The following is a 55969-nucleotide window of genomic DNA, read 5'->3' on the forward strand; positions in this document are numbered from 1 at the left end:
GGCCACCGGCGTGCCCGGACGGCCCGAGGGCCGTCCGGTACGGGTCAGCCCGTCGGCGGGAGTTCGCCCGAGCCGCGGGGGACGAGGCGGGTGGGCAGTTCGGTGCGGGTCGGGGGGAGATGGGCGCCCGACAGGCGTTGGAAGAGGCGGTCCGTGGCCACCCGGCCCAGTGCCGCCGGGTCCTGGGCCACCACCGTGACGCCCGGCCGCAGCAGGTCCGCCAGCTCGAAGTCGTCGAAGCCCACCAGGGCCACCGGGCGTTCCAGGGAGGCCAGGACGCGCACCACGGTGACCGTCACGCGGTTGTTGCCGGCGAAGACGGCGGTCACCGGCTCCGGTCCCGCGAGCATCGACCGCGCCGCCGCCGCGACCCTGCCGGGCTCCGTCGAGCCGAGCGAGACCCAGGATCCGGCCACGGGGAGGCCCGCCTCCGCCATGGCCGCGCGGTAGCCGCGCAGGCGTTCCGTCGCCGTGTGGATGCGGGGGTGGTCCCCGATGAAGCCGACCCTGCGGTGGCCGCCCGCGATCAGGTGCGCGACACCGCCGCGGGCGCCGCCGAAGTTGTCCGACAGCACCACGTCCGCCTCGATCCCGCCGGCCGGCCGGTCCACGAACACCGTGGCCACACCCGCCCGCATCTCCGGCTCCAGGTAACGGTGGTCGTGCCCGGCCGGGATCACGATCAGGCCGTCCACCCGGCGGGCGCACAGCGCGAGCGCCAACTCCCGCTCCCGGTCCGGGTCCTTCGCACTGGAGCCGTTGATGAGCAGTGCCCCGTGCGCGCGGGCCACCTCCTCCACCGCCCGGTTCAGCGGACCGTAGAAGGGGTCGGCGAGGTCCTCCAGGACCAGGCCGACGGTGGCGGTACGGCCCTTGCGCAGCACCCGCGCGCTGTCGTTGCGGCGGAAGCCCAGTGCCTCGATGGCCTCCTGGACCCGCTTCTCCGTCTCGGGGGTGACACCCGGCTCGCCGTTGACCACCCGGGACACCGTCTTCAGGCCGACCCCCGCCCGGGCCGCCACGTCCTTCATGGTCGGCCGGTTGCCGTAGCGGGGGTCGGACGGGCGGTGGTTGTGGGGCACGGTCGTGAATCCTCCCTAGTACTCGGGCGAGCGTGCGGGCTCGTGACCTTGAGGATAAGCACTCGGCCGATAGTGAGGTTTTCGTGGCAGGGTGGGGCGGGCAGGCCACTGGGGGCTCCGGACGAGCCATGGGGAGAGGGGTAGACGTGATTGTCTGGATCAACGGCACGTTCAGCGCCGGGAAGACCAGCACGGCCCGTGAACTGACCGGCATCCTCCCGGACAGCACCCTGTTCGACCCGGAGTTCATCGGCGACGCGCTGCGGGTGCTGCTGCCGCCCGAACGGCTCGCCGAGGTCACCGACTACCAGGACCTGCCGAGCTGGCGGCGGCTGGTCGTGGACACGGCCGCCGCGATCCTCGCCGAGGTGGGCGGGGTGCTCGTGGTCCCGATGACCCTCCTGCGCCAGGAGTACCGGGACGAGATCTTCGGCGGGCTGGCGGCGCGGCGGATACCGGTGCGGCACGTGCTGCTCGCTCCTGCGGAAACGATCCTGCGGGAGCGGATCGCGACCCGTACGGAGCCCGGCGCGCCCGAGGACGTGGACGTGCGCGTCCGGCAGTGGGCCTACGACCACATCCCCGCCTACCAGGAGGCCCTCGGCTGGCTCACCGGCGACGCGCACGTCATCGACAACGGGCTCCTGACCGTACGGGAGACCGCCGAGCGGATCGCCGAAGCCGTCCGCTCGGAGACCGCCCGGGTCTGCGACATCGTGCAGACCCCGGAGCCCACGCGGGAGACGGTGGCGGCGGGGGTGCTGCTCTTCGACGAGCAGGACCGGGTACTGCTGGTGGACCCGACGTACAAGGCGGGGTGGGAGTTCCCGGGCGGCGTCGTCGAAGCGGGCGAGCCGCCCGCCTGCGCCGGCGTACGGGAGGTCGCGGAGGAACTCGGCCTCGTCCTCGACCGGATGCCCGGGCTCCTCGTGGTCGACTGGGAGCGCCCGCAGCACCCCGGCTACGGAGGGCTGCGCTTCCTCTTCGACGGTGGCCGCCTCACCGAGGAAGCGGCGGCCCGCCTCCGGCTGCCCGGCCCCGAGCTGCGGGCCTGGCGCTTCGTGACGGAGGCCGAGGCCGCCGAACTGCTGCCGCAGCACCGGTACGAACGCCTGCGCGGGGCCCTGCGCGCCCGCGAACGCGCCCGCCCCCTCTACCTGGAGGCGGGCGTCCCCACGGGCTGAAGCGCCCCTGCCTCGTCGGGCCCGGTCCGCCCGCCCCGGTCTCAGGCGGGCGTTTCGGCGGCGGCCCCGGCCAGGGCGGCGGCGGTGTCCGACGTCAGGGGGTCGCCGTGGCCGAAACAGGCCACTGACGGTGCGAGTCCGGCCAGCCGCCGGAAGGACTCGACCGCCCGGCCGCGATCGACGTTGAAGACGCCCAGCATCAGCGGGCCGACGGCGGCGATGCAGTCGCCGGTGAACAGCACGCCGTGCTGAGGGAGATGGATGCCGATGCTGCCGTCCGTATGGCCCGGGGCGTGGACGGCGTACGCCCCGTCGCCGAAGCCCAGCGCGTCCCCGTCCTCCAGCTCCCGGTCGACCCGGGTGGGCGGGGCCTCGGTGACGGTCAGGCCGTGCGCGTACAGCGGGATCTCCCAGTCCAGGAGCACCGGTTCGGGAACGGGCCGCTCGCCCCGGATCACCGGCGCGTCCAGCCGGTGTGCGAGCACCTGTGCCCCCCAGCGGGCGGCGAGCTCACCGGCCGCGCCCACGTGGTCGCGGTGGCAGTGCGTGAGGACGATCCGCTCCAGCCGCTCGGGCAGCAGCCCGAGGGAACGTATCGCCCCTTCGATCTCCGCGGCGGATTCGACGTTGCCCGCGTCGACGAGGGTGAGGGCTTCGTCGTCCTGCCAGAGGTAGGCCTGGCCGATGGGGAAGCGGAGCATGTGGAGCCGGTTCGGGAGTACTTCGACAAGATCCATACGCCGAACGTACGGACGGCCCGCCGCCCCGGGCACGCGACTTCACCGTGAGCGGAGTACGCCCAGGGCGCACTGCGCCCTGGGCGTGACGGAACGGCGGTCGGCTCTGGCCAGGATCAGGCGCGCTTGGACTCCGCGTAGCCGACGAGGAACAGGGCCTCCGCCACCGACAGGCGCTCCAGTTCCTCGGGCGAGACGCTCTCGTTGACCGCGTGGATCTGCGCCTCCGGCTCGCTCAGCCCGATCAGCAGCATCTCCGCCTGCGGGTACAGCGACGTCAGCGTGTTGCACAGCGGGATCGACCCGCCCATGCCGGTGATCTGCATCTCCTGGCCCGGGTAGGCGGCCTCCAGGGCCGTGCGCATCGACGCGTACGCCGGGCTGTCGGTGTCCGCCTGGAACGGCTGGCCCTGGCCGACGACCTCCAGTTCGAGGCGCGCCTTCCACGGCGTGTGCGCCTCCAGGTGGGCCTGCAGCAGCTTGACGGCGTGGCCGGTGTCCACGCCCGGCGGCACGCGCAGGCTGATCAGCGCGCCCGCGCTCGCGTGCACCGACGGGGTCGCGCCGACCACCGGCGGGCAGTCGATCCCGAGCACGGTGACGGCCGGACGCGCCCACAGCCGGTCGGCGATGGTGCCCTCGCCGATCAGCTCCACCCCGTCCAGGACCTTCGCGTCGGAGCGGAAGTCCGCCTCCGGGTACTGCAGGCCCTCCCACACCGCGTCCGAGGCGAGCCCGTCCACGGTCGTCGAACCGTCCGCGGCGCGCAGCGAGTCGAGTACGCGGATCAGCGCGGCCAGCGCGTCGGGCGCGGCCCCGCCGAACACACCGGAGTGCAGGTTGCCGCCCAGCGTGTCGATCTTCAGCTTCAGCAGGCACATGCCGCGCAGGGTGGCGGTCACGGTCGGCAGGCCGAGACGGAAGTTGCCGGCGTCGCCGATGACGATGGTGTCGGCAGCCAGCAGTTCGGGGTGGGCCTCCGCGTAATTCTGGAGGCCGCCCGTGCCCTGCTCCTCGGAGCCCTCGACGATGACCTTCACGCTGACCGGCACACCGCCGTTGGCCTTCAGTGCGCGCAGTGCGAGCAGGTGCATGATGAACCCGCCCTTGCAGTCGGCCGCACCGCGCCCGTACCAGCGGCCGTCGCGCTCGGTCAGCTCGAAGGCCGGGGAGATCCAGGCATCGTCGTCCAGGGGCGGCTGCACGTCGTAGTGCGCGTAGAGCAGGACGGTCGGCGCGCCCTCGGGGCCGGGCAGGAAGCCGTACACCGACTGGGTGCCGTCGGGGGTGTCGAGCAGCGCCACGTCCTGGAAGCCCTCGGCGCGCAGGGCGTCGGCCACCCAGTTCGCCGCGCCCTCGCTCTCGCTCTTGGGGAATTGCGCCCAGTCCGCCACCGACTGGAAGGCCACCAGCTCGGTCAGCTCCTGCTTGGCGCGGGGCATCAGCGAGGCGATGGTCTCGGCGATCGGATTCTGGGACATGGGCACGCTCCTTTTGGGTGCGACGTTGTATCCGTGTACGCCACCTCGCGCATGTGCGGGATGTGCGTATGCCGGGTACGGCAAAAGACAGTCTTGATCCTCGCACAGCGAGGGTGGGGTGGTGTCTCGCCGTAGGATTTCCCCGGCATCGGAGCAACCGGGTGATCAGGAGCAGCAACACATCGTGAGCAGCGACGACGACGTACGCGACGCAGGTGCGGATGCAGGCGGAGGCATGGGTGCCGACGCGGACGCAGGCGTGGGCACGGGCGCGGGCCCGGCCGAGCAGGGGGCGGGCGACGAGGTGACCGGGGGATCCGGCGAAGTGTGGGACGTGGTCGTGGTCGGAGCCGGGCCGGCCGGGTCCTCGGCCGCGTACGCGGCCGCCACGGCGGGGCGCCGCGTCCTGCTGCTGGAGAAGGCCGAACTGCCCCGGTACAAGACCTGCGGAGGCGGCATCATCGGCCCCTCGCGCGACGCGCTCCCGCCGGGCTTCGTCCTTCCCCTCAAGGACCGCATCCACGCGGTCACCTTCTCGATGGACGGCAAGCTGACCCGTACCCGGCGCTCGAAGCACATGCTCTTCGGGCTCATCAACCGGCCCGAGTTCGACGCCGGGCTGGTCGCGGAGGCGGAGAAGGCCGGCGCGACCGTCCGTACGGGCACCGCCGTGACCCGTGTGGAACAGCACGGCGCTGCCGTGCCCGACCGGCGGACCGTCGCAGTGGTGCTCGCCGACGGGGAGACCGTCCTGGCGCGCGCGGTGGTCGGCGCGGACGGCAGCGCGAGCAGGATCGGCGCGCACGTGGGCGTGGAGATGGACCAGGTGGACCTCGGCCTGGAGGCGGAGATCCCCGTCCCGGCGACGGTGGCGGAGGACTGGAAGGGGCGGGTGCTCATCGACTGGGGCCCGCTGCCCGGCAGTTACGGCTGGGTCTTCCCCAAGGGCGACACCCTCACGGTCGGGGTGATCTCGGCCAAGGGCGAGGGAGCCGCGACCAAGCGGTACCTGGACGACTTCATCGCCCGGCTCGGACTCGCCGGCTTCGAACCGGCCGTCTCCTCCGGGCACCTGACCCGGTGCCGCAAGCCCGACTCGCCGCTCTCGCGAGGCCGGGTCCTGGTCGCGGGCGACGCGGCCGGACTGCTGGAGCCGTGGACGCGTGAGGGCATCTCCTTCGCGCTGCGCTCGGGGCGGCTCGCGGGGGAGTGGGCGGTGAAGATCGCCGAAGCGCAGGACGCGGTGGACGCGCGCCGCCAGGCCCTCAACTACGCCTTCGCGGTGAAGGCCGGGCTGGGTGTGGAGATGGGGGTCGGCAAGCGCATGCTGACCGTCTTCGAGGCACGGCCGGGGCTGCTGCACGCGGCGATCACCGGGTTCCGTCCGGCATGGCGGGCCTTCGCCCGCATCACGCGGGGTGCGACGACCCTGGCCGACATGGTGCGTACGTCCCCGCTGGCGCGCAAGGCGCTGCACGCGCTGGACGCGCGGCAGGCGGCGGCCGCCCGGAACGGCGACGGGGCGTAGGGCCTTCGGGAAGTGCGAGCCCGGGCCGAGCCGCGAGCCGAGCCCGGGCCGCGGCCCGCGGGCCGCGAGTTGCGCGGGAGGGCCCGGACGGCCGGCGGGCCCGGACCCCCGCGGGGAGCGGGTCCAGCGGGTCCGGCGGGTCCGCCCGAACACGCCGAACACCCCGATCCTGCCACCGTGCTGCCGGATCGGGGTGCTGCCGGATCGGAGTGGCGTCAGCTCGACGCCGGGACGATCCGGAAGACGGGGTGGTCGTCGGCGATCGCGAGGATCTCCGCGTCGGAGGCCTTCGCGTCGACGCCGCGGAAGAACTGGTTGACCTCCCAGCCCCACTTCTCCAGGTAGGTGCGCAGGATCGCGGCCTTCTCGACCGGGTCGGTGATCTCGACGACGGTGAAGGCGCGCACCTTGCGCCCCACGCGCAGCTCCCCGCCGCCCGCGACCCGCATGTTGCGGACCCACTGGGAGTGACCGCGCGCCGAGACGAGGTACTCGGCACCCTCGTGCCTGTGGGGATTGACCGGGATGCGCTGCATCTTGCCGGAGGTGCGGCCGCGCACGGACAGCTCGGCGCTTCCGGCCAGGCTGATGCCGACGCGGGCCAGCTTGCCGAAGAACGAGTTGAAGCGGGTGACGAGCGGGCCGGCCTGGACGTAGTACGGGGTGGGCGCGTTCACGAGGACCTCCGGGCCGTCTTCTGCGTTGCCGTCGTCTGCTGGGGATAGCGCTCGAGAGCACTGCTCTCGCTCGGGTCCAGTGTGCACCGGATCGGTGCACCAAAGCAAGAGCACTGCTCTCTGAATGGAGCGGTAGTCCATTTTCTGGGCAGTGCTCCGCCCGCGTGGCACACTGGCCCGCATGAACACCGTGCGTGGGGCCAGGGAACGGGCCCGCATCGAGGTCACCGCCGCCATCAAGGACGAGGCGCGCCGAAGGCTCGCGGCCGAGGGCGCCGCCAAGCTCTCCCTGCGCGCCGTCGCCCGCGAGCTCGGCATGGTCTCCTCCGCCCTCTACCGCTACTTCCCGAGCCGCGACGAGCTGCTGACCGCGCTCATCATCGACGCGTACGACAGCCTCGGAGCCGCCGCCGAGGAGGCCGACGCCCGGGCCCTCGCCGCCGGCGCCGCGCCCCGGGACCGCTGGATCGCCGCCTGCGAGGCCGTCCGCACGTGGGCACTGGAGCACCCGCACGAGTACGCCCTCGTCTACGGCTCCCCGGTTCCCGGCTACAGCGCCCCCGCCGACACCATCGGGCCCGCCTCCCGGGTGGGCAACGTCCTCATCGGCGTCGTCCGCGCCGCCTACGAGGGGCGCGGCCTCGCCCTCCCGCCGCTGCCGCCCGCCCTCGGCCCCGAAGCCGGCCGGATGGCCGCCGACTTCGCCGAAGGCCTGCCCCCCGCGGTCGTCGCCGCCCTCGTCGCCGCCTGGGCGCAGCTGGCCGGCCTCGTCTCCTTCGAACTGTTCGGCCAGTTCCAGGGCGTCGTCGAGGAACGGTCCGCCTTCTTCACGCACGCGGCGGGGCAGTTGGCGCACGGGGTCGGACTGCCCGCCGTATGACAGGAGGGCGGGGGAGGGGCGCGTCCCTCCGGGAATTCACATGATGGGGCGATGGCTCGCTCGTCTGTTCCTCACACCAATACAGGAGGTTCAGCCTTGAACGACGGGCCGCCCGTCTAGTGTTCCTCGGGTCCCCCGCCCCACCTCCGCCGAAGGAGGAAACGTTCATGCCCCGCGCCGAGAAGGCCTTGTACGCCGTCCTGGCCACCGTCCTACTGGCCGCGCCGGCGCCGTCCGTCGACACGCCGCAGCGCGACGCGCCCACCGGGTCCGCTCCGGCCGCCGCCCCGGCGCCCGGCCCGCCCCCCACCCCCCGGATGCCCGGCGTACGGGGCCTGGAGATCGGCGTCCCCGCGTACGTGATGGCGAACGACCGCATGCTGACCGACCTCACCGCCGCCGGCCCGGCCCCCTCCGTGGTCGTACTGAACCCGGGCAACGGCGACGCACCCTTCAGCGCCCCCTGGCGGGCCCGCGCCGACGCGCTCCGCGCCCGCACCACCTCCACCGGCGAGCGCACCAAGGTGCTCGGGTACGTCCACACCGACCACGGCAACCGCGACATCGCCGCCGTCAAGGCCTCCGTCGACAACTACCTCAAGACGCCCGACGGCCGCCTCCACGTCGACGGGATCTTCTTCGACGTCGTCAGCAGGGACTGCGGTCCCGCCAACGCCACCCGCGACCACTACGCCGAGCTGCGCCGCTACGTCCAGGACGCCATGAGCGCCGTGGACCCCGCCGCCCCCGACCTCGTCGTCAACAACCCCGGCACCGCCATAGCCGACTGCTACCTGGAGCCGGGCCGGCGCACCGCGGACGTCTTCGTCACCTACGAGGACACCTACGCCGCGTACACCGGAGCCGGCTGGCTCGGGGGCAACGTCTTCGACCACGACTCCGGCTACCGGCCCGGCACCGAACTCGACCCGAGCGGAACGGCCTTCTGGCACCTGGTCCACGACGTCCCCGACGACACGGCGATGCGCGCCACCCTCAGCACGGCCTTCGCCCGGGGCGCGGGCTACGCGTACGCCACGGACACCGTCATGCCCAACCCCTGGAACACGGGCCCGACATGGAAGTACACCTCCCAGACCAGGTACGCGGCCACGCTCGGCTAGTGCTGTGACGGCGCCGGCAGAGCCGGGGCCGGTATGCGGAATGCCGAATGCGGCAGCGGGCGCCGGGGCGGTCTGCTTGCATGGCCCCATGACCGCCATGATCACCAGCCTGGTCGCCGTGCTCGGTACGCTGCTCGGCTCGGCGGTGACGCATGCCTTCCAGCAGCGCTCCGCGCGGCGTACGGAGCGGAGCGCCCTCGACGCGCAGCGCCGTCAGGAGCGGCTCGACGCCTACGGCGCGTACGCGGGCCTGCTCGTGGAGTTCCGGCAGGCCATGCTGCACCACTGGTTCTGCGTGCACCAGGGCCGCGACGCCGAGGACGAAGCCGCCCTGCGCGGGCGTTCGTTCGAGACCCGCTCCGGCGCGCAGCAGGCCCTGTTCCGGCTCCAGCTGATCACCGACGACACCGATCTCGGCACCGCCGCGGCCGCCGCCTTCACCGAGGTCGGCGCAATGGACCGTGCGCAGGACCTTCCCGGACTCGCCATCCGGCGGGACGCGACCCGGGAACTGATCGACGCCTTCGTCGTGACCGCCCGCGGCAGCCTCTAGCGCTGTGACCGCAAGGGTTCACGACTGGGCCGCCGCTCTCGGCTCTTGCCGGGCGGCGCGGGCCCGGCAGGAGGCGGCGGAGACGGCCTGGGGGTACCGGGGTCAGCAGGTCGAGTGGAAGAGCCCGCCCACGGGCCGGCCCGCGGCCGCCAGGGTGTTGTAGAGCGCGGTGGCCGCCCGGGTCTCCTTCACGTGCACCTCCACGCCCGACTGCCGGAGCAGCTCCAGGGTCGGCGCTGTGATCCCGAGCCGTTCCTGCATGCCGAGGCTGAGGACGACGACCACCGCTCCGCGCTCCAGCAGCTCGCGGACGTCCCCGGGCTGGATGCCGGGGGAGTGACGGGTGCCGTGCGTGGCCCAGTCCCACGGGTGGCCTCCGCCCGGATACAGGACGAAGTCCTTGCCGGGAGCGAGGCCTTCGACTTCCATCAGGCCCCACTCCAGGCGGCGGACCCTCGGGGACGCGACCGTGTCCGACGGCTCGGTGTCCGCGGCCGGGACGGAGGCGTCGTCGCTGGTGTCGGCGGTGTCGGCGGTGTCGGGATCGGTGGTGGCCATGCGGCCCAGCATCGCAGCCGCGATGATCACGCGCGCGGGCTTCTCGCGGAGTGGGACCGCACGGTCCGCCCGGGTCAGCGGTAGTCGTCCGGGTGGCCCTGCATCCAGGTGTTGATCTTGTCGCGGGTGCCGATCAGCAGGGTCTGGTGCGCCTTCAGGTTGTTGAAGCTCCGGTCGCCGCCGAGCTCCGCTTCGAGCTTCGCGATCAGCGCGATCGGTTCGGGGAAATGCCCGGGGCCCTTCGGATCCGCCTTCATCGCCGCGTCCAGACCGCGCAGTTCGTCGTGGACGCGCCCGAGGAAATGGGCGCATTCGGAAGGCGTGCACGAACCGTCCAGCGTCGCCTGAAGCCCGGCGAAGGCGTCCCGGACCTTCTCCGGCGGGGAGCCGGGGAGGGCTGAGGCGCCCGGCCCGCCGCTCGCCGGGGGTGCCGCCGGGCCCGGAGCCGACGAGCCCGGTACCGAGGGCGCGGACGGCGTCGCGGCCGCGGAGGAGGCCGACGGCGCGGCGGCCGGAGTGGCCGGTTCTGCGTCGCAGGCGACCGCGAATCCCGCCAAGAACACCGCCGCCACGGCTGCGCCGCGCACCTTGGAACCGAACATCTGCCACCCCCATGATCGTTGAGGGGGTGACCATATCCGCTCGTCGGTGCAGGTCCGGGGCCGGGGGCGGGCGGGAGCCGCGCGGCCGGCCGCGCGGGGCCTTGGCTGGCGACCGCCCGCGCCGGCGGGGTCAGATTCCGGCCGTCTCCGTCCACAGCGCGGCCAGTGACACGTCGCCCGTCACCCCCGGACCCGCCAGCGGCAGCCGGTTCCACAGCGCCGCGTACAGCCAGGCAGCCTCGCCGGTCACCTCGCAGTCGACCGGGTCGCCCGTGTCGCCCAGCACCGTGCGCGCCGGCGCCGGCGACAGGTGCACGGTCCACACCGCGCCCGTGTCGGCGGCGCGGATCCGCACCGTCCGCGGCTCCGGGGTCCGTACCCGGCTGCGCGGCCGCGCGTGGAAGCCGGTGAGCAGTTCGTCCACACCGTCCTCCGCGAACTCCGGCGCCAACGGGGAGAAGACGACGCCCAGCGCGCCCTCCGCGTCCATCCGGTGCACGGTGGTCTCGTGTGCCTGGCGCCGGGCCCAGAACGCCAGCGGCGACGGCGGGGCGGTCGGGAGGAAGGTCCAGCACTGCACGTCGGCCGGGGCCTCGGTCAGCGTCCGCACCAGGTCCGCATGCCCCTCCCGGAACCACGCCAGGAGCTCGTCGCCGATCAGTTCCGGCGCGTCCGGGAAGCCCGTCGGCTCCAGCTGCCGCTCCCCGACGTACCCGGCGGCCCAGCGGTGCACCGACCCGGTGTGCCGCAGCAGGTCGGTGACGTGCCAGCCCGGACAGGAGGGGACGAAGGCGTCCGTACCGGCCCGTTCGGCCACCTCCGCGAGCAGCTCGCCCTCCCGGGCGAGGGTCTTCAGGTAGTCAGTGATCTCCATACCGCGAGTCTTACAGCTGCGGCGCCGACAATGGAGGGATGGACGGGGAACTCTTCCCGCGCGAGCGGACCGTGATCGCCCCCGGCGCGGTGCACGTGCCCGACTGGCTCGGCGCCCGCCGGCAGGGCGAGTTGCTGGCGGCCTGCCGCGAGTGGGCCCGCCCACCGGCCGGCCTGCGCACCGTACGCACCCCGGGTGGCGGTGTGATGACCGCCCGGCAGGTGTGCCTGGGCCTGCACTGGTACCCGTACGGCTACGCCCGCACCGCCGTCGACGGGGACGGGGAGCAGGTCAAGCCGATGCCGGACTGGCTCGCCGACCTGGGGCGGGAGGCGGTCGCCGCCGCCTACGGGGTGCCGCCCGATCCCGGGGCGGCGGGCTACGACATCGCGCTGGTCAACTTCTACGACGGGGACTCCCGCATGGGCATGCACCGCGACGCGGAGGAGAAGTCCCCGGCGCCGGTGGTCTCGCTCAGCCTCGGTGACAGCTGCCTCTTCCGCTTCGGGAACACCCACTCCCGGGGGCGCCCGTACCGGGACGTCGAGCTGCGCAGCGGGGACCTCTTCGTCTTCGGCGGCCCCAGCCGGTCGGCCTACCACGGGGTGCCGAAGGTCCTGCCGGGCACGGGTCCGCGGGCGCTCGGGCTGACCGGGCGGCTCAACATCACGCTCCGGGTCGGCGGGCTGGGCTGAGGGGCGGCGTACGGCGCCCTCCGATCATGCGAGGATCGATGCCATGAACGGCAACGGGGCCCCGCCGCGGGTGGGGGATGCGACCACGCCATCGGTGTCGAGCACGGGCGCGCGGACCAAGCTGGAACGGGGCCGCGGCGCGCTCGGGCCGGCGCTGGAGCTCGTCCACACCGGCCGCGCCCCGACCCGCGCGGTCCTGACGGCCGAGCTGGGGGTCACCCGCGCCACCGCCGGCGCGGTCGCGGCCGAACTGGAGGCGCTCGGGCTGATCCGGGTCGACTCCCGCCCCGCGGCCTCGGGCGGTGCCGGCGGCACCGGCGGAGGCCAGGGCCGCCCTTCGCACCGCCTCTCGGTGGCCGAGGACGGGCCGGTGGCGCTCGCCGCCCAGGTCCACTCGGACGGCTTCCGCGCCGCCCTGGTGGGCCTCGGCGGCCGGATCGTGGCCACCGCCCCCGGGAAGGTCACCGTCTCCGCCGACCCGGCCCAGGTGCTCGGCGCGGTCGTGCGGGCGGGCGCGGAACTGCTCGCGGACAGCGGCCGCCGCTGTGTCGGAGCCGGGCTCGCGGTCCCGTCGGCGGTCGCCGAGCCGGACGGCACGGCGCTGAACCCGCTGCACCTGGCCTGGCCGGCCGGTTCGCCCGTACGGGACATCTTCGCCGAGTGCGTGAAGGACGCCGGGATCGACGGCCCGGCCCTGACCGGGAACGACGTCAACCTCGCGGCGCTCGCCGAGCACCGGCACGGCGCGGGGCGCAGCGCGCAGCACCTGCTGTGCGTGGCCACCGGACACCGCGGGGTGGGCGGGGCCCTGGTGCTGGACGGCCGCCTGCACAGTGGCAGTTCGGGCCTGGCCCTGGAGGTCGGCCACCTCACAGTGAACCCCGAGGGGCGGGCCTGCCACTGCGGCGGCCGCGGCTGTCTGGACGTGGAGGCGGACCCGCTGGCCTTCCTCACCGCGGCGGGCCGCAGCCCCGGCCCCGAGGTGTCGCTGCTCCAGCAGGCCCGTGACCTGCTGCGCGAGGAACCCGAGGAGCCGGCGGTGCGGGCAGCCACGGAGGAGCTGATCGACCGGCTCGGCCTGGGACTCGCGGGCCTGGTGAACATCCTGAACCCGGACCGGATCATCCTGGGCGGGCTGCACCGGGAACTGCTGTACGCGGACCCGGAGCGGCTCCGGGCGGTCGTCGCGGACCGCAGCCTGTGGGGACGCAGCGGCGGAGTGCCGATCCTGCCGTGCACCTTGGACCACAACAGCCTGGTCGGCGCAGCGGAACTGGCCTGGCAGCCGGTGCTCGACGATCCGCTGGGAGCGCTCGCCTAGGAGGCGGTCAGCCGGGGCGGACGGCGACCGGCGCGGGCACCGGCAGCGCCGCCGGGACCGTAGCCGGATCGACGGCCACGACCACCGTGCGCGCGGGTTCCGGTACGGGCCTGGCCGCGATCGAGACCGGGAGCGTCGGCGCCACCGCCGCGGGCGCCGCCGTCAGGGAGAACCAGACGGTCTTGCCCGGTCCGTCGGGCCGTTCACGCACCCCCCAGGCCTCGCTGAGGGCCTCCACGAGGGCGAGCCCGCGTCCGCTGGTCTCCAGCGGCCCGGCCTGCGTCGGGCGCAGCACCGGAAGCCGTGGATCACTGTCGATGACCGAGACCGTCAGCCGCCCGAGCCGCAGCTCGATCTCGACGACGCAGGTCTTGTCCGGCTGCGCGTGGCGGTGGACGTTGCCCAGCAGCTCCGTCACACCGAGCGCGGCCCGGTCTATGAGCGGATCGAGCTGCCAGTGGCGCAGCTGGGCCGAGACGATTCTGCGGATTTGGCCGATCCGCGACGGCAAGGCCTGCAGTTCGACGACGCAGTGCCTGCGGGAATGACTGATCACGGCTGCGACTCCCCGACATGAGTGTTACGGGTGCTGCACCCTCGGTAATGCTCCACCAGGGTCACCCACGGTGCGCCGCTGTGCAACCGAACGCGATCGAAAGCGATCCGTATGGATACCCAAAGTGACTGTTTGTGCAGGTGGGAGAGGTACATTGCGAAAGGAGGGGCGAAGAAGACACAAGAAGGAGCGCGGCGCATGAGCACCACCGGCACCACCGGCACCGGAACCACCACCGGTACGACCGCCACGACCGTCGATGTCGACCGCAGCGACGCGGACTACCGCACCTGGCTGAAAGAGGCCGTGCGCAAGGTCCAGGCCGACGCGAACCGCTCGGCGGACACGCACCTGCTGAAGTTCCCGCTCCCCGAGGCGTGGGGCATCGACCTGTACCTCAAGGACGAGTCCACGCACCCGACGGGCTCCCTCAAGCACCGCCTCGCGCGCTCGCTGTTCCTCTACGCCCTCTGCAACGGCTGGGTCCGGCCGGGCCGCCCCGTCATCGAGGCCTCCTCCGGCTCGACCGCCGTCTCCGAGGCGTACTTCGCCAAGCTGATCGGTGTCCCGTTCATCGCCGTCATGCCGCGCACGACCAGCCCGGAGAAGTGTCGCCTGATCGAGTTCCACGGCGGCGAATGCCACTTCGTGGACGACCCGATGAAGATGTACGAGGAGTCGGCGGAGCTCGCCGCCCGCACCGGCGGGCACTACATGGACCAGTTCACGTACGCGGAGCGGGCCACGGACTGGCGCGGCAACAACAACATCGCGGAATCGATGTACCAGCAGCTCAAGCTGGAGCGATTCCCCGAGCCCGCCTGGATCGTGGCGACCGCCGGCACCGGCGGCACCTCGGCGACCATCGCGCGCTACGTGCACTACATGCAGCACGACACCCGCATCTGCGTCCCGGACCCGGAGAACTCCTGCTTCTTCGAGGGCTGGACCCGCAACGACCCCGACGCGAGCAGCGATTGCGGCTCGCGCATCGAGGGCATCGGCCGCCCGCGGATGGAACCGAGCTTCGTGCCCGGCGCCATCGACCGGATGATGAAGGTCCCGGACGCGGCGAGCGTCGCCGCGTGCCGCGCGCTGGAGACGGCCATAGGGCGCAAGGCGGGCGGCTCGACCGGCACCGGCCTGTGGAGCGCCCTGAAGATCGTCTCGGAGATGGTGGCGGAGGGCCGTACCGGAAGCGTCGTCACCCTGCTGTGCGACCCGGGCGACCGCTACCTGGACAAGTACTACTCCGACGAGTGGGTGGCCGCGCAGGGGCTCGACCTCGCCCCGTACGCGAAGACCCTCGACACGCTGCTGACGACCGGCGTCTGGCGCGAACCGACCGCCTGAGGCAGGGGCCGGGACGCTGCCCCCGCATGCCGTTCACCCGAGGGTGACGGTGACAGGGCAGCGCGGACCACCTGCCGGCCTATGCCCGCCTCGCCGCGGTCAACGGCCCCTCGCACGACGGGCGCCGAGGCGGGTGTCCAGGGTGCGGACCGCCGTGCGGAAGGAGTGGCCCAGGCCCGGGCGGGCCACGGTCAGAGCCAGGCGGAACACGGCCGGGCCGTCCGCGGCGAAGGTCCAGCGGACGTGCGTGCCCGAGCCGGCCGGAGTCAGCCGCCACTCCTCCAACAGGGCCCGCACCCCGGGGGCGTTGGTGGTGTCGACCCGGTACGCGTAACGCTTCTCGGGATCCGCGGCCATGATCGTCTCCTGCATGCGCACCCCGCCCAGCAGCTTGATATCGCGGCCGCCCCCGCCGTACGTGGGGCGGGCCAGCGTCACCGCCCTGAACCAGCCGGGCCAGCCCTCCACTTCCTCGGCGAGCGCCTGGTACACGGCCTCGGGCGGCGCTGCGGCCTCGGCGGCGAACACCAGCCGGACGGGCGCGTCGTCGATGAAGTCCATCCCCACCGGGCGGAGTCGGCGAGCCATGGCGGTACCTCCTGGGCGGTGATCCGGACGGACGTGCGCGTCACCATAACCGCGCGCCCGCGAGATGTCCGCCGCGATCCGCGGGTGTTTTTCCGCGCCGGACGCCGCGTACGACGGCTCGTGCGCCGTACGCCCCGGTTTCCGCCGGTGGTTCCCCCGTACGGGGCCTGGGCAGCGCCCCCGCCGCGCGGGATCCTGGAGCAGCGCCGATCCCCACGCGAGCGGAGGCCTGCGTGCCCGACCGCCCCCACACCGACCCGCCCCTCGCCCTCGAACTCCTCGTCCACGGCGTCGCCGGAGCATCCCCGGCCGAGCTGCTCGGCGACCCGCGCACGGTCCGCATCACCGGCGACTCCACGGCGGCCGTGTTCCGCCGCACCGACGACGCCGACGCCGAATCCCACCCGGAGCGGTACGCCGGACTGCCCGTCCCCGAGGCCTACTGCTGGTCCCGGCTCACCTCCGGCAACGGCGCCCGCGCCCTGTGGCTGCTGCTCCTGCCCTTCATGGTGGTCAACCTCGCTCACTGGGCCCGGCCGGCCGCCTCCGCCGGGCCCGCCGCCGACCCCGCGCCGCGCGCGGTACGCACGTACGGGGTCCTCGTACGGGTCCTCGCGCTCAGCCTGACCGTCCTGCTGATCGCGGCCGCCTGCGAGGTCGCGCTCGACCTCGTCGCCTGGCAGTGCGCGGGCTCCGCGACCTGCACCGCTCCCGGCTCCCGGCTCGGCTTCCTCGCACCCGACGGCGGCGGCTGGTGGTCCCGGCCCGGGCGCCGACTCGCCCTCGGCGCCCTCGTCCCCACCGCACTGACCGGGCTGCTCTGGTACCTGTCGAACCGCACCTGGAGCGCCTACGAATCCCAGCCGCCGCCCGCCGGCGCCGCCGACCCGGACACCGCCTCCGACACCGCGCCCGCGCTCGGCCGCCCCGGATTCTGGTACGGGCGCCGCATCGTGGCCCGGCTCCGGGCCGCGCACACCGCGGCCGGGCTGCTCACCGTGGCGGTGGCGGTCTCCGCGCCCACCGCCGCCCACGACCGGAGGACCGCGGCCACCGCCCCCGCCCTCGAAGCCCTCGGGTGGATCACCCAGGCCCTCCTGGCCGCCGGGGCCGTCACCGTCGCCTGGGTCGTCTGCCGGCGCGGCCGCAGCGAGGACCGCCCCGACCACCGCCTCGACCGGGCCGCCGTCAGCCTGCTCCCCGGCGCCGCCCTCGCCCTGCTCGCCGCCGTCCTCCTGCACGCCTGCTGGTCACGTCCGGGCTGGACCTCCGCCGGGCGGCTCCCCGGCGACTTCGCCTTCGGCGTGATCATGCTCGGCCAGGGCCTCTGCGCGCTCGCCCTCGCCGTCGTCGCCCGCTACCTGCACCGCAGGGCCCCCGATCCGGCGGCCGCCCTGCGCGGCCTCGGCGGCCCCGCCGTCGCCATGCTCGGCTGCGCCCTCGGCGGCGTGATGTCGGGCGGGGTCGCCCAGCGCGTCGCCGACTGGATGGACGGCGGAGCCACCCCCGGGATGGCGGGCGCGCCGCTGCCCGGGCCGCCCGTCCTGCTGTCCTGGCAGGCCGCCGTCCTGCCCCCGCTGCTCCTCGTACTGGCGCTGCTCGCCGCCTGGTTCGCGGTGCGCGCGGCCCGCACCCGGCGGCGTCTCGCCACGGCCGTCGCCGCCGAATACCCGGGCGAGAGCCCGGACCGGGCGCGCAGCCGCCGCATCGCCGGGGCGCGGACGGCCGCCGCGCTCACCGACTCCGCGCCCTGGTTCGTCGCGGCCGTCTCCGGGATCACCCTGGTGCTCGGCGCGGGCGCACTGGCCGGGGCCTGGCTCAGCGGGCAGGTCCCGGGCGAGGCCGCCCGAGGGGCCCCACCGCTGCTGGAGGCCGCCGCCCGCGCCGCCCAGGACGCCGGTTCCTGGCTCATCGGCCTCGGCATCGCCCTCTTCGTCGCCTGGGGCCGCCGCGCCTACCGGGACCCGGCCGCCCGGCGGACCATAGGGATCCTCTGGGACGTCGGCACCTTCTGGCCGCGCGCCGCCCACCCCTTCGCACCGCCCTGCTACGCCGAGCGCGCCGTCCCCGACCTGACCTGGCGGATGGCCGGCTGGACCGGCCGCACCGGCGGCCGGCTGGTGATCTCGGGCCACTCGCAGGGCAGCGTGCTCGCCGCGGCGGCCGTCTGGCAACTGCCGCCGCCCGTCCGCCGCCGCGTCGCGCTGCTCACGTACGGATCCCCGCTCGCCCGCCTCTACGGCCGCTGGTTCCCCGCCTACTTCGGCCCGGGTCCGCTGGCCGCCCTGCACCGCGACGTCGACTGCTGGCGCAACCTCTGGCGGGCCACCGACCCCATCGGCGGGCCCGCGCTACCCGGCCCCGACTCACCGGAGGTGGACCGCGGCCCGCTCGCCGACCCGCTCGCCTACGGACGCAACGCCCGCCACCCGCTGCCCGCGCCGATCCTCGGCCACGCCGACTACCAGGCGGACCCGGCCTTCGCCGCCGAACGCGCCGCCCTGCTCGCCCGGCTGGAGACCGCGGCCCGGGCCGAGGTGCCCGCCCAGCGCCCCGGCGTCAGCAAGGGGCGGGCAGCGCCGGCAGATCCGCCGGGAACAGCAGGGTGAGCTCGTCCGTGCTCGGCTCCGACAGCTGGGCCACCCGCCCCGCGTGCCGCTCCACCATCGATTCGAAGGTCTGGCGCGCGGTGCGGCCGTTGCCGAAGGCGGGACCCTTGGGAAGCTCGGTGAAGTACGTCAGCAGCGCCTCGGCGGTGCCCTCCCCGAGGCGGTACTCGTGCTCCTCCGCCTGCTGCTCCACGATCCGCAGCAGTTCCCCGGGGCCGTAGTCGCCGAAGGCGATGGTCCGCGAGAACCGCGAGGCCACACCCGGGTTGACGGTCAGGAAGCGCTCCATCTCGGCCGTGTATCCGGCGACGATCACCACCACCGCGTCCCGGTGGTCCTCCATCAGCTTCACCAGCGTGTCGATCGCCTCGCGCCCGAAGTCCCGGCCCGAGTCCTCGGGTGCCAGCGCGTACGCCTCGTCGATGAACAGCACCCCGCCGCGCGCCCGCTCGAAGGCCTCCTGCGTACGGATCGCCGTGGACCCGATGTGCTCGCCCACCAGGTCCACGCGGGACACCTCGACCAGGTGCCCGCGCTCCAGCACCCCGAGGGAGGCGAGGATCTCGCCGTACAGCCGGGCGACCGTCGTCTTGCCGGTGCCGGGGGAGCCGGTGAAGACCAGGTGGCGGCGCACCGAGGCGGCCTTGAGGCCGGCCTGCTGCCGCCGCCGGCCCACCTCGATCATGTCGGTGAGCGCCCGCACCTCGCGCTTGACGCTGTCCAGGCCCACGAGCCCGTCGAGCTGCCCCAGCACCGCCCCCGACGCCCGTGCGTCCGCCGCGGCAGCGGCGGCGCCCCCCGGATCCGCGGGCCGCGGTACGGACGCCCGGGCGGCCGGGGCCGGCTGCGCCTCGGCCGTCCGCGCCGCCGTGACCGTACGGACCCCGGTCTGCGCGCCGGCGAAGCCGCCGCCCGGGGCGGGCTGGGCCGCCTGCCGCGGCCCCGACCCGTCGCCGGTGCACTCCTCGACGATCGGGCCGTCCTCCGGGAACTCGTAGCCGCCGCGGGCGCAGCGCTCCGTGTGGCAGCGGGCCAGTGTGGTGCGGCAGCCGTCGAGTACGTGGAAGCCGAAACCGGAACTGTCCGTCACCCGGCAGGCCGTGAAGGTGCCGCGGCCGCCCGCCGACACGTAGAAGCCGGCCTCGGCGGGGGAGGTGACCGTGCAGCGCTCCAGAGCGGGGTCGGCGCCCTTGGTGACGATCACCCCGGTCTGCACGGCGTCGATGGTGCAGCCGGCGAGGGTGCCGCCGCTGCCGTGGTCGCGGAACCAGGCCCCGGTGCCCGCCTCGCGGATGCGGCAGTCGTCGAGCCGCGCGGTGGCCCCGTCGCTCACGGAGACCGCGGTGTTGCGGACCTGGGACAGGTCGCTGTCGGTGACCTCGACGGCCGACCCCCGGTCCAGCACGAAGAGTGCGTCGGGCACGTCGTGCACCCGGCAGGAGTCCAGCGAGGCGGTGGCCCCGTCGCTGACCCAAACCGCCGGATAGTCGCCCGTGCTGTCGTGGATCTCGCAGGACTCGGCGTCCACCCGGGTGCCCGGGTCCCACACGGACAGGCCGTTGCGCCCGAACCGCCGCACCGAGGTGCGGCTGAGGGTGAGCACCGAGCGCGACCTGAGGTCGACCGCGTTCTCCGGGATGTCGTGGATGTCGCACCCGGCCAGGGTGAGCACGGCGTCGGTGTCGAGCGTGACCCCGTCGGCCGTGGTGCGGTGCACCGCGCAGTCGGTGAGGCGTGCGGCGGCGCGTGCGGCGATCTGCACCCCGGCGCCCCTGACCTCGTACACCTCGCAGCCCAGGGCCTCCAGGCCCGATCCCTCGCCGGTGACCGCGATGCCCGCGCCCGTGGAGTGGTGGACGCGGCAGCGCTCCAGCCGGGGCCGGCCGCCGCCGCGGACCGAGAACCCGGTCTGTCCCGAGGCCACGACCTCGCACTCCTCGAACACCCCGCCGCCGCCGTCCAGTACGGCGATGCCGACGCCGGCCGGGTTCTCCACGGTGCAGCGGCGCACCAGGGGCCGCGCGCCGGGGCCGCGCACCTCGATGCCGGCCGCCGAGTGGGTGCTGACGCGCAGGTCGGTGAGCTCGGGGGAGCCGTCCTCCACCAGCAGGGCCGGCGCCGCCCGGTCCTGGCCCTCCAGATACAGGTCCTGCACCACGGCCGAGGCGCGCAGGGTCAGCGCGACGCCGTCGAGCGGCGCGATCCGCACCGAACCCGACCCGTCCTCGGGCCCGCGCAGGGTGACGGCGTGGTGCAGCACCAGGTTCTCCCGGTAGGTGCCCGGGGCGATGGACAGCACGTCACCGTCGCCCGCGACGGCGAGCGCGGCGGTCAGCGTCGGATATTCACCGGAGCGGCGCCGCCACCGCGAAGATCCGCCGTGCGTCACCTGGACCGTGCCCTGAACCATGGTGCTGTCGTGCCCCCACCCTCGTGCTCGCGCTGCCGATGCGGCCGGAGCCGCTGATGTCCGAGGCCACTCAAGTGGCTGCTGCCACAGGAGCGACCGGTCCGGCGGCTCCACCGTAGCGCGCGCGGAGCGGATGAGCTGCCAGGTCAGCCACCTGCGTCCGCCCGGCCCCAGTCCGGCCCGGCCGCCGCCCACGCCCGGTCCAGACGTATGTACCGACGATGCATGAGCCGTCGTACGACCAGGCGGCGGACCGTCACGGCCATGACGGCCACCCCGGCAGCGGCGGCCAGGCCCGCCGTCCCCGCGTGGAAGGAGGCGGCCGACGGGTCGAGCGGCTGTCCCACCAGACGCCCCCGTGCGTCGGTCCATATGCGGAACCGGTCGCCGGGGTGGGGCGGTTCCTCCGCAGCCGGCACCGTGCCCTCGTGGCTGCTGCCGTCGGGCGCGGTCCACGAGGCGACGATCTGCGTGCGCCGGGGGGTCGTCCCCTGTGCCGACGGATCGGCGGGCGCCTCCTCGGTCGGGGCCGGGGCGGGCCGGACCACCACGGCCGGGACGAGATGCCGCTCCTGCCGCTGTTCGTACGCGGCCTGCTGGAGCGTGCCGTCCACGCGCAGGCCCGCCACCCAGCCGACGGCCGGAGCCACCACCACGACGCACACCAGCGCGGCGAACGCCACCCACGCCTCGAAGAGATCGGTCGGTCGGCGCAGCGGATTGCGCCGCCAGCGCCACACACCCATTGCTGTCCGCACGGTCCGGCTCCCCCTACTTGCGCCAGTCTCCGTCTGTCTGCGCGCCCACGCCTTCCGCATGCCCCGGGGGACGCGTTCCGGGACGCACGAGACATGTGCCACCCGATCCGGAACCGGTCGTCCGGTGTCACTGCCGGTGCGGGTACCCACCTGTTCTGACTGCTCCAACGGCCTGGTCACGCCGGTTGGTTCCAGCTCGGGGGCGGAGCCCCCCGAAGGTGTCATTCCTGTGGTCCGGTCGCCACCCCGGGGCGACCCGTCATGCGAGGACGCGGACCTCGTCGCCGACGCGCAGGGTGCCCAGCCGCAGGGGCACCAGCAGTCGCCCGAAGGCCAGCGACTTGCCGATCCGCCGGTGCCGGGCCAGGGTCTTCAGCGGTTCCCGGCCCCGCTCGGCCGTCCGCTGGTCGGTGGTGGTGATGACGCACCGGCCGCATTCCTTCGCGCCGCGGAAGAGGGCGTCACCGATCGCGATGCGCTGCCAGCCGTCCTCCGCCCAGGCCTCGGCCCCCGAGACCACCACGTTGGGACGGAAGCGGTCCATGGGCAGCGGACCCTCCTCGGGATGGTCCCCCTGAGCGATCAGCGAGTTGAGCGCGTCCAGCGAGGCGAGCGTGGTGAGCAGCAGGGGGAAGCCGTCGGCCAGGCTCACCGTCTCCCCCGGCAGTGCGTAGTCGGGATCCACCGGACGACGTACGGCCGGGTCGTCCAAGTGCACCAGCCGAACCGGAGCCCCGAGGAACGTGCTGAACCAGTCGGCCGCGGCCCTCGCCGCGACCACGGTCTCGACCTTTTTCCCGAAGAGCGACACCGGCTCCAGCGGACCCGGCTCGGGCGCCTCCACGACCAGCTCCGCCATGTCGGGAGCGGTCACCGCGATCCGGTCGCCGCCCAGCGGGCGCGCCGAAGCCAAGGCCAGGCGGGCATGGCGGCGTTGGGTCAGGACCGTGCCCTCGGGGTCGATCAGGGCCCACCGCCGGTCCCCGGACAGGCCCCAGGGCTCCACGGCCACCTCGTCGGGAGCGGTCCCCGCTACGGACTTGACGGGGTGGACGTGGAGCGCCTGAACGTGCAACTTCGACATGGGGGCATACTGCCAGCCCGCTCCGCCTTCCCGGCGCGCGCGAGGGGCCCGGTCAGTAGCCGCGTCCCTGGTAGGGGCGGCCGTAGGGATCCTCGTACGAGGCGCCCGCCACCGGAGCCGGCACCTGCATGGGGCGCGGCGCGGCCGGACGCATCGCCTCGTAGCCGGTGGCCATGGCCGCCGGACGGGGCTGCTGCGGCTGGGGCTGCGGCATGTACCCGGCGCGGGCCGCGACCGGCTGCTGCTGCGGAATGTAGGGAGCGGGCGCGTTCTGCAGCGGCATCGGCTGCTGGGCGGCCTGCTGCTGGTACGGGTACCCGTATGCCGGAGCCTGCTGCTGAGGGGTGGCAGGCGGCAGTGCGGGCAGGGCCGACGGGAGGGCCGGCAGGTACCCACCGCTCGAATAACCCGCGCTCGGGGACTCGTAGGCGGCCGGGACGCGGATCGGGGCGATCTGCGGAGTGCCGCGTTCGGCGACGAGGGAGTCGTAGATGGGGGTGTCCGGGAAGGAGGGCGCGGAGTAGTAACCGCCGCCATAAGTGGAGCGGGGGGAGGTCATGAGACATAAGTTAAGCCCACGAATTCACCGGGTCCATAGCGAGGGGCCGTCAACACCGCGCTGACCTGCATATTCGCAGGTCAGAGCCACAGCTTTCACTTGGCGTTCACGTGCACGATTTCGCCACTTCCATCCCATCTTGGTCCAACTCGTACCCACCGGTTGCGCGTTGCACCGACTTCTTGCTGACGCAGCGTCACAATGCGGTGACCTCGGATGACGCGGGTCCGGGAGGCGGTTCGTCGTTTCAGGCGTCGCTGGGGCGGGCATAGGTTCGGCCCTTCCACGACGCGCCCCGCCCGCGGTAGTGCTGGACGGCCGAATCGACGGTCATCAGGAGGTACAGCAGCGCCGTGAACGGAAGCAGCGGCGCGAGCGCCGCGGACCGGCGGTAGTAGCGCAGCATCGGCAGGTAGGTGCCGGCCATCAGCAGCCAGGCGAGGCCGCCGGCCCACGCGGCGGCGGGGTGCCCGGTGGCGAGGCCCGCCAGGAGGGCGGCCGGGGGCACCAGGTAGACCAGCGCCAGCCCGGCGACCGTCCCGGCCAGCAGCAGGGGCTGGTGGCGCAGTTGGGCGTACGCGCTGCGCGAGACCATCCGCCACAGGTCCGCGAGCGTCGGGTAGGGGCGGATGCTGTCCACCCGCTCCGCGAGCCCCAGCCAGATCCGGCCGCCGGAGTCCTGGACCGCGCGGGCCAGGGAGACGTCGTCGATGACGGCCTGGCGGATCCGGTCGGGGACCCCCGCCCGCACGGCGGCACCGGTGCGCACCAGGACGCAGCCGCCCGCGGCCGCGGCGGTTCGCGCGGAGGGCCGGTTGATCCGGCGGAAGGGGTAGAGCTGGGCGAAGAAGTACACGAAGGCCGGTACGACGAGCCGCTCCCACAGGCCGACGACGCGGAGCCGGGCCATCTGCGAGACGAGGTCGAGGTCGGCGGAGGTCGCGGCGGAGACCAGTTCGCGCAGACTGTCCGGTTCGTGCGCGATATCGGCGTCGGTGAGCAGGAGGAAGTCGGGTTCGGTGGCGTGCGCGGTACGGGCCACGGAGATCCCGTGGCGCAGGGCCCACAGCTTGCCGGTCCAGCCCGGGGCGGGGTCGCCGGGGGAGACGACGGTGAGCGGGAGCCCCGGCTGCTCGGCGGCGATCCGGAGGGCGAGGGCACCGGTGCCGTCCGTGCTGCCGTCGTCGACGAGGACGACCTCGGCCTCACCGGGGTAGTCCTGGGCGATGAGCGAGGGCAGGCTCAGGGGCAGCACCTCGGCCTCGTCCCGGGCGGGTACGACGATCGCCACGGACGGCCAGCGGGCGGGGGCGGATCGTGCGGGGAGCCGGACGTCGGTACGCCAGAACATGCCTTGGGCGAAGGTGAGCCAGAGCCAAGCGGCGAGGGAGGTGAACGACGCGGCGGTGGCGATGGTGAGGAGGCCCATGGCGGCAGTGTCCCGCGCCGCCGGCGGCCTGTCGCGCATCCGCCCGGCCCCCGGTGCGGCGCCCCTCCCGGGGGGTGGACGGGTGCGCTTGTGCCGGGCCCCGGCAGCGGATCGGAGCTGCGGGCGGGCGCGGGCGGGCGCGGGCGGGCGCGGGCCGGTACGACGCGGCGGCCGGCGGCCCGGTGCGGTCCGGGCGGGGCTCCCGCAGGCGGATGCGGCGCGTGGGTGGTCGGCCGTGGGTGCACGCGGCGCCGCCCGGCGCGGGCGGCAGCCGGCGAACGCGGCGGGCGGGCGAAATGCTGCCGGCCGGCCGGGGCGTGGGTGGTCCCGCCGGGCGGCCCGGGTGTGCGCAGGCGGTCGCCGCGGCACGCGGGGCGGGGACAGCTGCCTCGCGGGCGGTGCGAGGTCCGCGGGGGTGCAGGCGGCCGTACGCGCACAGGCCGGTTGTCGCGGCTGCGCGTTGCTGTCGGCGGGCGCTTCGGTGGGCGGGTGCGACGGCGCCCGGGTGCGACGCGACGTGCGCGCGCCGGGTCCGCACGGGGCGGGCGCGCTGGTGGGCGGGGCTCGGGTCGCTGGGGTGGTGTGCCGTGGCCGGCCTGCTGCGGCGGTTCTCGGATGTGGGGCGGCCGCAGGCGGCACGCGGGGGTGCGCGCACCCCCGCCGTACGGGGGCCCCGTCGGCGGCGTGCGGGGGTGGGATGCAGCCGGTGCCGGGTCCGGCCGGAGCCGGGGTCGACTAAGGTGGCCGGGTGAAGATCGCGCTCATGGACTCCGGAATCGGCCTCCTCGCGGCGGCCGCGGCGGTGCGGCGGCTGCGGCCGGACGCGGATCTGGTCCTCTCCTCCGACCCCGACGGAATGCCCTGGGGCCCGCGGACCCCCGACGACCTCACCGGGCGGGCGCTGGCCGTGGCCCGGGCCGCCGCCGCGCACCGCCCCGACGCGCTGATCGTGGCCTGCAACACCGCCACCGTGCACGCCCTGGACGCCGTACGGGCAGAACTGGAGCCGGCCATCCCGGTCATCGGGACCGTACCGGCGATCAAGCCGGCCGCGGCGGCCGGCGGCCGGATGGCCATCTGGGCCACCCCCGCCACCACCGGCAGCCCCTACCAGCGCGGGCTGATCCGCGACTTCGCCACCGGCGCCCAGGTCACCGAAGTGCCCTGCCCGGGGCTCGCCGACGCGGTGGAGGCGGCCGACGACGCCGCCGTGACCGCGGCCGTCGCCGCGGCCGCCGCGCTGACCCCGGCCGACGTCACCGACGTCGTGCTCGGCTGCACCCACTACGAGCTGACCGGAGCTCCCATCCGGGCCGCCCTGGCCGCGCGCACCGGGGGAGCGGACCTGGTCTACTACGGCTCCGCCGAGCCCGTGGCCCTCCAGGCGCTGCGTCGCCTCGGCGTCACCGCCGACCCCGGCCTGCCCCGCACGGGCGGGCTGACCGTCCTGCACAGCGGCCGTGAGGCGGCCCTGCCCGCCGCCGCGTTCGCGTACGCGGAGGGCCGACTGCTGTCGGGCCAGGGCGCGCCGGTCGGCTGACGCCCGCCCAGGCGTCGTCCGGCCCGCCGCGCGAACCGCCGCCGGTCACGCTGCCACCAGGACCTGGCCACGACGCACTCGGCCCTGCCCCGCCCGCCCTACCTCATCCATCGCGAGACGAACCGTCTTGCGTGCCGCCCTGAGGCGCGTTATGTTTCTCCATGTGACGAGACGAACCGTCTCGTCTTATGCCTCTGAAGGGAACCGCCCTTGCGCGCTCCACTCGCCTCCACCCAGATCGTCCTGTCCGAGGTCACCAAGAGCTGCGACACCCGCGTCGTCCTGGACCGGGTCAGCTGCACGGTCCGGCCCGGCGAGCGGGTCGGCGTCGTCGGCGACAACGGCTCCGGCAAGTCCACCCTGCTCCGGCTCCTCGCCGGACGGGAGCGCCCCGACCATGGCGAGGTCACCGTCACCGCCCCCGGCGGCACCGGGCACCTCGCGCAGACCCTCGACCTCCCGCCGGACGCCCGCGTCGGCGAGGCCGTCGACCTCGCCCTCGCCGACCTGCGCGCCCTCGAACGCCGGATCCGCGCCGCGGAAGCCCTCCTGCACCGGGCCGGCCCCGAGGAGCTCGCCGCCTACGGAGACCTCCTCGCCGCATACGAGGCACGCGGCGGCCGCGACGCCCGCCGACGGGTCGCGACCACCCTGCGCCGTCTCGGAGAGCGCGCCGACCTCGACCCCGACCGCCGGCTCGGCACCCTGTCCGGCGGCCGGCGCTCCCGGCTCGCCCTCGCCGCCGTCCTGGCCGCCGGGCCGGAACTGCTGCTGCTCGACGAGCCGACCAACGACCTCGACGACGAGGCCGTCGCCTGGCTGGAGGAGCACCTGCGGGCGCATCGCGGAACCCTCGTGGCCGTCACCCACGACCGGCTCTTCCTCGACCGGGTCACGACCGCCGTCCTGGAGGTCGACGCGGACCGCCGGACGGTGCGCCGCTTCGGCAACGGCTACGGCGGGTTCCTGGCCGGCCGGGCCGCCGAACGGGCCCGCCGGGAGAGGGAGTACGAGGAATGGCGTGAGGAGGTGCGCAGCGCCGAGCGGCTGGCCGACACCAACATCGGCCGGTTCGCCGCGGTCCCGCGCAAGCTGCCGCGGGGCTTCAGCGGGGCCGGCGCCTTCCGCGCCCGGTCACGCACCCACGGCGCCGCGAGCCGCATCCGCGCCGCCCGCGAACGCCTGCACCGGCTGACCGAGAACCCCGTCCCGCCGCCCCCGCGGCCGCTCACTTTCACCGGGCGGTTCACCGAAGGCGCCGCCGGCGCCGCCGCGGCCGTGGAACTGGCCGGCGCAGCGGTGCCGGGACGGCTCGAACCGGTCACCCTGGAACTCGCACCGGGGGAGCGGCTGCTGGTCACCGGGCCCAACGGCGCTGGCAAATCGACCCTGTTGCACCTGCTGGCAAGTGAACTGCAGCCCGTTCAGGGCCTCGTGAGGACGCCTGAGCGCGTGGGGCTGCTGCGGCAGGACGACCCCTGGGCGGGCGAACCCCGCTCGGCCGTCGAGCTGTTCGGGCAGGAGCACGCCGACCGGTTCGTCGCCGGGCTCGGCCTGCTGGCCCCGGCCGACCTGACCCGGCCGGTGCGCACCCTCTCGGCCGGCCAGCGCCGGAAGCTGGAGCTGGCCCGGCTGGTGGCGCGCCCCCTGGACCTGCTCCTGCTGGACGAACCGACGAACCACCTGGCCCCGGCCGTCGTGGAGGAACTGGAGGCGGCCCTGGCCCACTTCGGCGGGACCCTCGTCGTGGTCACCCACGACCGGCGGCTGCGCGCGGGATTCCGCGGCCGCCGCCTGGACCTTCAGCGGGAGCCGGCCGCCACGAGCCGCTGAGCCAGTGCGCGCAGGTCCTCCGCGTCCAGGGCCCGCTCACCGAACCCGGGCAGCGGCACGTGGAGCGTGGCCGTCCAGTGCGCGGGCACCGCGCCCTGCCCGTACCGCGCGCCGGCCAGGGCGCCCGTCACCGCGGCCACCGTGTCCGTGTCCCCGCCCAGGTCCACGGCGGCCCGTACGGCCTCGGCGAACCCCGTGGTGGTCCGCAGCGCCCACGCCGCCGAGCCGAGGCAGGGCCACACCGCCCCGTTGAACTCGGTGGCCAGGCCGGGGTGCCAGTCGGGGGCGAGTACCCGTCCGTACCGCTCGCGGTGGTCCGGGTGCACCGCGTCGAGCGCGGCCGGGAGGGCTGCGAGCGGATCGGCGCCGTCCAGGGCGACCCGGACGAGCTCGTGCAGGATCGCGGTCCCCTCCCAGGCGGCCCGGTCTCCGTGGGTCAGCGCCGCGATCCGCCGAGCGGCGTCCATGGTCGCCTCCCGTCCGGCGGCGGAGAAGTACACGGCCGAGGTGGCGGCCCGCATCAGGGAACCGTTGCCTGCCGCCCGGGCGTTGATCTGGAAGTGCACAGCCGCCGCGAGGTCCCAGGGCTGGCCGTTGGTCAGTACGTCCTCTGTCTGGAGGCCGATGTCCTTCGGGTGCCCGGCCGCCCACCGCTGGAACCGCCGGAAGATGTCGGGGAGTTCGAGGCCGCCCTCCTCCAGCAGCGACTCGGCGACGAGGACGGCCATCTGCGTGTCGTCCGTCGCCTCGCCCGGATCCCAGCCGCCACCGCCGAGCATCTCCGCGCCCCGCGCGCTCAGCTGCCCCGCCGGCCCGAACTCGTAGGGGGCGCCGAGAGCGTCGCCCGCCGCCGACCCGAGCACGGCGCCCACCGCCCGGTCGAGCCGGGTGGGCGCGCTCACCGCGCCTCCCCGGCGCATACGGCGGCCAGCAGGCCGCGGGCGAAGCGGTCCAGGTCGTCCAGGCCGGCGGCGGCCAGGGTGTCCGGTGCGCCGGTGAGCAGGTGGGGGACGGCGCCGTGCAGGGCGAGGGTCAGGGCCCGGGCCGGCTCCGGTCCGGCCGGGAGCCCGGCCGCGCGCAGCAGGTGCGCGTACGCGGCGAAGTCCCCCGCGGCGATCGGGTCCAGCAACGCGGCCAGCCACGGCCGCCGCGTCCCCTCGGTCTGGAGCTCCAGGTAGGCCAGGACGCGGGATCGACCGGGCCCCGCCACGTTGCGCAGCAGCCCGGCGAGCAGTGCCGCGAGCTGCTCCGTGTCGGCGGGCCCCGGCCCGGCCCCCGCCAGGGACGAGGCCAGCGCCCGGTACTGCTCCAGGCAGCGCTCGGCCACCGCCCGCAGCAGCGCGTCCCGTGTGGGGAAGTAGTTCTTGGCCGTGCCCGTCGGCACCTCGGCGGCCGCGTCGACGGCTCGGTGCGTCAGCCCGCGCCCGCCCGACTCCGCCAGTACGGCGACGGCCGCGTCCCGCAGCCGGTCCCTCCGGTCGTGATTCACGTTGCCAGCATAACCACAACCGTGGTACCACAGATGTAGTACCACGGTCGTGGTGGTCGTGGTCGTGGTCGGTGCGGGCGGAGGAGTGGGCCATGAGCGGCGGGAGCGTGACCATGGACGGAACCGGGGCATCGAGCGGGCGGGAAGCGGGCACGGCCGTCGTCGCCGGGGCCGGGATCGGCGGGCTCGCCACCGCCATAGGCCTGCGCCGTGCGGGCTGGACGGTGACCGTCCTGGAGCGGCGGGCCGGCCCCGAACGCTACGGAACCGCCTTCGGCATCCACCCGACCGCACAGACCGCGCTCGACCGCCTGGGCCTCGGCGACGCGCTGCGGGCGCACGCGGTGCCGTACCGGCACGCCCGCATCCGGCGACCCGACGGCACCGTCCTCGCTTCCCTCCCGCTGAGCCGGATCGAGCGCCGGGCGGGCCGGCCGGAACTGCTCATCGCCCGGCCGCACCTCATCGACGCCCTGCTGGCCGAGCTCGACCGGCTCGGCGGCACGCGGATCGCGTACGGGCAGCCCCTGACCGACCCGGGCGCCGTCGACGCCGACCTGGTCGTCGGCGCGGACGGCATCAGCAGCGTGGTGCGCACGACGTACTTCGGCAGCCGCAGCGGCCCACACCCGATCGGCACCGTCGCCTGGATCGGCATCGCCGGATTCGAGACCGGGCTGTACGGCGAAACCTGGGGCGAGGGCCGCTTCTTCGGCATGACCCCCGTCGAGCCCGGCCGCACCAACTGGTACGCCACCGTGCCCTCGGCCACCACCGCGCGCGACGTGCGGGACGCCTTCGCCGACTGGCACGACCCGATCCCGCGCGTCCTGGCCGCCACCGACCCCGGAACCTGGATCCGGTACGAGATGCGCCACCTCCACCCGGCGCTGCCCCGCTTCGTCGCCGACGGCCGGGTCGCCCTCGTCGGCGACGCCGCCCACGCCATGACGCCCAACCTCGGCCAGGGCGCCTGCACCGCCCTGCTCGACGCCGAGGCCCTGACCCGCGCCGTCACCGCCGGCGGGCCGGCCGGGCTGCCCGGCGCCCTCCGCGTGTACGACGCCGAGCGCCGCCGCAGCGCCCAGCGCGTCGCCTTCGGCTCCCGGAACCTGCACCGCTTCATGACCGCCCGCCGCCCGGCCCTGCGCGACGCGCTCCTGCGGATGCTCCCCGGCTGACACCCTCGGCCGGGTTCGCGCGCGTCGCGACGGGCCCCGCGGCGACCGGCGGCCGTAGTGTCGATTCCTCACCGAGGAGGATTCCTGATGCGACGCGTGACCTATGCGATGGGAGCCTCGCTCGACGGCTACATCGTCGGGCTGGACGGCGACTTCAACTGGACGGAGCCCGACGAGGAGGTCTTCCGCTTCTGGATCGAGGAGACCCGCAAGCTCGGCGTCCACCTGTTGGGGCGACGGCTCTACGAGACGATGCTGTACTGGGAGACCGCCGACCAGGACCCGTCGCTCGACGCCGCATCACTCGAATGGATCGAGGTCTGGAATCCGCTCCCGAAGGTGGTGTTCTCCAGCACCCTGACGGATGTCCAGGGCAACGCCCGGCTGGCCTCCGGCGGCCTGGCGGAGGAGATCGAGCGGCTGCGGGCCGAGCCCGGGGACGGCGACATCGCGATCGGCGGCGCGACGCTCGCCGCTGAGGCCGCCGCGCTGGGCCTGATCGACGAGTACCACGTCATGGTCCACCCGGTACTCGTCGGCGGCGGCATTCCGTTCTTCCCCCAGGACGGGCGCCGCGTCGATCTCGAACTCGTCGGGACCCGCACCTTCGGCTCGAAGGTCGTCCACCTCCGCTACCGGGTGGTGCGCTAGCTGGACCACCTTCCGCCGGGCGTTCGGGCGCGCGGCGGTGGTGGCCTGCCGGAACGTGGGTACGCTGCTACATATGACGGGTCACCCCCCTGGTCCGCTCTGGACGGGCCGGGCCTCCAACCCCCTGCAGTGGCTGCTCGCGGCGGCCGGTGCGGCCTGCGTGGCGCTCGGCATCGAGCTGGCCGTCGACAACGCGTGGAGCTCCGGCTTCGTTCCGCTCCTCATGGCGGTGACCGGCTGCCTGGCCGCCGGACTGCTGATGGTCTACGGCACCGTCGCCTTCGTGTACGTCGCCGTCACCATCGACGCCCAGGCCCTCGTGGTGCGGTGCGGCCACATAGGGCTCCCACGCCGCAGGATCGAGCTCGCGGACGTGGCCTCGGCCGAGTTCCTCCCCCGGATCACCCCGCAGCACTGGGGCGGCTGGGGCTGCCGCTGGCGCCCCGAGAAGGGCACCGCGGTGATCGTCCGGCGCGGCGAGGGCTTCGAGCTGAGGCTGGTGGACGGCAAGCTCTTCACGGTGACCGTCGACGACGCCGAGAACGCCGTCCGTGTCATCCGCGCCCACCTGCGCACCCTCGCCGGCTGAGACGGCCGGCGAACCGAGGCGCTTACCGGATCCGAGGGCGCGGGGACGTACACTCCGCCAGATGAGCAGCAGTGTGACGCGCGAGGCCTCCTCGAACGAGCCCTCGCGGCCCGCCGACGGTCCCGCCGAGCCCCGGACGCCCTCCGTGACGCCCCCCGGCGCCCCCGGTGCCCCCGCCGCGCCGGCCGCGCCGCTGCGCAGGGGCGCCTGGCTGGTCCGGTCCGTGCTCGCCGCGCTGTCCGGCGTGCTGCTCTACCTCAGCTTCCCGCCCCGCCCCCTGTGGTGGCTGGCCCCGCTCGCCCTCGCCCTCCTCGCCGGCTGCCTCCACGGCCGCCGCCCGCGGGCGGGCTTCGGGCTCGGCACCCTCGCCGGCCTCGGCTACCTGCTGCCGCTCCTCGTGTGGACCGGTGAGGAGGTCGGCCCGGTGCCCTGGCTCGCCCTGACCCTCCTCGAAGCCCTCTTCTACGGCCTGACCGGCCTCGGCATCGCCCTCGCGAGCCGGCTTCCGGCCTGGCCGGTGTTCGCCGCCGCCGTCTGGGTCGCGGGCGAGGCCCTGCGCGCCCGGGCACCGTTCGGCGGATTCCCCTGGGGCAAGCTCGCCTTCGGACAGGCCGACGGCGTCTTCACCCCGCTCGCCGCCCTCGGCGGCACACCGCTGCTCTCCTTCGGCGTGGCCCTCTGCGGATTCGGCCTCTACGAAGCCCTGCGCATCGCCCGCCGCCACCCCGGCCGCGCCACCGCCGCGCTGACCGCGCTCACCGTCGCCGCCCCCATCGGCGCCGCCCTCGCCGCCCGCCCGCTGGTCTCCGACGCCGCCGAGGACGGCACCGTCGTGGCCGCCGTCATCCAGGGCAACGTGCCCCGCCTCGGCCTCGACTTCAACTCCCAGCGCCGAGCCGTCCTGGACAACCACGTCAAGCGCACCATCCAGCTCGCCGAGGACGTCAAGGCCGGCCGGGCCCCCAAGCCCGACTTCGTCGTCTGGCCCGAGAACTCCTCCGACCTCGACCCGTACGCCGAACCCGACGCCCACGCCGTCATCGACAAGGCGGTCAAGGCCATCGGCGTGCCCGTGGCCATCGGCGCGGTCGTCGCCCCCGAGACAGGCCCGCTGCGCAACACGATGATCCTCTGGGACCCCGTCGCGGGCCCCACCGCGACCTACGACAAGCGCAAGATCCAGCCCTTCGGCGAGCGCATCCCGATGCGCTCCTTCGTCCGGCTCTTCAGCTCCGACGTGGACCGGGTGCGCCGCGACTTCGGACCCGGCAAGGACCCCGGCGTCTTCGACATGGCCGGCACCGGGGTCGGCATGGTCACCTGCTTCGAGGCCGCCTTCGACGACGCCGTCCGCTCCACCGTCCAGGACGGGGCCCAGGTGATCGCCGTACCGAGCAACAACGCCACCTTCGGCCGCACGCAGATGACCTACCAGCAGCTCGCCATGGACCGGGTCCGCGCCGTCGAGCACAGCCGCACCGTCCTCGTCCCCGTCACCAGCGGCGTCAGCGCCGTCATCCGCCCGGACGGCCGGATCGTCTCGCAGACGAAGTTGTTCACCGCGGACGCGCTCGTCGCCGAGATCCCGCTGCGCTCCGGCCGCACCCCGGCCACCGTGCTCGGGCCGCTCCCCGAGTACGCCCTTCTGCTGCTCGCCGTGGGCGGGTTCGGCGTACTCGCCGCCCGCCGGATCCGCGCCCGCCGCGCCGCCTGAGAGGTGACCGGCTCCCGGCCTCGTAGGGTCGGGGGATGACCACACCTGACTTCATCCGGCGGATCCGCGCATCCGCCGGGCACCAGCTGCTCCTGCTGCCCGGCGTCACGGCCATCGTCCTCGACGACCGGGGCAGGGTGCTGCTCGGCCGGCGCTCCGACACCGGGCGGTGGTCCGTGGTCGGCGGCATCGCCGAGCCGGGCGAGCAGCCGGCCGAGACCGCCGTGCGCGAGGTGTACGAGGAGACGGCCGTGCGCTGCGTGCCGGAGCGGGTGGTCCTCGTCCAGATGCTCGAACCGATCACCTATCCCAACGGCGACGTCTGCCAGTTCCAGGACATCACCTTCCGCTGCCGCGCCACGGGCGGCGAGGCACGTGCCAACGACCACGAGTCCCTCGAAGTGGCCTGGTTCGACGTGGACGCGCTGCCCCCGCTGGAGTCCTTCGCCCTGGACCGGATCCACCGGGCCCTGCGCGAGGAACCCACCTGGTTCGAGGTCCCCGCCGCGATCGCCGAAACACCCTAGCGAATGTGTTGTCGATCATGTTGGGCGTGGGTGGGACCTGCCGGGAGGGCGCTGTAAGGTTCCGCAGATCCGACGGGTCAGCCAGGGACCGTCCGACATCGGGGGCCGAAGAATGGGCGCAGGTGGAAAGTCCGGGATACCGAGGACGGGCGCCCGCCCGAGGGACGGAGCCCCGCACACGGGAGCCCCGGGCCCGCGCCTCGCGGCCCTCGACGGCATCCGGGTGCTGGCGGCGCTCTCCGTCCTCTTCTACCACTACGCGGCCCTCGACAGCGCATGGGGCGAGCCGGCCGAGGACGTCTTCCCGGCCGCGCACGCCCTGGCCGTCTACGGCTGGCTCGGCGTCGAGATCTTCTTCCTGGTCAGCGGCTTCGTGATCTGCATGAGCGCCTGGGGCCGTACCGTGGGTGACTTCGCGGTCTCCCGGGTCTCGCGGCTCTTCCCCGGCTACTGGGCGGCTGTGGCCTTCACCTCACTCGTGCTGTTCAACTGGCCCGAGGTGCGCAAGGTCGCGTCGTTCAGCGACGTCGTGGTGAACCTCTCGATGCTCCAGGCCGGAGTCGGGGTCCCGCACGTCGACGACGCGTACTGGACGCTCTTCGTCGAGCTCAAGTTCTACGTACTGTTCGCCCTGGTCGTCATGCGCGGCGTGACCTACCGCAACTGCGTCCTGTTCTGCGGGGCCTGGACCCTCGCCGGCGTCGTGGCCCCGACCGTGGACAGCGGCCTGCTCTCCTTCTTCGCGGTGTCGTCGGCGTCCCCGTACTTCATCGCGGGCATCGCCTTCCACCTGATGCGCCGCTTCCGGCCGAACGCCGTCCTGTGGGCCGTGGTCGGCGTGCAGTTCCTCCTCGCCCAGCACCACGTGCACGCCCGCATGATCTCCAGCCTGGGCCGCAGGGCCACCGAGCAGACGCCCGCCTGGCCGGCCCACGCGATCATCGTGCTCGGCTTCGCCCTCATGGCGGCCATAGCCCTCGGCGCCCTCGACCGCGTCCAGTGGCGCTGGCTCCCGCACGCCGGAGCGGTCACCTACCCGCTCTACCTGATCCACATGATGGCCGGGCTGACCGCCATCCATCACTTCCGCGGCGACGTCGCGCCCGTTCCGCTGGCCCTCGGGGTGACCGTCGCCATGGTGGCCCTCGCCTGGCTCGTCCACCGGCTCGTCGAACGCCCGCTGGGCCGCCTGCTGCGCGACAGCCTGCGGCGCGGGGTGCAGGACATCCGCTCCGGGACGCCGTGTCCGGCGCCGCTCGGCCGGCTCCCCGCCCAGCCGTCCGCACCCGAGGCGGAACGCATCCCCGCCGTCCGCTCCTGAAGCCCGGCCGGTACCGCCCTCAGCCGTCGACCGCGGCCTCCCGGTACAGCTCCACCGCCTGCTCTCCCATCACCGCGCTGTACGAGATCTCCGGTACGGTCCCTCCGCCCTCGTAGCCCCCGAGCACCCCCGCCAGGGCGCCGTCCACCAGCCAGGGGCTGCCGCTGGTGCCCCCGCTGAGGTCCGGGCAGCCGATCCGGCGCTGGGTCGGGGAGAGCAGGCCGGTGCTGTTGGCGCAGCGCAGCGGGGCCTCCATCGTCCGCGGGTATCCGATGACCGTCACCCTGGCCCCGGCGGGCTGCTCCGCCGCGACCGGGAAGCCGCCCACGAGGTCCTCGACGCGGCGGGTCTGCCCGCCGTCCACCGGGGCCACCGTCGCGAAGGCGATGTCGGCGTCCGGGTCCTGCCCGTCCGTCCACTCCGGTGCCACGAACACGCCGGTGATCTTCCACAGGCCGTACGGGGCGTTCCCGTCCCGGTATCCCGGTGCGAAGACGGTGGTGTCCGTCTTCTCCAGGCAGTGGGCCGCCGTGGCGATCACGTCCCGGTCGTCGCTGCGCACCACCGCGGCGGTGCAGAAGTGCCCGCCGTCGAGGCCGGCGGCGAAGAGCGCGCCCACCCGGTCGGCCTCGGCGCCGGGCCGGGCCCACGCGGTGACGCCGAGCGGCGGGCCGGAGGCGGCATCGGGAAGGTCCACACCGATCAGCGCGGCCATCGCGGTCAGCGCCAGCAGGACCCGGGACGCCCGCCGCGCACGGGAGCGCCGGGCCGTTCGGGGGAGCGTGTCGTGGATCATGTTTTCCACCCTGCCCGCCGAACCTATGACCGGAGGGCGGAGCTCCGTATGAATCTCCTGTGAATCCCGTGAAGGCGTTGTGAAACCCGGGCCATGACCGGACGAGACGGTTCCGAACGACACAGCCCCGGACGAGCCGCCCTGCCGCGCACCGCCGCGGGATCAGTCGCGGCGCTCGTACACCGTCACCCGGCGCCCCCGCACCTGCCGGTCCTCCACCACCGCGAACCGCTCCCGCAGCACCGCCGTCTTCGCCTTGTCCCGTTCCGCCGACGGAGCCTTCGCGACCTCCGCCGAGTCCGTCACCAGCAGCACCCGCCGCTGCTCCAGCAGCGCCTCCCGGATCCGCTCCGGCTGCGCCTCCTCGCCCTTGAGGGTGGCCGAGGCCACCGGGCTCTCGGCCAGCGCCAGGTCGGTCAGGCCCGTGAAGGCGCCGGGGGAGACCAGCGCCGTGTCCCGCCGCGCGGCCGGTACGAACAGCACGGCGTCCCCGTCCCGCTTCAGCAGGGCCACCTCGCCGGCCACCGCCAGCACGTCGTCGAGCCGGCCGGCCGGGGCACGCCTGCCCAGCTCCACCGGCAGCAGGGCCAGCACCGAGACGGCGGCCAGGCCCGGCACCAGCAGGGCCGACGCCTTCGGGAACCGGGGCGCACAGGCCCGTACGGCAGCCCCCAGGGTCGCGCCGATCAGCAGCGCCAGACCCACCATCCCGAACAGTACGTACCGGTCCACGAACAGCGGCTGGACCAGCGACAGCGCGATCAGCCCGAGCTGGGGCACCACCAGCAGCGGCAGCCCCACCGCGGCCGCCGAGAGCCGCGACCGGTCCGGCCGGTCCGCCCACGCCCCCAGCGCGCCGATCGCCAGCAGGATGCCCGGGCCGATCAGCATCGGCCAGGTCAGCGGCGGTATCCAGGACACCTGGTCGGACTGGCCCCGGCTGAACAGGACCAGCGGCAGCGCCCCCGCCGCCGCCCCGGATCCGTACGCCGCCCAGCGCAGCCACACCGCGCGCCGCGCCCGCACCCACCACAGGGTCGCCGCGTGCGCGGGCAGGGCCAGCAGCGACAGCCAGTTCAGCAGCGCGCACACCAGCACGACCGCCCCGTACGCCGTCCAGCGCGGCCACGTCCGCCGCCCGGTGCGGTCCTCCACCAGGGACACCAGCAGCAGGGCCGACAGCCCGGCCCCCGCCGCGACCAGCGCGTAGGGCCTGCCCTCCTGGAGGTAGAACTGCACGGCCGGCAGCAGCCCGAGCGACAGCCCGCCCCCGAGCCCCGCCCAGAAGCCCGCCAGGCGGCCCCCGATCACGGACACGCACACCGCGGCGCACGCCACCGCCAGCACGGAGGGCAGGCGCAGGGTCGTCGTACTCGCCCCGAACACCTCGAAGAGGCCGTGCATCAGCAGGTAGTAGAGCCCGTGGACGGCGTCGACGTTCCCGAGCATCCGCCAGATCTCACCCGCCGACCGCCCGGCCACCTGCCAGGTCGCCGCCTCGTCGCGCCACACGCTGTCCTGCCGGGAGAGCCCCCACAGACCGAGCCCCGAGGTCCACAGGAAGGGGACGAGACAGAGGAGCGGCCCGCGTCGGGCCGCGGGTATGTGGCAACGCATGAAGGTGCTGGGATCCTCGGTCTGGCGTTCGGGCGAAAGCCACAGTCTATGGACGCCACGGAGGGTTTCCGGACCGCCTGTTGTGCACCGCGGCGCGAGATCGCCGGGCCCGCCCGCCCCTAGCCTCGCCGCAAGGAGCACGAACGAGGGGCGGTACCCGGTGAACTGGCTCATCCACGACTACCGCGAGAGCGATCTCGCAGCGGTGGTCCACCTGATCGACACCACGGCCGAACTCGGCCAGGAGTCCGTCTTCTCGCTCGCCGAGTGCATCAGCGCACTGACCGGCCGGCAGCCCTGCGTCGTCGCCGTCCACCAGGGCGTCCCCATCGGCGCGGCCCTCGCCTGCGTCACCGGGGAGCGCGCCTGGGTCATGCGCATCGCGATCGCCGCCGGCTGGCGCGGCCGGGGCCTCGCCAGCGCCCTCCTCGTCGAGTTGGAACGACGGCTCATCGCCGCCCGCGTCGGCCGCATCGCCTACGTCCTGCCCGAGGAGGACCTGCTCGGCGAAGGCCTCCTCAACGCCGGCTACACCCGGCAGCCCGCCGTCGCCTACTTCGAGAAGACCGAGCCGCTCCACGGACCGGCCGCCTGCCTCCTCGACGACCTCGGCGGCCGCTTCCTGCCGAACGACCTGTGGTCGAAGGTCGCCGGCATGGAGAAGGAGAAGGACCTCATCGAGCGGCGCGTGGTGCTGCCGCTCGCCGAACCCGAGCGCGCCGCCTCGCACGGAGTGCGGCCGCCGCGCGCCATCACCCTCTTCGGCCCGCCCGGCACCGGGAAGACCACCTTCGCCCGGGCCATCGCCTCCCGGCTCGGCTGGCCCTTCGTGGAACTGCTCCCCTCACGCCTCGCCGACGAGGGCAACCTGGCCGCGGCGCTGCGCGACGCGTTCGCCAGGATCGCGGAACTGGAGCGCGTCCTCGTCTTCATCGACGAGGTGGAGGAGATCGCCCCGGTGCGCACCGAGCCCGCGCAGCCCGGCGGCATCCACGGCGTCACCAACGAGCTGCTGAAGCTGATACCGGGCTTCCGCGAGGGCGACGAACGGCTGCTGGTCTGCGCCACCAACTCCATCCGCTCCCTCGACCCGGCCTTCCTGCGGCCCGGGCGCTTCGACTACCTCATCCCCATCGGCACCCCGGACGCCGGGGCCCGCGCCGCGATCTGGGCCCGCTACACGGCCGGCCGCGCCGACGTCGACGTCAGCGCCCTGGTCGGGGCGACCGAGCTGTTCACCCCGGCCGACATCGAGCACGCGGCGCGGATCGCGGCACAGGTGTCCTTCGAACGGGACCTGGAGGCGGTGGGCGCGCGCGGCGCTGCGGCCGCGCAGCTCGGCGCGACCACGCGGGACTACCTGGAGGCCGTCCGGCAGTGCCGGCCGACGGTGACCCCGGCGATGACGGGCGAGTTCGAGGCCGACATCACCGCGCACGCGCGGTTCTGAGCTTCCGTCCCCCGGTTGCGGCGGGGGACGGGACGGACGCCGGTGCCCGGCCCCCCGTCCGGGGGCCGGGCGGGTCGGCTACCGTCGGGCCATGGGCTTCGTCATCTTCATGACCCTTCCGGGGCTGGCCATCCTGCTCACCGCCATGGCCTTCCTCGACCTCGCGCTGGTGCGCGCCGGCCGTGCCGGCCTGCTCCCCTGGCGGTGGAACGGACGCCAGGGGCAGATCTCGGCCACCGGCTTCGAGCAGCTGCACGCCAGCTTCTCGCCGGGCAAGCAGAACGAACTGAAGGAGCGCCAGAGCGCCCTCGTCCTGCGCGACGACGAGGAGGACGGCGCACCGCCGCGCTCCCGGGTCGACCTCGACGGCGGCCTCGCCGTCATCCGGATGCCCGCTACGGGGTGCAGCGGTACGTGAAGTTCACCGACGCCGTGCGCTGCGCGGGCGACAGCAGCTGGAGCTCCGCCTTCGCCTGGTAGCTGCCCGTGCCCCGGAACGTCCACAGCAGGTGCAGCCGGGCCTCGCTCTGCCCGCGCGGAACCCGCTCGGTCAGCTCCTCGGACCTGGTGCCGTCACTGCGGACCCAGCGGTAGGTCAGCGTCCCCGGCCGGCCGTTGGTGCCCACCACGGCCACCACGTCGGCGGTCGCGTCGCAGGCGGGGCCGGCCGGATCGGTGCTCACGGCCACCTCCCGGACCGCGAGGCCGGGCCCGTACCGCTGCCATCCGAGGTACGCGAGGACCGCGGCCAGCACGACCGCGGCGAGCGCGTACCGGCGCAGGCCCGCGCCCTGCCGCCGGCGGGGTACGGCGGCCACCGCCACGGCCGCGTCCAGCGGGAACGGCGCCGGCATGGCGGCGGTCACGCCCGGCCCGAAGCGGAGTACGGAGCCCTCGACCCGGTCGGGTTCCACCGGCCCGGCCGGCGCGGGCGGTCCGCTGAACCAGTGGCTCCCGAGGACGGTCGCGCTGTAGTCGTCGCCCTCGGGGGCGCGGGGGTCGCTCATCGGGGCACTTCCTGACACCGCAGCAGGTACTGCGAGGCCGACGCGGACTTGTTGCCCGCGGCCGGCTTGGTGGTCACCCGGACCCCGCCGTAGCAGCCGCGGTCGCGGGTGAAGGTGTGCTGCCGGGTCGTGGTGACGGTCGAGCCGCCCTGGACCGTGAACGACTCGCTGCCGTCGGGCACCGAGAAGGAGCCCTGCGCGCCGCCCAGGAACCACTCCACCACCACGGTCACCGGCCCGCTGCCCTGGGAGGAGACCGTGATGCCCGCATCGCCCCGGTACACGCCGGTCTTGAGGGACACGGCGACGTTCGTGACCCGCAGGGTCGGCGTCGGCGTCGGGCTCGGCGTCGGAGACCAGCTCACCGTCGGCTTCGGGGTGGTGGGACTCGGCGACGGCGTCGGCCAGGTCGACGCGGACGCCGACGGGGACGCGGACGCGGACGGCGAAGGGCTCGCGGAGGCCGAGGCGCTCGGGCTCGGCGACGGCGAAGCGGAAACGGACGTACCAGGGGTGGGGGAGGCCGAGCCGGGAGGGGCCGCGCTCGTCGTGGCGAAGGCGCTCAACGCCGACGCCCCGCCCGGAGCCGCGCCGATCGCGTCCGTCGTGAGCACCAGCACCGCCCCCATGACCAGGGCCGTCCCCGCCGCGATCCAGCCGCGCCTGCCGGGAGCCCAGCCCGAGCCGCCGTCCAGCTTCGTCGTCGCCACCGCCGTGGTGCCCGCCGCCGGCGCCCCCGCCGACGGGAACAGCAGCGGCAGCAGCGCGGCCAGCGCCGCCAGCTTGCGCTGCCCGCGCTCCTCCCACTCGGGCCCGTACGCCGCCAGCGCCACGTCCTCCAGCTCGGCCACGAACGCCTCGGCGTTCTCCGGCCGCTGCTCGGGCGCCTTGGCGAGGCCGCGCCGGATCAGCGGACGCACCTGCTCCGGGGCCTCGGTCTCCGGCACCGGGGCCTCGATGTGCTGGACCGCGAGCTCCGCGAAGTTCTCCCCGTCGTACGGCTTGCGCCCGGTGAGGCACTCGAAGAAGGTCGCCGTCGCCGCGTACACGTCGGCGGCGGGCGACGCCGGCCGGCCCTGCCACTGCTCGGGCGCCATGTAGGCGGGGGTGCCGGCGACACCGGGCGTGCTGCCGCGGTTGGCCGCGATGCCGAAGTCCACCAGCTTCGACGAGCCGTCGGCCGCGACCAGCACGTTCTCCGGCTTGTAGTCCCGGTGGACGACACCCGCGCGGTGTGCCGACGCCAGCCCGAGCAGGGACCCCTTCAGCACCACCAGCGCCGCCTCGGCGTCGGCCCGCCCGGACTGCTTCAGCAGCGAGCGCAGGGAGATCCCGTCGACCAGTTCCATCACGATGGCCGCGCCGCCGGGCGCCTCCACGTACTCGTACAGGCGCACCACGTACGGGGACTCCAGCCCGCCGAGGAGCCGCGCCTCGGCCCGGAACTCCCCGACGAAGGCGGGGTCCTCGCGCAGCCGGTCGCTGAGGTACTTGACGGCGACCGCCGTGCCCGTGGCCTCGTGGACGGCGAGCACCACCCGGCCGCTGCCGCCCGAGCCGAGCTCACGGACCTCCGTGTAACCGGGGACCGACCATGCCGCCCGAGTGTCGTTCATCGTTCCTGCCCCCTGCCTGCTGCCTGCCGTGCGGCGCCGGATCCGTCCATGTCACAGGCCGGTCCGGGCCGGCCGCTCACCGGCCGGCCCGGACCGGACTCCCCATGGGACGTGGATTGCGCCACGGCTGGTTCCCAACCGCGCCCGGTGTCTCAGGCAGCGGCCGACACCGCGCCGATCATGGCGTGCAGCCGGTCCGCGGCCGCCCGCCCGAAGGCCGGGTCGTTGATGTGCGTGTCGTAGTCGTAGAGCCGCGCGGCACTGCCCCGCAAGCCCTCGCGCAGTGCCGAGAACAGTGCCGCGTCCGCGCGGGGGTCATGGTACGGGCCACCCGGCGCGCCGAGCGTGGACAGTCCACGGAGCGGGACGCAGACGGCCGTGGGTCCGGTCGCCGCGCGGAGTTTGGCGGCGACCCGGCGGCCGAGCTCCGCGCACTCGGCCTCGCTCGTCCGGATCACCGTGATCGACGGATTGTGCACGTGGACCCCCCGGTCCAGGACCCGTCGGGGCAGGGACTCCAGCGGGCCGAACTTCACCATGTCCAGTGCGCCCAGGCTCACCACCTGCGGCACACCCGCCCGCCCGGCCGCGCGGAGCCGGTCGGGACCCGCGGTCAGGATGCCCCCGCACAGGTCGTCGGCGAGCTCGCTGAGCGTCAGGTCCAGGACCCCGGCGAAGATCCCCTGGGCGGCCAGGGTCTCCAGCGTGCGGCCGCCGGTACCGCTGACGTGGAAGACCAGCACCTCGTAGCCGAGCTCGGTCAGCCGCTCGCGCGCCGCGTCCACGCCGGACGTGGTCACGCCCGCCATGCTCGCCGCGACCAGCGGACGGGGACCCGTCCCCAGCCGCGGCGGGCGCTCCCCGGAGGCACGGGCGAAGGACCCGGCCATCCCGGCGATGGCCGCCACGGCGTTCGCCAGGATCGGCGCGGAGACGCTGTTGATCCCCGCGATGTCCACCACGCTGTACATCATCGTGATGTCCGAGGAGCCCACGTACGGGGCGGTGTCCCCGGACGCCATGGACGAGACCATCAGTTTCGGGACGCCCAGCGGCAGGGCGCGCATCGCCCGGGTGGCGATGGAGGTGCCGCCGCTGCCGCCGATCGCGAGCACTCCGTGCAGCCGGCCCTCGGCGTGCAGGCGCAACAGGGTCGCCTCGGCGCCCCGGGCCATCGTCGTCACGGCCGCGCCCCGGTCGGCGGCCGATCGAAGGAGGGACAGTTCGGTTCCCGCGGCCCGGGCCACCGCGGCGCGCGACACGTCCGCGGCCACCCGGGGTTCACCCATGATTCCTGTGTCGACCAGTACCACTCCGACGCCGGCACGCAGCAGCCTCTCGCGCAGCCAGCCGTACTCCACACCCTTGGTGTCCAGGGTTCCCACCAGCACGACGTTCGTCATACGTGCAATGTCCAGGCAGGCGCGGACGTTGGCAAGTACGAGCTCTGGTCAAGCCTTCAGCAGTACCAACAGTCGCTCCAGGAAGGGGAGTTGCGAGGGGATCAGCATGTTCTGGGCCATCTCGGGAGTGCACCAGGCCACCCGGTCCAGCTCCGGGAACTCCTGTACGTTCCCCGAATGCGGGGGCCACTCCAGGGTGAAGGTGCCCGGCACCATGAGCGCCGGATCGAGGTCCGCCTCCACCGCCCAGATGGTGACCAGCTTCCCGCTGGAGAGCCGTACCTCGCCCAGCGGCAGGTACTCGCCCTCCGGCGGGGGCAGGCCGATCTCCTCGGTGAACTCCCGGCGGGCCGCGTCGCGCGGAGTCTCCTCCGGCCCGTACTCGCCCTTGGGGATGGCCCAGTCCCCGGAGATCCTCCCCGACCACAACGGGCCGCCCATGTGCCCGAGCAGGACCTCGACCCCCGGCTCCGCCCCCGAGCCGCCCGTCCGCCGGAAGAGGAGCAGTCCGGCGCTGCGCTTGTACGTCATGGGCCCATACATGCCCCGTACCGGCGCCGGTCAGTGATCGTGCGGGCCCTCCCGGTGGACCGGCCCGTGCGCGTCCGCGCAGTGCGGGTCGTACGAGGCCTCGCCGCGCCGGCCGACCGAGAGGAGCGAGTCCTGCGTGTGGTCCACCTGGAGGGTGGTGTGCGTGATCCCGTACTCCTTGTCCAGCAGCTGCTCCAGCTCCCGGCGCACGGCGTGGCAGTCGCCCGCCGGCTCGACCAGCACGTGCGCGGAGAGCGCGGCCTGCCCCGAGGTGATCGTCCAGATGTGCAGGTCGTGCACCTCGGTGACCGGCGGGTGCCCGACGAGCCGGTCGCCGACCGCGTCCGGGTCCACGTGGGCGGGCGCGGCCTCCAGGAAGATCCGCCCGGAGTCGCGGACCAGCCCGTAGCCCGCCCTGACCATCAGCACCACGACCACGAGCGTGGCGATCGCGTCGGCCTGCCGGAACCCGGTCGTCATGACGACCAGACCGGCGACGGCCGTTCCGATGAAGGCGAACAGGTCGTTCAGCACGTGCTGGTAGGCGCCCTCGACCGCCAGCGAGGACCGGTTCGCCCGCGATATGCACCAGGCCGCGGCGACATTGACGAGGATGCCGGCGAGCGCCGTCACCAGGACCAGCCCGCCCTCCACCGGCGGCGGGTCCATCAGCCTGCGCACCGCCTCGTACGCCAGCCACGCGGCCAGCAGGAGCAGCGTCAGGCCGTTGGCCTGGGCGGAGAGTATCTCCGCGCGCTTGAGGCCGTACGTGAAACCGCCGCGGGCCGGTCGGGCCGCCAGCCGCATGGCGATCAGAGCGAGGACGATCGAGACGGCGTCCGTCAGCATGTGGGCCGCGTCGGAGATCAGGGCCAGCGAGTGCGCCATGACGCCGATGACCACCTCGACGGCCATGAACCCGCCGATCAGGCCGAGCGCGATGGCGAGCCAGCGGCGGTCGGCGTCGGCGGCCACACCGTGGCTGTGGCCGCCGGGCCCGTGGCCGTGGCCGTGGTCGTCGTGCCCGTGGTCGTGCCCGGTCATGGAATCCCCCGTCTCGTCGCGGCAGCCGTTTGTTCGGTTCCCGTCGCGTGAAGTGAAGCGCACCCCGGCGCTATGGGCAAAGGCTGCAACGGGGACCGTTGTCATTACCTATAAGAGGCCTCTGACCTGCGGTTTTGTCGGACAGCTGCCGGGCCGGTGCGATCGTGGGAAAATCTGCTCATGGTCCAGCGCCCCGGTGTGCCGACCGCGCCAGAGCTCGTCCTGGAAACAGCGACGGGCTCCACAACGATGACCCCGGGCCGGACCTACCACGTCGGCAGGGACCCCCTCTGCGAGGTCTGCTTCGAGGACGCCCGCGTCTCCTGGCACCACGCCGTCCTGCGCCCCGACGGCGACCACTGGACGGTCGAGGACGAGGACAGCACCAACGGCACCTGGGCCGACGGCCACCGCGTTCACGAGTGGAGCGTCGGCGTCGGCAGCGAGCTGCGCTTCGGCGACGCACAGGACGGCCCGCGGGCCGTCCTCATCGCTCCCGGGCCCGGCCCCGGGCCGGCCGGAGCCCGGCCGGCCCGGGTCTCCAACCCGTCCATGACCACCACCTTCCGGCAGCCGAGCGCCGTACTCCCGCTACCCGCCCGCACCGCCGTGCGCATCGGCCGCGCCGTCGACAACGACCTCGTCATCGACGAGCTCGACGTATCGCGCCGGCACGCCGAACTGCGGGCCCTCGCCGACGGCAGCTACGAGATCGCCGACCTCGGCAGCCACAACGGCACCTACCTGAACGGCGCACCCGTCACGGGCGCCGTCCCCCTCACCGAGGGCGACATCGTCGGCATCGGCCACCTGGCCTTCTGCCTCGTCGGCGACCGGCTCCAGGAGTACGAGGACACGGGGGAGGTCACCCTCGACGTCCAGGGCCTCACCGTCGCCGTAGACCGCGGCCGCAAGACCCTCCTCGACGAGGTCTCCTTCCCCGTGGGCGCCAAATGCCTGCTCGCCGTCATCGGCCCCAGCGGAGCCGGCAAGTCCACCCTGCTCGGCGCCCTCACCGGACTGCGCCCCGCCGACCGGGGGGCCGTCCTCTACGACGGCCGCGACCTCTACCGCGACTACGCCGAACTGCGCAGCCGCATCGGGCTCGTGCCCCAGGACGACATCCTCCACTCCCAGCTCACCGTCCGGCGCGCCCTCGTGTACGCCGCCGAACTGCGCTTCCCGCAGGACACCGCGAAGCCCGAGCGCAGGCGGCGGGTGGACGAGGTGATCGGCGAACTCGGCCTGGAGCAGCGCGCCGCCCAGCCCATCCACAGTCTCTCCGGCGGCCAGCGCAAACGGGTGTCCGTCGCCCTGGAGCTCCTCACCAAACCCTCCCTGCTCTTCCTGGACGAGCCCACCTCCGGCCTCGACCCGGGCATGGACCGCTCGGTGATGCACATGCTGCGCGGCCTCGCCGACGACGGCCGCACCGTCATCGTGGTCACCCACAGCGTCCTCAGCCTCGACGTCTGCGACCGGCTGCTGGTCCTCGCCCCGGGCGGGCGCATCGCCTACTACGGGCCGCCCGCGGAAACCCTCGGCCACTTCGGCTTCTCCGAGTGGCCCGAGGCCTTCGAGGCCTTCGAGAACCAGCGCGACCGCGACTGGGCGGGGGAGTACGCCGCCTCGACCGCCCACCGCAAGTACGTCCTCGGCGCGGCCCGCCAGCCGTGGTACGGCAGCGCGTACCGGACGGCCGCCGAGGCCGCCTCCCCGGCCGACCACGTGCCCCCGCCGCCCCCCAAGGCGCAGAGCTGGGGCTCCCAGCTCTCCACCCTCGTACGGCGCTACGCGGCCGCGCTCGCCGCGGACCGGACCTTCCTCGCCATCATGATCGCCCTGCCGTTCGTCATGGGCGCCATGGCCCGCGCCCTGGCCGGCAGCAGGCTCACCCAGGAGACCGCGATCAACGCCCTGCTCATCCTGTCCGTCGGCGGCGTCCTGACCGGCGCCGCCAACGCCGTGCGCGAACTGGTCAAGGAGCGGGTCATCTACCGGCGGGAACGGGCGGTGGGGCTCTCCCGCTCCGCCTACCTGATGTCCAAGGTCGTCGTACTGGGCGCCGTCACCGTCGCCCAGGCCGTGGTACTGACCCTGGTCGCCCTCTACGGCGTGGACCTGAACGCCCCGGGCGGCCGCGGCGTGCTCATGCAACCCCTCGCGGAGATCACCATCGCGGTGGCGCTCCTGGCGTTCAGCGCGATGATGCTCGGCCTGCTGGTCTCCGCGCTGGTCCGCAAGGAGGAGGTCACCATGCCGCTGCTGGTCCTCCTCGCCATCGTGCAGGTGGTCTTCTGCGGCGCGCTCCTGGAGCTGGACGGCGTGCCCGTCATCGCGCAGCTGGCCTGGCTGGTCCCCTCGCGCTGGGCCCTCGGCGCCATGGCGGGCACCATCGACCTCGGCGCGATCGTGCCCGGCACCCTCACCGACGACCCGCTGTTCGCCCACAGCCCCGCGGTATGGCTGCTCAACCTGGGCATGCTCGTGGTCCTGTCCGTCCTGTTCGGGGTGCTGGTCGCGAGGCTGCTGCGCCGGCACGAGCCCGTGATCATGCGGAAGTAGGCCTCATGAGCAGCTCGATGGATCCCGGGATCGCCGTGGCGGACTTCCGGCCCACCCATGTGGTGCCGCCCCCGGGGCTCTCCGCCTGGGAGACCCCCGACGTCTCCCGGCCGACCGCGGCCCTGGACGCCTTCCTGCCCGTACAACTGCTGTCCCGGCGCGGCGAGTGGGGAGAGATCCTGTGCGCCAACGGATGGAGCGCCTGGGTCGACGGACGGCTCCTCGTCGCGGTCCCGCAGCCGCCGCCGACCACGGGGGAGCGGCCGTCGGTACGCGCCGAGGACCCGCGACCGCTGCTGGAGCGCGGCGCCGACGCCCTGGAGCGCTACCGGCACGCCGTGGACGAGCTCGCCTCCGGCCGGGTCGACACCGACGCCTTCCGGCGGTCCCTGCGCGGGCTGCGGGTGGGCGTGGTCGTCGACGGGGAATCGGTCTGGCTCTACGACGAGACCTCCGGCCGGTGGATGTACGGCGACGGCACCCGCCTGGCGACCTACGCGGTGATCGACGCGCTGGGTGCCCCGCCCGGGCAGGGCTCCCCGCAAACCGATCCGGACGACGCCGGCGGGGTCGGCGCGGGGCCGGACGCGCCGCCCGCCGGCCCGGCGGCGGGCCGGACCGACGGGGCCACCCCGACCCGCATCGTGGACACGCACGACCCGGAATCGCCGTGAGGCGGAAGGCGCCGGCTCAGCCGCGCGTCGCCGCGGGCTCGTCGACCAGCCCGCGGCGGTGCAGCGGGCGGGCCAGGACGCCGCCGAGGAAGCCCGCCGCCGCGCCCCACAGCAGGCCCAGGCCGACGGTGCGCCACAGCACCGGGTCCAGCAGGACCTCCCCGCCGAGGGCGTCCACCTCGCCGATGCCCAGCAGGGACAGCCCGTACTGGGCCTGAACCCGGGACAGCAGGCAGACCGCGAGGGTGGCGAGGCCGAGCGCCGCGCCCAGATGGAGGGCGTGCTGCCAGGGCCGGACGTGCGCGGGGGACCGTACGGCCGCGAGTACGCCCGTGCCCAGCAGCAGGACGGCGGCCACCACTACCAGCCACCACGCCCGCGGGTCCCGCGCGGCGAACGACGCCACGTCCACCGGGGCCCCGTCGGCATCGCGCAGCACCTCGTCCAGCAGCTGCGGCATCGGCAGCCCGAAGGCTCCGTCGACCCGCGCCTCCCAGGCGCCGCCGAAGCCCAGGGTGAGCGCGATCCAGACCAGGTTCGGCAGCCCGAGCAGGACCACGGCGAGGGTCTGGCCGGCGTCGCCCTGGGTGGCTGCCACCACCAGGCCCACGACGACGCCGATCGCGACGTACGCGAGGAGCAGCAGGGTCGTGGCGAAGGCTGCCGGACGCACCGCGGTGTGGAAGCGGACCAGTCCGGCCGGGAGCGGCGCGCGTCGGGACACCAGCAGGGCGATCAGCAACAGGCCCAGGATCCACACCAGTCCGAACAGGAGCGTGGCGGGCACGTCCGCGCGGAAGCCCACCTTCGGCGCGGAGTCGAGGAGTTCGCCGATCACCCCGAGCGTGGAGTCGCCGGTGGAGATGCCGAAGTCCTGCCGGGCCAGGGCCGCCGCACCGGTCAGGGCGAGCAGCCACACCACGACCAACGGGACGGCCCGGCCGAGGAGTTCCCGGGGCCCGGCGACGGCCCGGTTGTGCAGCGGGCGCAGGAAGCAGTAGCCGGCCGCGAGGGCGCCCGCCAGGCTCACCGAGAGCGGGAGCACCGACAGGCTCGCGTCCGCGCCGGCCAGCAGTCCGGCGTCGCCGGACACCTCCACCGAACCGCCGGCCCCCATCACGACGACCGCGGCGAGCACGTGGGGGAACGCCCCTTCCGGAAGACCGCCCGCGCCCGCGCACGCGAGCCCGGCCGCGGCGATCGCGATCATCGCCGCGAAGCCGGCGACGACGGTGACGAGGGCGTCGCGCCAGGCCCTCGCGGAGCCCCCGGACGATGCCGTTCTCGGAGTCTGGCTCACCCTGCAACCGTGGCACTCCCGGCTTGCGGGCACCACCCGGACAGCGCACACAATGGTCCGATGGGAACTCCCTTCTCCTGGGAAGAAGAGCCCGTGAGCACACATCCCTCCGGCAGGCAGCCGTCGTCAGAGCGACCCACCGGGCCGCCTTCCGGGCCGCTGTCGGGCGGGCAGCAGGTGCCTCCTCCCCCGCCGCCGACCGGGCCGCCCGGCGGTCCGGCCGGTCCCGGCGGTCCGGGGCCGGACAAGGTTCCCTGGTGGCGGTCCGTTCCACGGCTCGCCACCGCGCTCGTCGCGGTGGTGGCGGCCGTGGCCCTGGTGGTGGTGCTGACCCGGCCCGACGGCGCACCGAGCGCCGGGGCAGAGGTGTTCCTCCAGCCGGCCGCCGCGGCCGGTCCCGACCCCTTCACCGAGTCCACCGTGGTCAAGGAGGACGCGCCGCCGCCGGAGAGCCCCGAACCGTCCCCGACCGGAGCCGCCCCCACCACCCAGGGCACCGCCACGGGCACCAGGAGCGTCAGCGGCTCCGCCCCGGGCGTGTACGGGGGCACCCAGGACGTGGCGAGCTGCGACGTCGAGAAGCAGATCAAGGTGCTGGGCGCGGAGCCCGCCAAGAACCAGGCCTTCGCGGCGACGCTCGGCATCCAGCCTGCGGCCGTACCCGCGTACCTGCGCTCGCTGACCCCGGTGCAGCTGCGGCTGGACACCCGGGTCACGAACCACGGCTTCCAGAACGGCAAGGTCACCAGCTACCAGGCCGTGCTGCAGGCCGGGACGGCCGTGCTCGTGGACGACCGGGGCGTGCCGCGGGTGCGCTGCGCCTGCGGCAACCCGCTCGGTCCGCCGGTGCCGCTCAAGGCCGCGCCGAAGCGCTACGGGCAGACCTGGCCCTCGTACCAGCCGGCGAAGGTGGTCGTCATCGCGCCGGCCGTGCAGCCCGTGAAGAAGATCGTGATCTACGACCACCAGAACCGGCACTGGTTCGAGCGCGACAAGGGCCACCACCAGGAGAGGAAGCCCGACCGGCCGATCCCGCCGCCCGTGATCCCGACGCCGCCGACCACGCCGAGCCCGGGAGTCACCCCGACGCACACCGGGCCGAAGCCGACCGGATCGCCACCGAAGTCGCCCACGCACACGGGATCGAAGCCGCCGACGAAGCCGCCGACCAGGTCGCCGTCGAAGTCGCCCACGCAATCGGGGTCGAAGCCGCCCACGACGTCTCCGAAGCCGTCCGGCTCCGAATCGCCGTCGAAGCCGCCCACCGGGGCGCCCTCGAAGTCGCCGTCGAAGTCGGAGCCCCCGACCACGTCGCCCTCGGGGTCGCAGCCCCCGTCGAAGCCTCCGTCCGGGTCGCCGACCCCTTCGAAGCCCCCGTCGGGAACGCCGTCGAAGCCCCCTTCGGGAACCCCCTCGGGAACCCCGTCCGGCACCCCGCTGGTCTCGCCGAAGCCCTCCCCGACGCCCTCGGCGCCGGGGTCACCCACGCCGTCGGCCCCGGGGTCGCCCACCCCGTCCAAGCCCCCTTCGGGATCACCGTCGGGACCTCCCTCGCCGTCGGGTTCCCCCTCGGGGTCCCCGGCGGCATCGCCCTCGCCCAGGCCGTCACCGTCGCCCTCTCAGGCGCTTTCGCCCCGGCCGACCGACCGCACGACCTCGCTCCCGTCACGGACGCCGCCTCCGACGGACCGCACGCCCCGGCTGCCGTCGCGGACCCCGCCGCCGACCGACCGTACGCCCCGGCTGCCGAGCAGGCCGCCGGCTCCGCAGTCACCGGTGGCGCCGCAGCCGAAGCCGGAACCGACCCGCACGGCCGTCGATCCGCAGCCTGAGGCTCCGCCGCCGGCGGAGCAGCCCCGCGAGGACGGGGGCGGGAACGGCGGCGACGGCGGCAACCGGTAGCCGGTCAGCTCCGGGCGCGGCGGGCGAGCGAGTCGCCCGCCGCGCCCACCACCGCGCCGAGGGCGACCATGACGACGTAGCCGTAGACCTCGTAGCCGTCGGGAACGAGGAAGCGGACGAAGCCCATGAAGTGGATCCAGCCGAACCACTCGTGCAGGAGGCCGCTCGCGCCGCCGACGAGCAGGACGAAGCAGAGCAGCCCCGAGACGGCTGCCAGCGGGGATTTCGCGGAGGTGGAGGTCATGGCCCGACGGTAGGCGCGCGGCGCCCGGCGGCGGATCCGTCCGAAGGCTGCCCCGGGTCGTACTTAAGTATCCGGTGACCGCCGCGCACACCCGGCGACGTGCGGGTCCGCGTAGATTTCCCGGACATGCGCCGTATTCACCGCACCGGCCGGGACTGGGCCGTGGACATCGCCCTGGTCCTCTTCGCGGCCTGCTTCGCAGCCGTCAGCTCGCAGTCCGTCCCGGTACCGGAGGACCTGGGCCAGGCATGGCGGACCGCCGACCAGGTGGCCGGCGGGCTGGGGTGCGCCGCGCTCCTCCTGCGACGGCGCTGGCCCGTGCCGCTGGCCGTGGCCCTGATCCTGGCCGGCAGCCAGACCCACTACATGACCGGCCCGGCGATGGTGGCGGTCTTCACGGTGGCCGCGACCAAGCCGTGGCGGGCCACGGCCTGGGTGGCGGCGCTGGTCTTCGCCCCGCTGCCCGTCTTCCTGTGGCAGCTGCCGGACCTGCCCGAGGACCGGGCGGGCTCGGCCGTGACCTACTTCGCCCTCATCGCCGGGGCCATCGGCTGGGGGCTGTTCCGGCGCTCGCGCACTCAGCTGATCGCCTCGCTGCGGGCGCGCGCCGAACTGGCCGAGGCGGACGCGGACTCCCGGGCCGAGCGGGCCCGGATGGAGGTGCGGGAGGAGATCGCCCGCGAGATGCACGACGTGCTCGGCCACCGGCTGACGCTGTTGAGCGTGCACGCGGGCGCTCTGGAGTTCAACCCCGGCGCCCCGCGGGAGGAGATCGAGCGGGCCGCCGGGGTGATGCGCGAGAGCGCCGGCCTGGCGCTGCGCGACCTGCGCGAGGTGATCGGCGTACTGCGCTCGGGCTCCGGGCCCGAGGAGGGTGAGCGGCCGCAGCCGGAACTCGCGGACCTGGACCGGCTGGTCGCGCAGGCACGGGCCGCGGGTGGGCGCATCGAGCTGACGGGGCCGCCCGCGGGCGCCGCGCCCCCGGCGCTGGTGGGTCGTACGGCGTACCGGATCGTGCAGGAGGCGCTGACCAACGTACGCCGGCACGCGCCCGGTGCGGCCGTCGAGGTACGGGTGGCCGGCGGCCCGGGGGGCGGGCTGACGGTGGACGTCCGCAACGCCCGCCCGCCCGGGCCGGCCGCCGCCCCCGCCGACGGTGCGGGCCCCGGACCCGGCGGCGGGCAGGGCCTGATCGGCCTGGCGGAGCGCGCCCGGCTGGCCGGCGGGGAACTCACCGCCCGCCCTGCCGACGGAGGATTCCGGGTGCACGCCTGGCTACCCTGGCAGGGCCGACCGGGTCGGGCGAAGGGGGAGGGGGCCGGATGATCCGGGTACTGCTGGTCGACGACGACGCGATCGTCCGGGCAGGGCTGCGGCTGATGCTGGGCGGCGCCCCGGACATCGAACTCGTCGCCGAGGGCGCCGACGGCTCCGAGGTGCCGGGGCTGGTCGCCGCGCACGGCCCCGACCTGGTGCTGATGGACATCCGGATGCCCGGGGTCGACGGGCTCGCCGCCACCGAGGCGCTCCGAGGCCGGCCGGGAGCCCCGGAGGTGCTCGTCCTGACCACCTTCCACACCGACGAGCACGTCCTGCGGGCGCTGCGCGCCGGCGCGGTCGGGTTCCTCCTCAAGGACACCCCGCCGCAGGAGATCGTGACGGCGATCCGCACGGTGGCGGCGGGCGACCCCGTGCTCTCCCCGGCCGTCACCCGCCGGCTCATCGACCAGGTGGCGGGCGGCACCGGCCGGGAGCCGCGGGCGGCCACCGCCCGCGCCCGGCTGTCCCTGCTGGCCGGGCGCGAACGGGAGGTGGCGACGGCCGTCGGGCGGGGCCTGTCCAACGCGGAGATCGGACGGGAACTCCACCTGGCCCTGCCCACGGTGAAGACGCACGTGTCCAGGATCCTGACCCGCCTCGACCTCAACAACCGCGTCCAGATCGCCCTGTTGGTCCACGACGCGGACGAACCGGCCTGACCGTGCAGCGACCCCGGCCGCGGCCTCACCCCACCGGCGGGGCCTGGCGGCGGACCATCTCGGCGATCCAGTCGGGGGCGAACGGGGACGTGCAACCGGGGGACGTGGGATAGTCCTTGAGTACCTGGAGGCGCTCACCGATGTCGATCGCGCGGGTGCGGTGCTCCGGGTGCTCGATGCCGATCTGCGCCAGGCAGTGGTTCATCGCCCACTGCAGGCGGTCCGGGGCGTCCTTCATCTCCGCCTCGATGACGTCGAGCAGCCCCGGGAGGTCGAGACCCTCCGGCTCCTTCGCCACGCGCTCCGTCGTCAGCGCCCAGCCCGCGCTCGCCACCACCGGATCCGGGTCCGCCGTCCAGACCAGGCGCAGTTCCTCCGCGTGCGGGTTCTTCTTCACCACGTAGTTGACGAGCCAGTCCTGCACCTTGGGCGTCCGCGCCCCGCGCAGCATGGCGTCCAACTCGTCCCGCCCGAACGCCTTCGGCCGGCAGACCAGGAGCGCCAGCAGCCTCGCCGCCGTGTCCTGCGTGGCCCAGAGCTCGCGCGCCAGTTCCTGCTGCGTCTTCAGCCGTTTCGCGAGGGCGCGCAGCCTGCCGAGGTTCACCCCGTGGTCGTCGCCGTGCTTCTCGTTCACCGCGCGGGTCTTGGGGTCCTCGAGCGCGGCCAGTTCTGCCATCACCCCGGCCAACGCCGCCCGGGTCTGCGCCGCCTCTGCCACCTCGGCCTCCTCTCCCTCACGTGCCGGACCGAGCCTAGTCCGTCGCGGTGACCGGACCGGCGCACCGAATGGATGGTCGATGCACGGGAATTGCGCGTGCCGCGGCCGGATCCGGGGCCGCCCAAGATGCCGATCGGTGGAGCGGTGACTAATATCATCCGTAGGTAACTGTGGCAACTGTGGGAATCACACCCTTGACCCGCGGTGAATACGCCAGAGCGCGAGGCGTGCGACATATCGCACCGGCCCACAAGGTCCGTGGCCCGACGAGGCCGCGTTGACGGGGGATGCGCGCAAGTCAACACATGTGTACGGCCACAGGTGCAGCCATGGACATCCCTTGCTGAGGAGGAAGAACAAATTTTCGTGCCATAGCAACGAGAAGGGTTCTCAACCATGCGAGCAATGAGAGTCAAGCGCCTCTTCGCGGCGTCCGCCATCGGCGTTCTGATGGCCGGCGGCGCCCTGGGAGCCGCAAGCACCGCCTCGGCGGCGACCCCCACCCAGCCCGTCTCCTACGTGAGCGGCGGCGGAGGCTGGGACCATGACAGGGGCGGCCACCACGGCTGGTACGACGATGACGACGACCACCGTGGCGGAGGCTACGGCCACGACTGCTGACACCAGCGCACGCTGTGCGGCCCGCGCGACGGGCCGCACAGTGTCGTGTCGCCCCGCGGAACCGCCCGGCCGGACCGCCCCACAGGGACACCGGCGGGTGACAGTGAGACCCTGGCTGCATGGCCCGTAGGGGAGACGTTCCCGAGGTCGACTGGCCCGCGCGGCCGGACACGAGCCTTGCGCTCAACCACATGGGCACGTTCGACTGGGACCTCGACAGCGGGCGGATGCACCTGGATCCCACCGCCCTCGAGGTTCTCGACCTGCGCCCGGACGAGTACAGCGGCACCCCCGCCGGGCTCCGTGCGCGCATCGCGCCCGCCGAGGCCGCCCGGCTCGACTCCCGGGTCGCCGAGGCGATCAAGGACGGCCGGAGCCACTACGGGGCCTACGTCCGCAGCCGCCGCCGCGACGGGTCACCGGCCTGGACCCACATCCAGGGGCACATCCTGCGGGACCCGGAAGGCCGCCCGTACCGCGTCATCGGCATCCTCCGCGACGCCGCCCACGACCCGGGCGAGCCCGGAGCCGCCGGGGAACAGGACGAGGGGCGCCGCCGGATGACCGGCGTCGTCGAACGGACCACCGCCATCCTCGCCCACGCCCGCACCGTCAACGACGTGACCGACATCCTCAAGGACCCGCAGGCACTCGGCCACCTCGGCGCGGTCAGCGTGATGCTGGGCGTCGTCGACGGCGGCCGCATCCACCTGGTCGCGGAGGGCCAGCTCGGCACGTACGTCCCCGAGATCGAGTACACCCGGATCGACGCGCGGTTCCCGATGAGCGTGGCCGTACGCACCATGCAGCCGGTCTTCATCGTCTCCCGGCAGGAGTTCCAGGACTCCTACCCGGAACTGTGGCCCTACATCGAGCCGCTGGCCGTCCACAGCGGGGTCTACCTGCCGCTGATCGCGCAGGGCCGGCCCGTGGGCGCCCTGGGGCTGCTCTACAAGCGCGAGGGCGACTTCACCGCCGAGGAGCGCAACCTCCTGATGGCGCTGGGCAGCGGCGT

At 74.3% G+C, this 55969-nt stretch carries 53 protein-coding genes and 1 pseudogene (1 of these 54 cut by a window edge); 26 read left to right on the top strand and 28 right to left on the bottom strand.

Features of this window, described 5'->3' with window-relative positions; genetic code table 11:
• Positions 1-44 precede the first annotated feature (44 nt).
• Positions 45-1031, bottom strand: a complete 987-nt coding sequence (locus E6U81_RS23905; RefSeq protein ID WP_240803996.1) for a LacI family DNA-binding transcriptional regulator — start codon at positions 1029-1031, stop codon at positions 45-47.
• A 197-nt stretch (positions 1032-1228) separates the two neighbouring features.
• Between E6U81_RS23905 and E6U81_RS23910 the strand changes: the two genes are divergently transcribed.
• Positions 1229-2266 (top strand): NUDIX hydrolase, encoded by a 1038-nt coding sequence (locus tag E6U81_RS23910; RefSeq protein ID WP_136232148.1) that lies wholly within the window; start codon positions 1229-1231, stop codon positions 2264-2266.
• A 41-nt stretch (positions 2267-2307) separates the two neighbouring features.
• On the opposite strand, the gene E6U81_RS23915 is transcribed toward E6U81_RS23910, so the two are convergent.
• Both E6U81_RS23915 and E6U81_RS23920 read right to left on the bottom strand, forming a co-directional pair.
• Positions 2308-3003, bottom strand: a complete 696-nt coding sequence (locus E6U81_RS23915; RefSeq protein WP_136232149.1) for an MBL fold metallo-hydrolase — start codon at positions 3001-3003, stop codon at positions 2308-2310.
• 116 nt (positions 3004-3119) lie between these two features.
• A complete protein-coding gene (locus E6U81_RS23920) occupies positions 3120-4484 on the bottom strand; it encodes a dipeptidase (protein ID WP_136232150.1) in 1365 nt (454 codons plus the stop codon).
• A 325-nt stretch (positions 4485-4809) separates the two neighbouring features.
• Between E6U81_RS23920 and E6U81_RS23925 the strand changes: the two genes are divergently transcribed.
• Positions 4810-6012 carry a geranylgeranyl reductase family protein gene (locus E6U81_RS23925; RefSeq protein WP_136232262.1) on the top strand — a complete coding sequence of 401 codons (1203 nt, stop codon included), beginning with the start codon at positions 4810-4812 and terminating at the stop codon, positions 6010-6012.
• 215 nt (positions 6013-6227) lie between these two features.
• On the opposite strand, the gene E6U81_RS23930 is transcribed toward E6U81_RS23925, so the two are convergent.
• Positions 6228-6689 carry a nitroreductase/quinone reductase family protein gene (locus E6U81_RS23930; protein WP_136232151.1) on the bottom strand — a complete coding sequence of 154 codons (462 nt, stop codon included), beginning with the start codon at positions 6687-6689 and terminating at the stop codon, positions 6228-6230.
• 181 nt (positions 6690-6870) lie between these two features.
• Between E6U81_RS23930 and E6U81_RS23935 the strand changes: the two genes are divergently transcribed.
• The 3 genes from E6U81_RS23935 (at position 6871) to E6U81_RS23945 (ending at position 9246) form a co-directional block, all read left to right on the top strand.
• A complete protein-coding gene (locus E6U81_RS23935; protein ID WP_136232152.1) occupies positions 6871-7569 on the top strand; it encodes a TetR/AcrR family transcriptional regulator in 699 nt (232 codons plus the stop codon).
• Positions 7570-7736: 167 nt separating this feature from the next.
• A complete protein-coding gene (locus E6U81_RS23940) occupies positions 7737-8693 on the top strand; it encodes a spherulation-specific family 4 protein (RefSeq protein ID WP_240803982.1) in 957 nt (318 codons plus the stop codon).
• 88 nt (positions 8694-8781) lie between these two features.
• Positions 8782-9246, top strand: a complete 465-nt coding sequence (locus E6U81_RS23945; protein ID WP_136232153.1) for a hypothetical protein — start codon at positions 8782-8784, stop codon at positions 9244-9246.
• Between the two features lie 102 nt (positions 9247-9348).
• Here the strand turns inward: E6U81_RS23945 and E6U81_RS23950 are convergent, their stop codons facing one another.
• The 3 genes from E6U81_RS23950 to E6U81_RS23960 all read right to left on the bottom strand — a co-directional run bounded on the left by E6U81_RS23950 (position 9349) and on the right by E6U81_RS23960 (position 11280).
• A complete protein-coding gene (locus E6U81_RS23950) occupies positions 9349-9834 on the bottom strand; it encodes an MTH938/NDUFAF3 family protein (protein WP_240803983.1) in 486 nt (161 codons plus the stop codon).
• A 44-nt stretch (positions 9835-9878) separates the two neighbouring features.
• Positions 9879-10406, bottom strand: a complete 528-nt coding sequence (locus tag E6U81_RS23955; protein WP_136232154.1) for a hypothetical protein — start codon at positions 10404-10406, stop codon at positions 9879-9881.
• Positions 10407-10536: 130 nt separating this feature from the next.
• On the bottom strand, positions 10537-11280 hold the full coding sequence (locus E6U81_RS23960; protein WP_136232155.1) for a maleylpyruvate isomerase family mycothiol-dependent enzyme: 744 nt from the start codon (positions 11278-11280) through the stop codon (positions 10537-10539).
• Positions 11281-11318: 38 nt separating this feature from the next.
• Here E6U81_RS23960 and E6U81_RS23965 point away from each other — a divergent pair, with 38 nt between their 5' ends.
• Both E6U81_RS23965 and E6U81_RS23970 read left to right on the top strand, forming a co-directional pair.
• Positions 11319-11975 (top strand): alpha-ketoglutarate-dependent dioxygenase AlkB, encoded by a 657-nt coding sequence (locus E6U81_RS23965; RefSeq protein WP_136232156.1) that lies wholly within the window; start codon positions 11319-11321, stop codon positions 11973-11975.
• A gap of 43 nt (positions 11976-12018) precedes the next feature.
• Complete coding sequence (locus E6U81_RS23970; protein WP_136232157.1) at positions 12019-13296, top strand: ROK family protein; 1278 nt, start codon at positions 12019-12021, stop codon at positions 13294-13296.
• A 7-nt stretch (positions 13297-13303) separates the two neighbouring features.
• Here the strand turns inward: E6U81_RS23970 and E6U81_RS23975 are convergent, their stop codons facing one another.
• Entirely contained in the window at positions 13304-13852 is a 549-nt protein-coding gene (locus tag E6U81_RS23975; protein ID WP_136232158.1) for an ATP-binding protein, read from the bottom strand.
• Between the two features lie 198 nt (positions 13853-14050).
• Here E6U81_RS23975 and E6U81_RS23980 point away from each other — a divergent pair, with 198 nt between their 5' ends.
• Positions 14051-15205 carry a PLP-dependent cysteine synthase family protein gene (locus E6U81_RS23980; protein ID WP_136232159.1) on the top strand — a complete coding sequence of 385 codons (1155 nt, stop codon included), beginning with the start codon at positions 14051-14053 and terminating at the stop codon, positions 15203-15205.
• Positions 15206-15304: 99 nt separating this feature from the next.
• Here E6U81_RS23980 and E6U81_RS23985 read toward each other — a convergent pair whose 3' ends face one another.
• Positions 15305-15793 (bottom strand): SRPBCC family protein, encoded by a 489-nt coding sequence (locus tag E6U81_RS23985; RefSeq protein ID WP_136232160.1) that lies wholly within the window; start codon positions 15791-15793, stop codon positions 15305-15307.
• A 233-nt stretch (positions 15794-16026) separates the two neighbouring features.
• Between E6U81_RS23985 and E6U81_RS23990 the strand changes: the two genes are divergently transcribed.
• Entirely contained in the window at positions 16027-18402 is a 2376-nt protein-coding gene (locus tag E6U81_RS23990) for a hypothetical protein (protein ID WP_240803984.1), read from the top strand.
• Here E6U81_RS23990 and E6U81_RS23995 read toward each other — a convergent pair.
• The 5 genes from E6U81_RS23995 to E6U81_RS24015 all read right to left on the bottom strand — a co-directional run bounded on the left by E6U81_RS23995 (position 18353) and on the right by E6U81_RS24015 (position 24642).
• Positions 18353-20812: a right-handed parallel beta-helix repeat-containing protein gene (locus E6U81_RS23995; RefSeq protein ID WP_136232161.1), complete on the bottom strand. Its 2460-nt coding sequence runs from the start codon at positions 20810-20812 to the stop codon at positions 18353-18355. The two genes, E6U81_RS23990 and E6U81_RS23995, sit on opposite strands and share 50 nt — an antisense overlap.
• A 146-nt stretch (positions 20813-20958) precedes the next feature.
• Positions 20959-21570 carry a hypothetical protein gene (locus E6U81_RS24000; protein WP_136232162.1) on the bottom strand — a complete coding sequence of 204 codons (612 nt, stop codon included), beginning with the start codon at positions 21568-21570 and terminating at the stop codon, positions 20959-20961.
• 259 nt (positions 21571-21829) lie between these two features.
• Entirely contained in the window at positions 21830-22654 is an 825-nt protein-coding gene (locus E6U81_RS24005) for an MOSC N-terminal beta barrel domain-containing protein (protein ID WP_136232163.1), read from the bottom strand.
• Positions 22655-22706: 52 nt separating this feature from the next.
• Positions 22707-23213: a DUF6643 family protein gene (locus tag E6U81_RS24010; RefSeq protein ID WP_136232164.1), complete on the bottom strand. Its 507-nt coding sequence runs from the start codon at positions 23211-23213 to the stop codon at positions 22707-22709.
• 247 nt (positions 23214-23460) lie between these two features.
• Entirely contained in the window at positions 23461-24642 is a 1182-nt protein-coding gene (locus tag E6U81_RS24015) for a glycosyltransferase (protein ID WP_136232165.1), read from the bottom strand.
• Positions 24643-25390: 748 nt separating this feature from the next.
• Here E6U81_RS24015 and E6U81_RS24020 point away from each other — a divergent pair.
• Entirely contained in the window at positions 25391-26182 is a 792-nt protein-coding gene (locus E6U81_RS24020) for an aspartate/glutamate racemase family protein (RefSeq protein WP_168714719.1), read from the top strand.
• A 210-nt stretch (positions 26183-26392) separates the two neighbouring features.
• Positions 26393-28015, top strand: a complete 1623-nt coding sequence (locus E6U81_RS24025) for an ATP-binding cassette domain-containing protein (RefSeq protein ID WP_136232166.1) — start codon at positions 26393-26395, stop codon at positions 28013-28015.
• On the opposite strand, the gene E6U81_RS24030 is transcribed toward E6U81_RS24025, so the two are convergent.
• Together E6U81_RS24030 and E6U81_RS24035 are read right to left on the bottom strand one after the other, a co-directional pair.
• Complete coding sequence (locus E6U81_RS24030) at positions 27985-28917, bottom strand: ADP-ribosylglycohydrolase family protein (protein WP_240803985.1); 933 nt, start codon at positions 28915-28917, stop codon at positions 27985-27987. The two genes, E6U81_RS24025 and E6U81_RS24030, sit on opposite strands and share 31 nt — an antisense overlap.
• A complete protein-coding gene (locus E6U81_RS24035) occupies positions 28914-29504 on the bottom strand; it encodes a TetR family transcriptional regulator (RefSeq protein ID WP_136232168.1) in 591 nt (196 codons plus the stop codon). Before E6U81_RS24035 ends, E6U81_RS24030 begins: the two co-directional genes overlap by 4 nt.
• 113 nt (positions 29505-29617) lie before the next feature.
• Here E6U81_RS24035 and E6U81_RS24040 point away from each other — a divergent pair, with 113 nt between their 5' ends.
• The 6 genes from E6U81_RS24040 (at position 29618) to E6U81_RS24065 (ending at position 35487) form a co-directional block, all read left to right on the top strand.
• Complete coding sequence (locus E6U81_RS24040) at positions 29618-30685, top strand: NAD(P)/FAD-dependent oxidoreductase (RefSeq protein WP_136232266.1); 1068 nt, start codon at positions 29618-29620, stop codon at positions 30683-30685.
• An 87-nt stretch (positions 30686-30772) separates the two neighbouring features.
• The gene (locus E6U81_RS24045) at positions 30773-31336 is read left to right on the top strand and encodes a dihydrofolate reductase family protein (protein ID WP_136232169.1); all 564 of its coding nucleotides are present in this window, start codon (positions 30773-30775) and stop codon (positions 31334-31336) included.
• Positions 31337-31409: 73 nt separating this feature from the next.
• Positions 31410-31925, top strand: coding sequence for a hypothetical protein (locus E6U81_RS24050; RefSeq protein ID WP_136232170.1), 516 nt, complete (start codon positions 31410-31412; stop codon positions 31923-31925).
• Between the two features lie 61 nt (positions 31926-31986).
• A complete protein-coding gene (gene lnt, locus E6U81_RS24055; protein ID WP_136232171.1) occupies positions 31987-33639 on the top strand; it encodes an apolipoprotein N-acyltransferase in 1653 nt (550 codons plus the stop codon).
• A gap of 35 nt (positions 33640-33674) precedes the next feature.
• Entirely contained in the window at positions 33675-34166 is a 492-nt protein-coding gene (locus tag E6U81_RS24060) for an NUDIX domain-containing protein (protein ID WP_136232172.1), read from the top strand.
• 112 nt (positions 34167-34278) lie between these two features.
• Positions 34279-35487: an acyltransferase gene (locus tag E6U81_RS24065; RefSeq protein ID WP_136232173.1), complete on the top strand. Its 1209-nt coding sequence runs from the start codon at positions 34279-34281 to the stop codon at positions 35485-35487.
• 19 nt (positions 35488-35506) lie between these two features.
• Here the strand turns inward: E6U81_RS24065 and E6U81_RS24070 are convergent, their stop codons facing one another.
• Both E6U81_RS24070 and E6U81_RS24075 read right to left on the bottom strand, forming a co-directional pair.
• Positions 35507-36283, bottom strand: a complete 777-nt coding sequence (locus tag E6U81_RS24070; protein ID WP_136232174.1) for a trypsin-like serine protease — start codon at positions 36281-36283, stop codon at positions 35507-35509.
• Between the two features lie 162 nt (positions 36284-36445).
• Positions 36446-37900 carry a glycosyltransferase family 39 protein gene (locus tag E6U81_RS24075; RefSeq protein ID WP_136232175.1) on the bottom strand — a complete coding sequence of 485 codons (1455 nt, stop codon included), beginning with the start codon at positions 37898-37900 and terminating at the stop codon, positions 36446-36448.
• A 160-nt stretch (positions 37901-38060) separates the two neighbouring features.
• Between E6U81_RS24075 and E6U81_RS24080 the strand changes: the two genes are divergently transcribed.
• Positions 38061-39350, top strand: coding sequence for a bifunctional GNAT family N-acetyltransferase/ATP-binding protein (locus tag E6U81_RS24080; RefSeq protein ID WP_136232176.1), 1290 nt, complete (start codon positions 38061-38063; stop codon positions 39348-39350).
• A 91-nt stretch (positions 39351-39441) separates the two neighbouring features.
• The gene (locus E6U81_RS24085) at positions 39442-39768 is read left to right on the top strand and encodes a DUF6191 domain-containing protein (protein ID WP_136232177.1); all 327 of its coding nucleotides are present in this window, start codon (positions 39442-39444) and stop codon (positions 39766-39768) included.
• Here E6U81_RS24085 and E6U81_RS24090 read toward each other — a convergent pair.
• The 5 genes from E6U81_RS24090 to E6U81_RS24110 all read right to left on the bottom strand — a co-directional run bounded on the left by E6U81_RS24090 (position 39746) and on the right by E6U81_RS24110 (position 44951).
• Positions 39746-40357, bottom strand: a complete 612-nt coding sequence (locus E6U81_RS24090; RefSeq protein WP_136232178.1) for a hypothetical protein — start codon at positions 40355-40357, stop codon at positions 39746-39748. The two genes, E6U81_RS24085 and E6U81_RS24090, sit on opposite strands and share 23 nt — an antisense overlap.
• Complete coding sequence (locus E6U81_RS24095) at positions 40354-41973, bottom strand: serine/threonine-protein kinase (RefSeq protein WP_136232179.1); 1620 nt, start codon at positions 41971-41973, stop codon at positions 40354-40356. The genes E6U81_RS24090 and E6U81_RS24095 overlap by 4 nt, the downstream gene beginning before the upstream one ends.
• Before the next feature lie 152 nt (positions 41974-42125).
• Complete coding sequence (locus E6U81_RS24100) at positions 42126-43376, bottom strand: Tm-1-like ATP-binding domain-containing protein (RefSeq protein ID WP_136232180.1); 1251 nt, start codon at positions 43374-43376, stop codon at positions 42126-42128.
• A gap of 48 nt (positions 43377-43424) precedes the next feature.
• Positions 43425-43907 (bottom strand): NUDIX domain-containing protein, encoded by a 483-nt coding sequence (locus E6U81_RS24105; RefSeq protein WP_136232181.1) that lies wholly within the window; start codon positions 43905-43907, stop codon positions 43425-43427.
• 30 nt (positions 43908-43937) lie between these two features.
• On the bottom strand, positions 43938-44951 hold the full coding sequence (locus E6U81_RS24110) for a cation diffusion facilitator family transporter (protein WP_136232182.1): 1014 nt from the start codon (positions 44949-44951) through the stop codon (positions 43938-43940).
• Between the two features lie 180 nt (positions 44952-45131).
• Between E6U81_RS24110 and E6U81_RS24115 the strand changes: the two genes are divergently transcribed.
• Both E6U81_RS24115 and E6U81_RS24120 read left to right on the top strand, forming a co-directional pair.
• Complete coding sequence (locus E6U81_RS24115; protein WP_136232183.1) at positions 45132-47516, top strand: FHA domain-containing protein; 2385 nt, start codon at positions 45132-45134, stop codon at positions 47514-47516.
• Positions 47517-47521: 5 nt separating this feature from the next.
• Entirely contained in the window at positions 47522-48190 is a 669-nt protein-coding gene (locus E6U81_RS24120; protein ID WP_240803986.1) for a hypothetical protein, read from the top strand.
• Between the two features lie 16 nt (positions 48191-48206).
• Here the strand turns inward: E6U81_RS24120 and E6U81_RS24125 are convergent, their stop codons facing one another.
• Positions 48207-49490: a streptophobe family protein gene (locus tag E6U81_RS24125; RefSeq protein WP_136232184.1), complete on the bottom strand. Its 1284-nt coding sequence runs from the start codon at positions 49488-49490 to the stop codon at positions 48207-48209.
• Between the two features lie 60 nt (positions 49491-49550).
• On the opposite strand from E6U81_RS24125, the pseudogene E6U81_RS41970 reads away from it, so the two are divergent.
• A pseudogene (locus E6U81_RS41970) lies at positions 49551-50429 on the top strand (DUF6777 domain-containing protein); the annotation flags it as partial.
• A 17-nt stretch (positions 50430-50446) separates the two neighbouring features.
• On the opposite strand, the gene E6U81_RS39975 reads toward E6U81_RS41970, so the two are convergent.
• The 3 genes from E6U81_RS39975 to E6U81_RS24135 form a co-directional block, all read right to left on the bottom strand.
• Positions 50447-51001, bottom strand: coding sequence for a hypothetical protein (locus E6U81_RS39975; RefSeq protein ID WP_168714720.1), 555 nt, complete (start codon positions 50999-51001; stop codon positions 50447-50449).
• A 108-nt stretch (positions 51002-51109) separates the two neighbouring features.
• Positions 51110-51301, bottom strand: coding sequence for a hypothetical protein (locus E6U81_RS39980; protein WP_168714721.1), 192 nt, complete (start codon positions 51299-51301; stop codon positions 51110-51112).
• Between the two features lie 95 nt (positions 51302-51396).
• The gene (locus tag E6U81_RS24135; RefSeq protein WP_136232185.1) at positions 51397-51636 is read right to left on the bottom strand and encodes a hypothetical protein; all 240 of its coding nucleotides are present in this window, start codon (positions 51634-51636) and stop codon (positions 51397-51399) included.
• Positions 51637-51762: 126 nt separating this feature from the next.
• Here E6U81_RS24135 and E6U81_RS24140 point away from each other — a divergent pair, with 126 nt between their 5' ends.
• Together E6U81_RS24140 and E6U81_RS24145 are read left to right on the top strand one after the other, a co-directional pair.
• Entirely contained in the window at positions 51763-52962 is a 1200-nt protein-coding gene (locus E6U81_RS24140; protein WP_136232186.1) for a histidine kinase, read from the top strand.
• The gene (locus tag E6U81_RS24145; RefSeq protein ID WP_136232187.1) at positions 52959-53615 is read left to right on the top strand and encodes a response regulator transcription factor; all 657 of its coding nucleotides are present in this window, start codon (positions 52959-52961) and stop codon (positions 53613-53615) included. Before E6U81_RS24140 ends, E6U81_RS24145 begins: the two co-directional genes overlap by 4 nt.
• 25 nt (positions 53616-53640) lie before the next feature.
• On the opposite strand, the gene E6U81_RS24150 is transcribed toward E6U81_RS24145, so the two are convergent.
• Complete coding sequence (locus E6U81_RS24150; protein ID WP_136232268.1) at positions 53641-54291, bottom strand: DNA alkylation repair protein; 651 nt, start codon at positions 54289-54291, stop codon at positions 53641-53643.
• Positions 54292-54738: 447 nt separating this feature from the next.
• Here E6U81_RS24150 and E6U81_RS24155 point away from each other — a divergent pair, with 447 nt between their 5' ends.
• Complete coding sequence (locus tag E6U81_RS24155; protein WP_168714722.1) at positions 54739-54954, top strand: hypothetical protein; 216 nt, start codon at positions 54739-54741, stop codon at positions 54952-54954.
• Between the two features lie 119 nt (positions 54955-55073).
• On the top strand, positions 55074-55969 hold the 5' portion of the coding sequence (locus E6U81_RS24160; protein WP_136232189.1) for a SpoIIE family protein phosphatase. Its footprint extends 1192 nt past the window's final position; 896 of the gene's 2088 nt are visible here — the first part of the coding sequence; the start codon lies at positions 55074-55076; its stop codon lies off the right edge, out of view.

Source organism: Streptomyces sp. A0592, assembly GCF_004795115.1.
Lineage (GTDB): Bacteria > Actinomycetota > Actinomycetes > Streptomycetales > Streptomycetaceae > Streptomyces > Streptomyces erythrochromogenes.

Coding starts and splice junctions, on each gene's coding strand:
- E6U81_RS23905 (WP_240803996.1), bottom strand. CDS start 1,031: ATGAAGGACGTGGCGGCCCGGGCGGGGGTCGGCCTGAAGACGGTGTCC.
- E6U81_RS23915 (WP_136232149.1), bottom strand. CDS start 3,003: ATGGATCTTGTCGAAGTACTCCCGAACCGGCTCCACATGCTCCGCTTC.
- E6U81_RS23920 (WP_136232150.1), bottom strand. CDS start 4,484: ATGTCCCAGAATCCGATCGCCGAGACCATCGCCTCGCTGATGCCCCGC.
- E6U81_RS23935 (WP_136232152.1), top strand. CDS start 6,871: ATGAACACCGTGCGTGGGGCCAGGGAACGGGCCCGCATCGAGGTCACC.
- E6U81_RS23940 (WP_240803982.1), top strand. CDS start 7,737: ATGCCCCGCGCCGAGAAGGCCTTGTACGCCGTCCTGGCCACCGTCCTA.
- E6U81_RS23945 (WP_136232153.1), top strand. CDS start 8,782: ATGACCGCCATGATCACCAGCCTGGTCGCCGTGCTCGGTACGCTGCTC.
- E6U81_RS23955 (WP_136232154.1), bottom strand. CDS start 10,406: ATGTTCGGTTCCAAGGTGCGCGGCGCAGCCGTGGCGGCGGTGTTCTTG.
- E6U81_RS23960 (WP_136232155.1), bottom strand. CDS start 11,280: ATGGAGATCACTGACTACCTGAAGACCCTCGCCCGGGAGGGCGAGCTG.
- E6U81_RS23965 (WP_136232156.1), top strand. CDS start 11,319: ATGGACGGGGAACTCTTCCCGCGCGAGCGGACCGTGATCGCCCCCGGC.
- E6U81_RS23970 (WP_136232157.1), top strand. CDS start 12,019: ATGAACGGCAACGGGGCCCCGCCGCGGGTGGGGGATGCGACCACGCCA.
- E6U81_RS23980 (WP_136232159.1), top strand. CDS start 14,051: ATGAGCACCACCGGCACCACCGGCACCGGAACCACCACCGGTACGACC.
- E6U81_RS23985 (WP_136232160.1), bottom strand. CDS start 15,793: ATGGCTCGCCGACTCCGCCCGGTGGGGATGGACTTCATCGACGACGCG.
- E6U81_RS23995 (WP_136232161.1), bottom strand. CDS start 20,812: ATGGTTCAGGGCACGGTCCAGGTGACGCACGGCGGATCTTCGCGGTGG.
- E6U81_RS24005 (WP_136232163.1), bottom strand. CDS start 22,654: ATGTCGAAGTTGCACGTTCAGGCGCTCCACGTCCACCCCGTCAAGTCC.
- E6U81_RS24010 (WP_136232164.1), bottom strand. CDS start 23,213: ATGACCTCCCCCCGCTCCACTTATGGCGGCGGTTACTACTCCGCGCCC.
- E6U81_RS24015 (WP_136232165.1), bottom strand. CDS start 24,642: ATGGGCCTCCTCACCATCGCCACCGCCGCGTCGTTCACCTCCCTCGCC.
- E6U81_RS24040 (WP_136232266.1), top strand. CDS start 29,618: ATGGACGGAACCGGGGCATCGAGCGGGCGGGAAGCGGGCACGGCCGTC.
- E6U81_RS24045 (WP_136232169.1), top strand. CDS start 30,773: ATGCGACGCGTGACCTATGCGATGGGAGCCTCGCTCGACGGCTACATC.
- E6U81_RS24050 (WP_136232170.1), top strand. CDS start 31,410: ATGACGGGTCACCCCCCTGGTCCGCTCTGGACGGGCCGGGCCTCCAAC.
- lnt (WP_136232171.1), top strand. CDS start 31,987: ATGAGCAGCAGTGTGACGCGCGAGGCCTCCTCGAACGAGCCCTCGCGG.
- E6U81_RS24060 (WP_136232172.1), top strand. CDS start 33,675: ATGACCACACCTGACTTCATCCGGCGGATCCGCGCATCCGCCGGGCAC.
- E6U81_RS24065 (WP_136232173.1), top strand. CDS start 34,279: ATGGGCGCAGGTGGAAAGTCCGGGATACCGAGGACGGGCGCCCGCCCG.
- E6U81_RS24070 (WP_136232174.1), bottom strand. CDS start 36,283: ATGATCCACGACACGCTCCCCCGAACGGCCCGGCGCTCCCGTGCGCGG.
- E6U81_RS24075 (WP_136232175.1), bottom strand. CDS start 37,900: ATGCGTTGCCACATACCCGCGGCCCGACGCGGGCCGCTCCTCTGTCTC.
- E6U81_RS24085 (WP_136232177.1), top strand. CDS start 39,442: ATGGGCTTCGTCATCTTCATGACCCTTCCGGGGCTGGCCATCCTGCTC.
- E6U81_RS24090 (WP_136232178.1), bottom strand. CDS start 40,357: ATGAGCGACCCCCGCGCCCCCGAGGGCGACGACTACAGCGCGACCGTC.
- E6U81_RS24095 (WP_136232179.1), bottom strand. CDS start 41,973: ATGAACGACACTCGGGCGGCATGGTCGGTCCCCGGTTACACGGAGGTC.
- E6U81_RS24100 (WP_136232180.1), bottom strand. CDS start 43,376: ATGACGAACGTCGTGCTGGTGGGAACCCTGGACACCAAGGGTGTGGAG.
- E6U81_RS24105 (WP_136232181.1), bottom strand. CDS start 43,907: ATGACGTACAAGCGCAGCGCCGGACTGCTCCTCTTCCGGCGGACGGGC.
- E6U81_RS24110 (WP_136232182.1), bottom strand. CDS start 44,951: ATGACCGGGCACGACCACGGGCACGACGACCACGGCCACGGCCACGGG.
- E6U81_RS24115 (WP_136232183.1), top strand. CDS start 45,132: ATGGTCCAGCGCCCCGGTGTGCCGACCGCGCCAGAGCTCGTCCTGGAA.
- E6U81_RS24120 (WP_240803986.1), top strand. CDS start 47,522: ATGAGCAGCTCGATGGATCCCGGGATCGCCGTGGCGGACTTCCGGCCC.
- E6U81_RS24135 (WP_136232185.1), bottom strand. CDS start 51,636: ATGACCTCCACCTCCGCGAAATCCCCGCTGGCAGCCGTCTCGGGGCTG.
- E6U81_RS24140 (WP_136232186.1), top strand. CDS start 51,763: ATGCGCCGTATTCACCGCACCGGCCGGGACTGGGCCGTGGACATCGCC.
- E6U81_RS24145 (WP_136232187.1), top strand. CDS start 52,959: ATGATCCGGGTACTGCTGGTCGACGACGACGCGATCGTCCGGGCAGGG.
- E6U81_RS24150 (WP_136232268.1), bottom strand. CDS start 54,291: ATGGCAGAACTGGCCGCGCTCGAGGACCCCAAGACCCGCGCGGTGAAC.
- E6U81_RS24155 (WP_168714722.1), top strand. CDS start 54,739: ATGAGAGTCAAGCGCCTCTTCGCGGCGTCCGCCATCGGCGTTCTGATG.